The organism is Labrenzia sp. PO1, from assembly GCF_012273635.1.
GTDB classification, from domain to species: Bacteria; Pseudomonadota; Alphaproteobacteria; order Rhizobiales; family Stappiaceae; genus Roseibium; species Roseibium algicola.
The window spans coordinates 449,957-506,122 of the sequence record NZ_JAAXCR010000004.1; the positions used below are offsets into that span (position 1 = coordinate 449,957).

Genomic DNA, 56,166 nt, shown 5'->3' on the forward strand with positions numbered 1-56,166 from the left:
AGAATTACTCCGCAGGCTGAGCCGTGGCTGCCGCTGTGCCCGGTTGGGCAGCGCTGGCTGCGCGCAGGCGCAGGGCACGCACGCGGCGGCGCAGGATCTCGTTACGCATTGCCATCAGATGCAACACGAAGAACAGCAGCGTAAAGGCGATCGCCATGACCAGCAGCGGCCAGAGAATGTCCGGATGAATGGTTGGGCCGTCCATGCGCATGACGCTTGCCGGCTGGTGAAGCGTATTCCACCAGTCGACTGAAAACTTGATGATCGGCAGGTTCAGCGCGCCGACGAGCGTCAGCACGGCTGCCGCCTTGCCGGCCTTGATCGGATCTTCCATCGTGCGCCACAGCGTCATCAGGCCGAGATACATGATCAGGAGGACCAGGACCGACGTCAGTCGCGCGTCCCAGACCCAGTAGGTGCCCCACATGGGCTTGCCCCAGAGCGACCCGGTCACGAGTGCCATGAAGGTGAAGGCCGCGCCGATGGGGGCCGCGCTCTTGGCGGAAACATCCGCCAGCGGGTGTTTCCACACAAGGGTGCCAAGTGAGGACAGCGCCATTACGGAATAGCACATCATGCTGAGCCAGGCGGCCGGCACGTGGATATACATGATCCGCACGGTGTCGCCCTGCTGATAGTCTTCAGGCGCAACGAAGAAGCTCATGTAGAGCCCGGCGGCGAACGCAATGACGCACAAGCCGATAAGCCAGGGCAGAACCACCTGGACCAGCCTCAAAAATCGCGTCGGATTTGCATAATCCCAAATTGCCATGGAACCGTTCTAATCTAGAGCGTTGTCCGCTTCAATGGACGAGTATGCCGCAGGGTGCATTGCGCGGTGTCAATTTGCCGTCAATCTCCTGCAAACCGAAGCGCCGCGGCAGCGGCAAGCGGGCCGATCACCGCCGCAATCAGCGACAGCGAACACAGGATCAGGAACGGCGTCAGAAACGGCACAGGATCATGAATAGCGGCATCCGCGGCACTGACGCCGAAAATCAGCACGGGAATGGCTAGCGGTATCACCAGCACGGCCAGCAGCAGTCCACCGCGGCGCAACGAGACAGTGAGGGCCGCACCGATGGCGCCGATCAGCGTCAGGGCCGGTGTGCCGACCAGCAGCGTGAGCGTGACGGCTCCCGTGGCGACGGGGTCGAGATTGAGAAAGATGCCGAGCAGGGGGGCGGCGATCACCAGCGGCAGGCCCGTTGCGACCCAGTGCGCCAGGCACTTGATCAGCACAAGCAGTTCCAGCGACCGTCCGGCCATCAGCATCAGGTCCAGCGTTCCGTCCTCCCGATCTGCCTGAAACAGCCTGTCCAGTCCGAGGAGCGTCGCCAGCAGCGCACCGATCCACAAGATGGCAGGACCGATGCGGGAAAGCAGGTTCAGATCCGGACCGACGCCGAAGGGAATGACAGTGACAACGGCCAGAAAGAACAGCACACCGACAAGCGCGCTGCCGCCGACGCGCACAGACAGCCGAAGATCCCGCCGAAACAGCACAACAGCCCAGGAACTCATGCGGGCAGATCCTCCTCGTGCAGCGAAACGGGATCAGCGGTGCGCAGATGCAGGATCTTGGTTCTGGCAAGGGCCAGATCGGTGTGGGTCGCGGTAATGATCATGCCGCCGGCGGACAGATGTCCGTTCATCAGGTCCAGAAGCTGGCCTTCCGATGCCTTGTCCAGCGCCGACGTCGGCTCATCCATTAACCAGATCGGCCGGGGCGTGACCAGAAGCCGGGCAAGGGCCAGGCGCCTCGTCTGACCGGCGGAGAGAAATCCTGCCGGCAGGTCTGTCGTGTGGCCTATGCCGAGGAGATCAAGCGCTTCCTCGGGAGACATTGCCGTTGCGCCAAAGACAGATGCCGAAACCGGTGAGGTGAAGCCTTGCCAGAACGTCAGGTTTTCCAGCACCGAAAGGGCTGCCTTGACCGCGTTCTGATGACCGAAATAATGGGCGTGTTCAGCCGGCGACCGGTCGGCTTCTCCCTGTTCCAGCCGAAGCGTGCCGCCAGCCAGCGCGACAAGACCTGCCAGCGTCCGCAGCAGCGACGACTTGCCGATGCCGTTCGCGCCCGTCACGACCAGTGCCGTGCCGGAGGGAAGATCAAAGGACAGGTCCTGAAACACCCGGCGTCCGCCGCGATCGATGGTCAGGTTTTCGGCAATCAGTCTCAGGGGAATGCTCCGGCGGCAGGTTGGGTTGAACCTTGTTAGTTGGCCGCACTGTTATGATGCAAGGAAAATTCCCCGCCTTGTCTTTGCTCAAAGACAAAACACCCGGGGCTTGCCCCGGGTGCTCTGGTGTCCGGACCCGCTTGCCGGACAATTTCAAAAAGCAGCGCGGTTTGCCCGCGTTGCTGGGCGATCAGTCGAACACAGATGCGATCTGGTCGACGCTGACGCCTTCCTTGATTTCACGCAGGCGCGCATAAATCAGTGCGACAAGGATACTCAGGAAACCTGCGCCGACTGTGGAAATGGCAGCGAACAGGATGATGCCGATGACCATGCCGATGCTGCCGGCCGAGGCCACGAGGCCGACGACGAACAGAGCGACGATGTTGATGATGGTCGCACAGATGATGGCCAGTACCAGCGCACCCAGGATCGGCCAGCGGTATTCCTTGGTGAGATACTTGCTGCGGCCAAGACCACCGAAGCCGGCGCGTTCAATCACCACGGCCGGTGCCATGACGGCGAATACCGCATAGACCCAAAGGCCCGGAACGACCAGCAGGACCAGGCCGATACCAACCAGGATCGAGACGACGATCGAGAGGATCGCCAGCGGCACGACAGCGCTCAGGGCCGGACCGAAGTAACGGCCAAGCTGTACCGGGCGCGACAGCTTCGCGTCATAGGCAAGCTGCACCAGAAGTGCGGTGGTGATGGAATAGACCACCATGCTGACGAGGATCGACAGCACGTTGGCAACAGCGCTGCCGGGGCCGGTGAACTCCTGCGGCTGGATGCCGAGTGCGGCTCCGAAGCCGACCAGCAGGCCGGAAATCAGGAAGCCGATCAGGTTCGGCACGAAGCCGACGATGACGACCTGAATGAAATGCTTGAGGAGGATCGAGAAGCTCTCGCCGATGATGGAGCCAACGCCAAGGGAGGCCGTGGGCTGGCTTAGGGTCGTGTCGGTCATTCAATTGCTCCGTAAAACTTCCAATAGTTTTTTCAAAAGTGGTTATCTAATTCCAGCCCACATGCCAACGAACGCTGCCCGCCAAACGGGAGGAGCGACGATCATCCGCCTGAAGCCGTGGACTGTCCGAAAACCGGTAGATCCCGATCGCATGAGCATCTTGCCCGCCCTCTGCCGAAGACAGTTACTCTTGCGATTTTTCACCATAAATCCTTCTGCAGCAGGTCACAAGCGGGGCCTTGCGCGGAAGTTCAACCCTCCTGACACTCAGTCGAAGACATCGGCGACCTGGTCAACGCTGATACCTTCCTTGATTTCGCGCAGTCGCGCGTAAACCAACGTGGCAAGGATTGCCAACGGTCCGCTTGCCAGCGCGTTGGTTGCGGCAAAGACGGGCAGGGCCCAGACGTAACTTCCCTCACGGGCGAGAAGCTCCACTGGAAAGGCGCCGGCAATCGTGACGGCCAGCGAGCAAAGCCAGACCGGCAGCAGTGCGCCTGCAATCTGCCAACGATAGGTTTTCGTCAGCGCCCAGCTGCGGCTCATGCCGCTGAAGCCAACCCGTTCAATGACGACAGCGGGGGCCAAAACCGAGAAGACCGAACATCCCCACAGGGCGACAAAAGGAAGAACCGCAAGTGCCGTAATGGAAATCAGGGTCGTATTCACAAAGATCGCAATGAAGACCAGCGGCAGCGCAATGCACACGAAGATGACGACCAACAGCCCGTTTTGCAGGCAGATCGGTGCGCTGGCCTTGAGGGCCGGCAGCAAATAGCGGGCAATCGAGACCGGGCGGTTCAACCGGGCGTCATAGGTCAGCTGGGCGAGAAAGGCCGCAGTCACGGCAAAAACGATCACATCGACAAAGGCCGTCGCAAGGTCGACGAGGCCGGCCAGGTCGCTGGTGTCGTCCGTTTTCAGATTGAGCGCGGCATCGACGCCGACAAGCGATCCAGCCAGCAGAGCGCCCAGGAGGCTGACTACAAAACCGATCGCAAGCACCGGCAAAAGATTCCGGATCGTGATGGAAAAACTGGTTCCTATCAGCGCGCCGATCCCAAGTGACTGCCGGACATGGCGCCCCTGCGACCCCTCGGACTGGCCAACCCGATCAAGGAAATAGGCTCTGAGGCTATGATTGTCCTGTTTCTGCAATCTGGCTGATCCACTTGATGACTGGAGCCGGAGAGGGCGAAAGGTCTATTTTTCCTCGCCGGATTGGGCGTAGTGCTTGTTTTCCCGCTTGTCGCCGAACAGCTGGCGTTGCTCGAGATGTTCCCGCTGGGCGTTGTAGAACGCCTGCAGGAACGGCAAACGATCCACCGGAGGAACCGGAGCGGCATAGCCGATCTTCTTGCGGATCTTTTCCACGATGGCTTCCAGGGTGGCGTTCCGCTGGTGGGCAGCTTCGGCTCCGGACGGTGTATTCTGGCCACGCAGCAGCGTTTCCAGTGTCTGCAGTTCGAAGGCGCCGTAGTGGTCGAGCTGATGGGACAGGAAGACGAATTTCTTGCGTGCTGTCCCGGTCGCGACCGTCTCGCTGGCCAGATCCTTCAAAAGCACCGGCACCGGCAGGTGGATGACATGGGTGCCTGCCATCATGTCGCCAAGCCGGCGCCGGTAGCGGTTGAACAGGGGGATCATCAGCGACATGGCAACCCAGGCAAAAGCGGCAAGCGAGGCAAGCGGCGTTGCCGAATCCAGCGTCAGCAGAAGCGTCCCGGGCAGGAAGATCTCTGCCTCCTTCATCAGGTTTCGCAGGACAAGCGCGCGGGCGGTCAGCGGTCCGCCGTCATGGGAAACCACCTTGATCTTCATCAGCCGTTTGCCGAGGGTCTGACCGTTCCAGGCCAGTTCGGCCAGCACATAGTAAGGAACCCGGATCAGGAAGAACAGCAGGGCGGCGATGGCCATCAGTGTCTGCGGTGTCGTCAGGTTGATCAAAGCGAGCAGGATCACCAGGCAGGTCGCGGCAATCGCGGTCAGGATGATATCGATGAGCTGGGCAGAAAAGCGCACCCCAACACCCGCGATGGGCAGCGTCAGTGCAACGCCCTCCGGCGGCACAAGCGTTGACGCCGGTGGCCGGTCGGTCTTGGTTCGTTTCCAGAAACGCACTCTCATCGCCGGCTCCGGCCTCCCAGCAGGAACCAGGACAGCCAGAGCGCACCGATCCCCCAGCCGATGATCAGCCGGGCGTCAAGGCTCTGCACCAGTTGCCGGCCGAAGCCTTCCAGAAGTGCGGCCGCCACCAGCATGATGGCTGCGACAATCGCCAGTTTCACAGCATCGCGACCGGCTTCGCGCAAGGCAACGCTGCGCGATCTGTCACCCGGAAAAAGCACCGCGGCCCCCAGTTGCAAGCCGCCGCCGCAGGCAATGCAGATGGCCGAGATTTCGGTGACGCCATGGATCGACAGCCAGCCGACGAGATCGAGGCCCAGACCCCGGTCGACGTGAAGGGCGAGGAAGGCACCGAGCGACAGGCCGTTATAGAATGTCAGCAAGACGGCAGGGGCGCAGGCGAAGACACCAAGACCGAAAACAAAGATCGCGATGCGGGTGTTGTGGGAAAACAGATAGGTCGCGAAGGCACCGAGCCCGCTTGCCTGGTCGGTGCCGTAGATGACCGAGCGCAGGGATTCCGTGGTCGCGTCCGGCCCACGGTTGCCGGCAAGTTCGGCCGGCATCATCACGTAGAACCAGTCGTTGTTCTCGAAATAGAGCAGATAACCCGTGAGGGCCCCTAGCGCCATGCACAGGAACCCGATCAGAATGTAGAACCAGGACCGGCGCATCGCCCGTGGCGCGCCTTCCCTCAGGAAGTGCTCCAGCAGGCCTCCAAGCCGTTCCTGCGGGGCGTAGACGCACAGATATGCACGGGCCGTAAGCGCTTCCAGATAGCCGAGCAGGGCCTTGTCGAGCGAGATTTCGCGGGCAATCGCGAGCGAGGTCGTCGCCTGCCGGTAAAGAGAGGCAAGATCTCGGGTCTCTGCGAATTCCATATGCTGAAGGCCCTGGCCTTCGGCCTTGCGAACCAGGGTTTCCAGCCTTTGCCAGTCGGCTTCCCGTTCCTTCCGGAACCGGGCGGAGCGCATCAGATCCTGTGTGTCCATCAGATCAGCTCCCGGGCCTTGATTTCAAGATAGGCGGAAATCAGCCGCGCGGTCACGGCATTCGGTTTGGCGTCGACGATGGTGACGCCCATTCGGGACAGTTTTTCGAACACCAGGCGGCGTTCATTGAGTGCCTGGTTGGCGGCAACAAGCGTGGCCGCGCCATCGAGATCTCCCGGTGGCGTTTCCACCAGCTTCTCAAGGTCGGGATCGCGGATTGCGACGAAGATCAGCAGGTGCCGCTTGGCCAGGATGCCGATGTTCTCCACCAGCAATTCGGCCGATGTGGTGTCGACGAAATCAGTGAAGATGATCAGCAGACTGCGTTTGGGCGTCCGGGCGTTCAACTCGGTGAGCGCGAGGGTGTGGTTGGTTTCGCGGCTGACATAGGAAAGCTCCGCCGTCCAGCTGCGCAGCCGTGCAAACGCCGTCCTGCCCGGAGCGGGGGCGGAGAAGGTGCGCGGTTTGACGTCGTAGGAATAATAGCCGACCAGATCACCGCCAATGGCAGCCGCCCAGGCGGTCGCCAGCGCTGCGGTCACGGCGTGGTCGATCTTCGGCAGGCCGCCGATCTCCTCGCGCATCAGATAGCCGTTGTCGAGTGCGACAATGACATGGTGATTGCGCTCGGCGCGCAATTCCTTGGCGACCAGAGATCGCCGTCGGGCCGACCGCTTCCAGTCGATCGTCTTGATGTCCATGCCCTGGACGAAATCCCGCAGTTGCTGGAATTCCGATCCTTCACCGACAGCGCGGTTTTCCTTCACGCCGTAAAGCGTCGACAGAACGGTGGTGGTGATCTGCCCGGACTGGACCATGCGGATGTTCGGGACCACGCGGATTTCTGCGCCGACGGCCAGTTTCGGCACGAACTCCAGCAGTTTGAGGCGCGAGTGCCAGGATAGCCAGAGATGGTCCACGCGCCAGACGCCGCGCCGGATCGCCCGGCAGGCAACCTCCGCCCGCGAGCTGCCGTCCACTGCCGGGGCAAACGCGAACTCCGCGTCGCCGCCGAGGCCTTCCGGCCAGTCCAGTTTCGCTCGCAGGGCCAAGGGCGCCTGGGCAAGTTCCAGTTGAAGCTTTGCCGTCTCACCGACAAATACCTCCGCCGGAGCCTCGAACGTCAGGTTCTGCGGTCGCCGGAGTGACATGGCCATGTCGATGACGACCAGAAGCACGAGCACGATCCAGGGAACCGCGCCGATTTCACGCGCAGCGCCCCCGGTGACAACCGTGATCACCGAGATGGCCAGAGCCAATGCGCCAAAGGCGAGCAGTCGTTTGGACGGCCGGATCAGCGGGGAGCCTCGATCTGGTTGAGGATGTTTTCCAGGACCTGCGCCGGGCTGCGGCCTTCGATTTCCGCCGCCGGGCCGAGAACGATCCTGTGGCGGAGGGCCGGCACGAACAGACGTTTGACGTCGTCGGGAATGGCGTAATCGCGTCCATTGAGCGCCGCCGTTGCCCGTGCCGCACTTGCCAGCGCGTCGGCCGCGCGGGTCGAGGCACCGAAGGCGATTTCGGAACTTTGGCGGGTCGCGCGGATCAGGCGCAGGATATAAGCGAGGATGTCATCCTTCAGGATGATGCTATCGACCAGCGCCCTTGTTTCCTCAAGGGTGGCGGAATCGAGTACCTTGGACAGCGTGGCGGTTTCCATGCCGGCTTCCAGCGGCTTGTCCGCGTGCTGGCGAAGGATCGCCATCTCGATGTCTTCGGGCGGGAAGTCGATCACCAGCTTGAACAGGAACCGGTCGAGCTGGGCTTCCGGCAGGGGATAGGTGCCCTGCTGCTCGATGGGGTTCTGGGTTGCCACGACAATGAATTCCCGTCCGAGGGAATGATCCGTGCCGTCGATGCTGACCATGCGTTCGCTCATGGCCTGCAGCAGGGCGGCCTGGGTCTTGGGTGGGGCGCGGTTGATTTCGTCGGCCAGCAGCACCTGCGAGAACACGGGGCCCTTGGTCAGCACGAAGGCGTTGGTGCGGAAATCGAAGATCGAGGTGCCGAGCACGTCGCCGGGCATCAGGTCCGGCGTGAACTGGATACGGCCGAAATCGAGTGCCAGAGCCGCCGAGAAACTGCGGGCAAGCAGCGTCTTGGCGGTGCCGGGAGGGCCTTCCAGCAGCACGTGGCCGCGGGCAAACAAGGCGATCAGCAACAGGTCGATGATGTCGTCCTGACCGAGTACGGTTCGGCCGATCTCCGTCCGCAAGGCATCGGTCCGTTCGCGCAGCGCTTCAAGCGTCATGGGTTATTTGCTCCAATACCTGTTCCAATTGGTCGATTTGCTGGATGGCTTCCGTGGCCGGAAGCCGGGCAGGCAGTTTTCGTATGTCGGCCAGGATCGCGCGCAGGCGCGGTGCAAGGGCCGGATGCCGGCGTTCGGTGTAGGTCAGGAAGGCGTCTTCCCCGGCATAGTGGCGCGCATGGGCCGGACCGAACAGGGCAGAGGCCGTCGCCGAAATACGGGCGGTCGCATATTCGCGAATGAGAGCGCCATCCTGCCCGGAAAGCCGCATCAGCCTTGCGCGCGCCTGGACCGCCAGATCCTTGCCGGCGCCAGGTCCCGCTTCTTCGTCGCGGATGGGGCCGTAGCGGATGAAGCTGCGCCAGAGCGCCAGCCCCAGCAACAGTGCTGTGCCGAGCCACAGGGTCAGGAAGGGCGGTCCGAAGAAACGGAGCAGATCTTCCCAGGTGCGCTCGCGCTTGGGTTCGCTCACGGGATCGCGCAGCCAAGAGGAGCGGCTGTAGTCGATGACGATATTCCGGGTGCCGGCCTTTTCGGTCAGAACATCAAGGGCAATGCCGGCATTGTCGCCCAATCGCAGGCCGTGGTTGTTGATCAGGTCCGGATCGGATAGCACCAGAATGCGCTCCTGCTCACCGTCACCGGCATTGGCGAGCGGGCAATCGGCCAGCAGCATTGCGCCGGTGTCACCGACGATCGGGCGGCAGGCCTCGTTGGCGAAGGTCTGGGCGGCGTAGATCTCCGCCCGCAAGGGCTCGCCTTGCTGTGACTGGTACCGGAAGTCGGAGAAGGGCCGAGTTGCGGCGGTAATTTTCGTGCCGCTGGTGCCGGTCACCTTGTTGACGATTGTCTGCAGCCGGTCCGCCTCAACCTTCAGGAAAGGGTGGGCAAGGCCTGTCAGGCGCATGCCACTGCGCCATTTCGGCAGCACAAGCAGCGTTGGAACACGCTCGGCCTTTTCCAGGACGACCGCGGTCGCCAGATCGTACTCGTCCTGCTGCAGCAGCAGTTCTTCCTTGGTGCGAGGGCTGCTGCGTTCGCTGTCCGGCAGCGTATCGTAAAGCGGTACCACCAGCAGGCCGACCGCTGTCTGGTCCATCAGCCAGCCGCCGGCAAAATTCTGCGCACTGGCCCCATTTGTCGCCAGCCAGACCTGCAGGCCGTCCAGCCCGGCGGGCGAGCGGCGCAAGACCTGCTGGCGCTGGGACAGGATGTACCAGCCGGCTATCAGAACCGCGACGCAGATCAGGGCGATAACGGCGGTTTCCAGGCTCGGGCCCTTCGGCCGCGTATTTGCAGCGCTCTCGCTCATGCCGCCTCCGGACCCAGCAGGTAGCGGCAGTTTGCAACATGGTCGTTGAACTCGTCTTCGCTGACGTTTCTGCCGCCGAATTGCACTCGTTCGGCCATAGTCACAAGCTTGCGCAGCAGTTCCCTCGCCTGGCTTTCGGGCAACTGGCGCAAGGCGTCGCGTGCCGTCCAGCTGCGCTGCATCAGGATGCCGTTGGCTGCAATGGCGGTGGCCAGCACCTTTTGCGTCAGCAGGACAAGGGCTCTCTGCCGATCTTCCATGCGCAGGATCTCGTCAAGCGGAGCGAGTTTTTCCGCCCAGATCGGGGCCTGTCCGCGGATCCGGGGGCGGGTGCTGTCGGGGTTGCCGGCCTCCCGGCCTAGCGACACCGTGAACCGTCCACCGAAGCGCAGGAAGAAATAGGCAACGGCAACAAGGATGCCGCCTACGATCAGGCCCGGAATCCAGCGGTTGTCGATGGTCGGGTCTGCCTGATCCGCCGCAGGTTTCGGCGGCTCCTGGGTGGTGTCCAGTTTGGGTGGTGGTGCGGAGGGGTCGAAATAGGCCACGTCCGTATCGATCCCGCGCAGACGGATTGCACGCAGGTACTCCGTGCCCGAGTCGCCGATTTCAAGCGGTTCCTGAACGGCTTCTTGTGCATATGAGGGGAGCAAAGTCCCTGAAAGGATCAATAAAAAACAGACGATCAAAAATCGGCGCATGACGGGTTTATTAGCGGCTCGTTCTGAGCTTCGCAACCGACAGCTGCTGCCAGGGTTCCGTTAGGATCTCGCTCCCCGTTTTTACCCAGGGCATTCACTGCCCGATCCGCTCCAGATGCTCGCCGAAATAGAGCATGTTCCCGTCCGGGTCCCTTGCGCCGAATTCGCGCATGTCCCAGGGCCGGTCGGTGATCGCCTCGGCGATATCGGCGCCCGCTTCTGTCACCGAGGTGTAATAGCCGTCGATCCCGGCCACGAAGCAATAGGCCGTCGCCGGATGCCGTCCGGCCCCGGCCGACAGATGCAATTCGACATGGTCCCGGCACAAAATGGCATAGCGGACGGGCTCGGCCTCCGTATCCGCCCATTCGAACCGGCTCTCGAACAGGAGCCTGTTCCGGTAATAGGCGACAGCCGCCTTCAGGTCGGAAACCGGAAAGACCGGAGCGATATGGGAGAGATGCGGTGGTTTGGTATCTGGCATGAGGAAACCTCCGGAACTGCCTGAGGTTGAGCCTGACGGACTTTTCCACCAGTGGCAAATAACAAAAGCGCCCTGCAGCGTAGCTGCATGGCCCGATCCGGAATCCAGTGAATCAGCGTGAGCGAAAGCGAGCGCAAACTCAAACAAGCATCCGACACTTAAAAAAGACGCGCCTGCGGCGCGAAGCATGCGCTGGGATCCGGATCAGCGCGCAGCTTCACTGCACTTGTCCGGAATGACTCGCTGGGGGGTATCCAAAAAAAACGGGCCCCTAAGGGCCCGCTTCGATCTCACCTGACTTGAAAAGCCAGCCCTCAGCTCGTCACGAGGTTCCTGAGCACATAGTGCAGGATGCCGCCGGCCTTGATGTATTCCAGCTCGTCCAGCGTATCGACGCGGCACAGGCACTCGATGGTCTTGGTGGTGCCGTCCTCATAGGTGACTTCGACGTCCATCATCTGGCGCGGCTGGATGTCGGCGATGCCCTTGATGGTCACGCGTTCCTTGCCGGTGATGTTGTGCGACTGCCAGCTCTCGCCTTCCTTGAAGGTGAGCGGGATGACGCCCATGCCGACCAGGTTGGAGCGGTGGATGCGCTCGAAGGACTGGGCGATGACCGCACGCACGCCAAGGAGGTTGGTGCCCTTCGCGGCCCAGTCACGGGACGAGCCCGTGCCGTATTCCTTGCCGGCGAAGATGACCAGCGGAACACCTGCTTCCTTGTATTCCATGCAGGCGTCGTAGATCCATTCCTTCTTGCCGTCCTTCATGGTGACGCCGCCTTCGACACCCGGAACCATCTGGTTCTTGATGCGGATGTTGGCGAAGGTGCCGCGCATCATGACTTCATGGTTGCCGCGGCGCGAGCCGTAGGAGTTGAAGTCCTTCTGGGCGACCTGATGCTCGGACAGGTATTTGCCGGCCGGGCTGTCCAGCTTGATCGAGCCGGCCGGTGAAATGTGGTCGGTGGTGATCGAATCCAGGAACAGGCCCATGACCGCCGCATTCTCGATGTCCTGAAGCGGCTTCGGCTCCATGGTCATGCCTTCGAAGTAGGGCGGGTTCTGGACGTAGGTCGAGGACACCGGCCAGGAGTAGGTCAGGCCGCCTTCCACCTTGATGCCCTGCCAGTGCTCGTCGCCCTTGAAGACGTCGGAATAGCGGGTGCGGAACATCTCCTCGTTGATCGAGGCGCGGATGAGGTCGGTGATCTCTTCCGTGGTTGGCCAGATGTCCTTCAGGTAGACCGGGTTGCCGTCCTGATCCTCGCCGAGGGGATCCTCGGTGATGTTGATGTTCAGGTTGCCCGCAAGGGCATAGGCGACCACCAGCGGCGGCGAGGCCAGGTAGTTGGCGCGCACGTCCGGATTGACGCGACCTTCGAAGTTGCGGTTGCCGGACAGCACCGAGCAGGCAATCAGGTCGTTGTCGTTGACCGCCTTGGAGATCGCCGGGTCCAGCGGACCGGAGTTGCCGATACAGGTGGTGCAGCCGTAACCGGCCAGCGTGAAGCCGAGCGCGTCGAGATCGTCCTGAACGCCAGCCTTTTCAAGATAGTCGGTCACGACCTGGGACCCGGGCGCCAGGGAGGTTTTCACCCATGGCTTGACCTTCAGGCCCTTCTTCAGCGCGTTGCGGGCCACGAGGCCGGCGCCGATCAGAACGGACGGATTGGAGGTGTTGGTGCAGGACGTGATGGCGGCGATCACAACGTCACCGTTGCCGATGTCGTAGTCCTTGCCTTCAACGGCAACGCGCTTGGACAGCTCGCCTGCCTTCTTGAACTCGTCCGTCATGGTCTTGGCGAAACCGGCTGCGGCATCGGCAAGATTGATACGGTCCTGCGGGCGCTTCGGTCCGGAAATCGACGGAACGACGGTGGAAATGTCGAGTTCCAGCGTGTCGGTGAAAACCGGCTCCTCGCCGCCGGAGCGGTACATGCCCTGCGCCTTGGAGTATTCGGCAACCAGGGCGACGCGGTCCTTGTCGCGGCCGGTGGCTTCCAGGTACTTCAGGGTTTCCTTGTCGACCGGGAAGAAGCCGCAGGTCGCGCCGTATTCCGGCGCCATGTTGGCGATGGTGGCCGCATCTTCCAGCGACAGGTTGTCGAGGCCGGGGCCATAGAATTCGACGAATTTGCCGACGACACCCTTCTGGCGCAGCATTTCCACGACGCGCAGCACGAGGTCGGTCGCGGTGATGCCTTCGTTCAGCTTGCCGGTCAGCTTGAAGCCGACAACTTCCGGGATCAGCATGGAGATCGGCTGGCCGAGCATGGCGGCTTCCGCCTCGATGCCGCCGACGCCCCAGCCCAGAACCGCCAGGCCGTTGACCATGGTTGTGTGGCTGTCGGTGCCGACCAGCGTGTCGGGATAGGCGACGGTTTCACCGTCCTCGTCCCTGGTCCAGACGGTCTGGGCCAGGTACTCCAGGTTCACCTGGTGGCAGATGCCGGTTCCCGGGGGGACGGCACGGAAATTGTTGAAGGCGGACTGGCCCCAGCGCAGGAACTCGTAGCGCTCGCGGTTGCGCTCATATTCCAGTTCGACGTTCTGCCTGAAGGCGTCCTTGGTGCCGAAATAGTCGATCATCACCGAGTGGTCGATGACAAGGTCGACCGGAACCAGCGGGTTGACCTTCTCCGGGTCGCCGCCGAGCTTCACGGCAGCATCGCGCATGGCAGCAAGGTCGACCACGGCCGGAACACCGGTGAAGTCCTGCATCAGCACGCGGGCCGGGCGATAGGAGATCTCGTGATCGGACTTGCGGGTCTTCAGCCATTCGGCGCAGGCAAGGATATCTGCCTTGGTCACCGTGCGGCCGTCTTCGAAGCGCAGCAGGTTCTCAAGCACCACCTTCAGCGAGAACGGCAGCCTGGAAACACCTTCGAGGCCGTTCTTCTCCGCTTCGGGAATGGAAAAATAGGTGTAGGTCTTGCCGCCGGCGGTCAGTGTTTTCTTACACTTGAAGCTGTCGAGGGACTGGGTCACGACGTGCGATCTCCTTTATTGTCCAAAAGGCCCGGGCCGCGTGTGCGCCGGTGCCTGGCATACTCTCTCAAGGCTCCGGAAACGGAGCTGCAGCGCTCTGTCATCCGGCATCCTTCCGCGCGGGTACGATGAGAGCCTCTCCCTCAGTCGCCGCCGCAAATTGATGCGCCGCACCTATAGCAATCTTTGGCTACGACCACCAGACACGACGCCGTCGCCGTTGTCGAGACTTCGGTTGAAGTTTCAGCCTCTTGAAACGGCATCGTCCGGAAATCGAAGCCAGAAAACACCTTCGGAAATTCGAAAATGCGATCTTGGGTGCATGCAGATGCGCCAATCGGTATATAGACATCATTTATTGGATGGGAAGATATTGCATACCATTGTATACTGAATTAAAACGCCGCTCAGCTAGCCTGTCCCGGCCCGCCAGACCTCTCGGCGATCCGGAAGCCAGGCTTCAAACAACACCAGGACGCCGGGATCATCATGAGCTTGTATGAAGACTACCTGAAAGAGATCGAAACGCGCAAAGGCCAGGGTCTGCATCCCAAGCCCATCGAAGACGCCGCTCTCGTTGAAGAGATCGTCGCGCAGATCAAGGATACCGGCAATCAGCACCGGCAAGAGTCGCTCAAGTTCTTCATCTACAACACGCTGCCGGGCACCACGAGCGCTGCCGGTGCGAAGGCGAAGTTCCTGAAGGAAATCATCCTCGGCACGTCAGTTGTTGATGAGATCACCCCGGCGTTTGCCTTCGAACTCCTGTCCCACATGAAGGGCGGCCCTTCCGTCGAGGTTCTGCTGGACCTGGCTCTTGGCGACGATGCCCAGATCGCCAGGGATGCGGCTGAAGTCCTGAAGACGCAGGTTTTCCTCTACGATGCCGATACGGACCGGCTGAAGGCCGCCTATGAGGCCGGCAACGAAATCGCCAAGGACGTTCTGGAAAGCTACGCTCAGGCCGAGTTCTTCACCAAACTTCCGGACATCGACGAGGAAATAAAGGTCGTCACCTATGTCGCCGCCGAAGGTGACATTTCCACCGACCTTCTGTCCCCCGGCAACCAGGCGCATTCGCGTTCCGACCGCGAGCTGCACGGCAAGTGCATGATCTCCGAAGCGGCCCAGAAGGAAATCGAGGCGCTCAAGCTGCAGCATCCGGGCAAGCGCGTCATGCTGATTGCTGAAAAGGGCACCATGGGTGTGGGTTCGTCCCGCATGTCCGGCGTCAACAACGTCGCCCTGTGGACCGGCAAGCAAGCCAGCCCCTATGTTCCGTTCGTGAACATTGCCCCGGTCGTTGCCGGCACCAACGGCATTTCACCGATCTTCCTGACCACCGTCGGCGTGACCGGCGGCATCGGCATTGACCTGAAGAACTGGGTCAAGAAGCTGGACGAAAACGGCAAGCCGATCCTGAACAATGACGACAGCCCGGTTCTGGAACAGAAGTATTCCGTCGAGACCGGCACGGTGCTGACCATCAACACCAAGACCAAGAAGCTCTACAACGATGCCGGTGACGAAGAACTGGCCGATGTCGCTTCCGCGCTGACACCGCAGAAGGTCGAGTTCATGAAGGCTGGTGGTTCCTACGCCATCGTCTTCGGCAAGAAGCTGCAGAGCTTTGCCGCAGAAACCCTCGGCATCGAGATGCCGCCGGTGTTCGCACCCAACAAGGAAGTGTCGCAGGAAGGCCAGGGCCTGACGGCGGTCGAGAAGATCTTCAACCGGAACGCTGTCGGCGTTGCGGAAGGCAAGGTGCTGCATGCCGGTTCCGACGTTCGTGTGAAGGTCAACATCGTCGGCTCGCAGGACACGACCGGCCTGATGACTTCCCAGGAACTGGAAGCCATGGCGGCAACGGTGATCGCACCGACCGTCGACGGCGCCTACCAGTCCGGCTGTCACACCGCTTCGGTCTGGGATCTGAAGGCACAGGCCAACATTCCGAAGCTGATGAGCTTCATGAACAAGTTCGGCCTCATCACCGCACGCGATCCCAAGGACGTCTATCACCCGCTGACGGACGTGATCCACAAGGTGCTGAACGACATTACCGTCGACGATTGGGCAATCATCATCGGCGGCGACAGCCACACCCGTATGTCCAAGGGCGTTGCCTTCGGCGCGGATTCGGGCACGGTTGCGCTGGCGCTGGCCACGGGCGAAGCAACCATGCCGATCCCGGAATCGGTGAAAGTGACCTTCAAGGGCACCATGAAGGATCACATGGACTTCCGTGACGTCGTTCATGCCACCCAGGCACAGATGCTGAAGCAGTTCGGCGACAACGTCTTCCAGGGCCGCATCATCGAAGTGCACATCGGTACGCTGCTCGCCGACCAGGCGTTCACCTTCACCGACTGGACCGCGGAAATGAAGGCCAAGGCCTCCATCTGCATCTCCAACGACGACACCCTGATCGAATCCCTGGAAATCGCCAAGAGCCGTATCCAGATCATGATCGACAAGGGTATGGACAACGCCAACAAGGTTCTGCAGGGCCTGATCGACAAGGCAGACAAGCGCATTGCCGAAATCCGCTCCGGCGAGAAGCCGGCCCTGACGCCGGACGACAGCGCGAAGTATTTCGCGGAAGTCGTGGTGGATCTGGACCTGATCGACGAACCGATGATCGCCGACCCGGACGTGAACAACGCGGATGTCTCCAAGCGTTACACCCACGACACGATCCGCCCGGTTTCCTATTATCGCGGCGAGAAGAAGGTCGATCTGGGTTTCGTCGGTTCGTGCATGGTGCACAAGGGCGACATGAAGATCGTCGCCCAGATGCTCAAGAACCTCGAAAAGACCAACGAGAAAGTCGAGTTCAAGGCACCGCTCGTGGTGGCTGCGCCGACCTACAACATCATCGACGAGCTGAAGGAAGAAGGCGACTGGAGCATTCTGCAGAAATACTCCGGTTTCGAATTCGACGATAACTCGCCGAAGAACACCGCCCGCACCGAATACGAGAACATTCTCTACCTTGAGCGTCCGGGCTGTAACCTTTGCATGGGCAACCAGGAAAAGGCCGCCAAGGGCGACACGGTTCTGGCAACCTCCACGCGTCTCTTCAAGGGTCGCGTCGTGGAAGATTCTTCCGACAAGAAGGGCGAATCCCTGCTGGCCTCGACGCCGGTCGTGGTTCTTTCGGCCATCCTCGGCCGGACGCCGAGCCTCGACGAGTACAAGGCGGCTGTCGAAGGGATCGATCTGACCAAGTTCGCTCCGCCGAACCAGAAGCCGCTCGACGCACGGTCGGTTCATTTCTAAGAGCAAGCTGCGTTCATTCAGAACACAGACGCAATCTCGGGCCGCCCGATCGATGCCGATCGGGCGGCCCTGCTGCATTTGAGGGTCAGGATGGGACGTTGAAGCCAACGAGGTGATTGTTTGGCGGCAGGAAAAAGTGTTCCATGGGAATGGCCGGTGATTTCGGCCGATTTCTTAAATTCATTTCCATGGGGGCTTTCATGAAATACCGCGTGCCCGCAGTTCTTTTTCTTCTTGCCGGCTCTATGCAGAGCGCACTGGCTGACCCGTGTCAGGATCGTTTTACGGAACTCTATCTGCAACTCGATCAGACGACGCCGACCAAGACCCAGGTGACCACCGCCTTCAAGGGCGCGCCGCCGACCACCAATGACTTTTTCTACCTGTCGCAGGATCACTATCTGACCGTGCCAACCTCACCGGAAGGCCCGTGGGTGCTTGGCTACGGCAACGTGCTCTATCAATCCGCTGACCAGGGGGCGACCTGGGAAAAGATCCGCGAGATGGACACCGGCCAGAACGCGGATCAGGCACGTGCCGACAAGGAAACGAACGCAGCCACCATCCGCAACGCGGCCTGCAGCGAGGAAGAGCTGGAGGGTGAGGCCGTGGAGGTGGTGGCCGCGGATATCACCGTCAGCCAAGGCATGGTCACGGAAAACCGCTACACCTACTATGTCCGCCGCAGTGACAATTTCATCGTCAAGGCGATCTACGACAGCAAGGCCCCGTCTTTCGAGATGGTGACCACCCAGGTGATCGAAAAAGCCCCCGGTCTGAACCTGCCGGTGCCGGAGTAAGGCAGCCAGCCAGGCGGAAGGATCGTGGGGCGGACGGCGGGTGTGCCGATTGCGCGGTCTCTTGCGCGGAACAACAGGTGTTTCTGGTAAGCGGATGGCAAGCGAGGCTCGCCCCACCCTCAGATGTCATCCCGGGCTTGACCCGGGATCCAATCCCCATCAGGGCGAGCTCGGAAATCTCTATTGCGTTCAGGCAGTCGCTTTGAGCCTTGGGCAAGTCTTGAGGCTCTGGAAATGAGTGGGCCCCGGGTCAAGCCCGGAGTGACACTTCCGGGTGGGGTGCGGCCTGGCGTTGATCGATGGTTCCGATTTCCTGCCCAAACCTTGGGATCGCCATATCCGCGCAGGCAGCCCAGTTTGCCTTAGCCGCGTCCGCGATAGGGGGCAACGCCCTGGTCGGGGATCCAGACGCCGTCCGGAGCGGGGCCGGTCTGGTAGAAGACGTCGATGGGGATGCCGCCGCGCGGATACCAGTAGCCGCCGATGCGAAGCCACTCCGGATCGAGCAGGTCGACCAGGCGCTTGCCGATGGAAACCGTGCAGTCCTCGTGGAAGGCGCCGTGATTGCGGAAGGAGCCGAGGAACAGTTTCAGCGACTTGCTCTCGACCAGGAAATCACGCGGCACATAGTCGATCACCAGATGAGCGAAGTCCGGCGCGCCGGTGATCGGGCACAGCGAGGTGAATTCCGGGGCGACGAAGCGGACCATGTAGCCCGTGCCAGCCTGCGGGTTCGGCACTTTTTCCAGAACCGCCTTGTCGGGATCGTCGGGAAGTTCGGTGGAAGACCCGAGCTGGGTCAGGTTCTCGTAGATGCTCTTGTCGGACATGACTGTCTCCTGATTTTGAGCCCGTTCCGGGGACACGCTTTTGCGCTGTCGGTGGGTGGGATTCGTGTTCCTGAATGAACTCGCAAAGACCCAAAATTGGGCTTTCGCTTCCCTGTGCCCTGATCCTGAGGAGGACCGTCAGGTCCGTCTCGAAGGATGGGTCGCTTGTTCTGTGCGTGCCGCCCCTCCTTCAAGACGCCGCTGGAGCGGCTCCTCAGGATGAGGGAGCAGTTTTGAAAAGCTTCCTCTCCGTCGTCATCCCGGACGAAGATCCGGGATCGGGGAGGCGAAGGCCTGTCGATTCTGCTCGCGACACCGTTGGCTTCCCGGTCCCGGCTCGCGCTACGCTTGGCCGGGTTGACGCCGGAAAGGCCGGTTCCTAAACCCCGCGCAAATTGCCCCAGATCATCGTGTGAAGCTGCGGCAGGACGGTGGCTGCATACCATCTGTCGGAGGTAACCCGGTCCACAAGCCAGCGCATGCGCTCCATGATGCCGGCCATGTCGATGGTGGCATCGGTGTCGGCTGCCGCCGGCGGGGTGTGGTTGCCCGGCTGCAGGAAGCAGCTGAGGTGCGGATAACGGTCTGAGACGTCCCGTGCGAAGGCATAGTCCGCCTCGTCGAAGACGACGACCTTCAGGACGGTCTGGGTCTCCGGCCCTGCGGCCTCGACGCATTCCGCAAGACGCTGCCAGTCGGTGGTCATGCCCGAGGACGGCGGTTTCGGGCTCAGCGTCAGGACGTCGAGATCGGCAAACCAGTCCCTGGCGAGGCTGCCCTGCGTTTCCAGCGCGAAACGGTAGCCCTCTTTCCGGCCGAGCTCGATCAGGCCTCCAAGCGGCTGGATCGCCGGATTGCCACCGGAAAGCGACACTGTCAGCGGATTGCCGCCGGACAGGATCTCCACCTGCATCAGGATGGCCTCAGGCGTCATCGGGCACCATTCGTCCCGATGGGCGCTGTCGACCGCATGCAGCGTGTCGCACCAGGAGCAGCGGTAATCGCAGCCGCCGGTGCGCACGAACAAGGTGGGTTGGCCAATCAGGGCGCCTTCGCCCTGAATGGTGGGGCCAAATATTTCGCTGACCCGGATCTGTTCGATACTCATGCCGCACGCGCCCCCGGATAGACGAGGGGACGGAATTCAGCGCAGGTCTTCGGCGTTTCCTTCACGCGAACGGCCGAGGTTTCCGGCCAGCGCTGGCGGCACCAGTTGTAGAAATAGCGCGCCATGGTCTCGGCGGTCACGCAATCATTGCCGAGCACGTCATTCAGGTGCCGGTGGTCGAGCGTGTCGTCGATGAAGCGCTTGAATTCGGAAAGTTCGCGGTAATCGCGCACGAAGCCGATGCCGTTCAGCTCTTCCGACATCAGCTCCACCTCGACCACATAGTTGTGGCCATGCAGGCGGGCGCAGGGGTGGTCTTCTCCCAGGCCAAGGATCTGGTGGCTGGCGGAGAAGTGGAATTCCTTGGTGATCCTAAACATTGCACGCCTCCTTCCAGAACGCTTCGTCTGCGTAGACCGTCGGGTCGATGCCACCGGCCAGGTGAAAGGCTTCGCGCCGTTCTACGCAGGTGCCGCAGCGCCCGCAGTGAACCTCGCCGCCCTTGTAGCAGGACCATGTCTTGCGATAGTCGACGCCAAGCCTCAGTCCCTCGGCGGCGATGTCCGCCTTGGAGGTGTGGACGTAAGGCGTGAAGAGGCTGATCTCGCCCATGCCTTCCAGCGCATGGCGCTGCATGGTCTCGAAGCTTTCGGTGAAGGCCGGACGGCAGTCCGGATAGATGAAGTGGTCGCCGCCGTGGACGGCGGTCGCGACCGCTTCGGCACCGCGCGCGCTGGCAATGCCGAAGGCAATGGAAAGCATGATCGCGTTGCGGTTCGGCACAACGGTGATCTTCATGGTTTCCTCGGCATAATGCCCGTCCGGCACGTCCAGATCGTCGGTCAGCGCCGAGCCGGTCAGCTGGCGGCCGATATTGGAAATGTCGATCAGGATATGCTCGGTGTTCAGCTCATCGGCACAGGCCTTCGCGTAGTCCAGCTCCTTCTTGTGGCGCTGGCCATAGTCGAAAGAAACGAGGCCGATCAGCTCGTGTTCCCGCGCAACCTTGTGCGCAAGGGTGACGGAATCCATTCCGCCGGAACAGATGACAAGTGTTTTCAACGATGTGGTCCCTTGTTTTCGCTGGCACCGGGTAGGCTGCGACCGGTGGTTCCCTTTTGGGGAACGGCGCGCGTTTTAGCAGGTTTTCGCGAAAAGGGAAGGGTGGGGCGTGCCTTGAAGGATTTTCAGGAAAAGCAGGAAAATCGACAACGCGGGCGCTTTAGGCCCAGATCGCCATCCTCAGGCCGCGCTCATCGCGGCGGAAGTCCTTCGGAAACGGTTCCGCTTCTCCCCGAAAGATCCGCTCGGCAATCAGGCTGTTGGCGGCGGCATCCAGAAGGTCGTCGCGTCCGCAGCCGCGCGGGGGGGTCTGGTCAAGAAACTCTCCGGGCAACCCCTTGGAGACGAGAAGGTCCCGCCGCTGGTCGAGGCCTGCCGGGTTGGCGCGGCTCTTGACCTTCTTGGCCAGGCTCATTTCCGCTCCGCCGTTGAGGCGCCAGAAGGCAAGTTCCGGGTGCACCTCGTGGACGCATGTCTCCAGCTCCGGTGTCATCAGGGCGTCGATTTCCCGCATTTTCGGGAAAAGGAAGAAACACTGCTTGGAGACTTTTTTCGGCGGGTTGGACGTGGCGAGTGCCGTGTTGCAGGCCTTCAGGTAATCGTCTTCATAAACGGCTGGGCGGGCGGGTACGGTAAACACGGAGGATTGGCGCATGCCAAGGTGTTTGCGAGCAGCCTTTTCCGGGCCGCGACCGCCAGGGCCGATGCGGTCCGGCATGCCGATGGGCATGTCGACAGCGACAATCGCAAGATGCGGGGTGTGTCCGACAATATCCGCGAAGGTCGGAAAGACGATCAGATCCAGATCGGCGGGGTCTTCCAGATTGCGGATGACCGCAACCCAGCCGGCCTTGCAGCCGTCGACGCCGGCAACCCTTGTGCCTGCCCCGTCAGGCACGGGCCTTTGCTTCCAGAACCCGGCGCGAGGTGACGAGAGCCATGGCCTTCACCACGGAGTTCTGTTCCTCGGCGAACAGCAATTCGTCCGCGCCCTTGCGCACGCTGCGGGCAACCAGTTCAAAAACGGAGGCCGACGCACGTTTCAGGGCTTCCTCGTCGTTTTGACCGGCCAGAAGGTTGGACAGGAACAGGCCTGCGATCAGGTCTCCGGTACCGTGCGGTGGATTGGCGATGGAAGCATGTTCGGCGGCAACGGCGCCGCGCGGGCCTGCCAGAAGGTTGGCAATGGCATTGCGGCGCAGGGCTGGCGAGGAGGTCACCATCACGCGCTCGTTGCCGAGAACCCGGGCGGCGGCGAGAGCCTGCATTTCGCTGTCGATCTCGCGGCCCGTCAGCCAGCCGAGTTCAAAGGCGTTGGGCGTGACGACATCGGCCAGGGGCACCAGCTGGTCTCGGATTGCCTCGGCCGTTGCCGTGGGCACATAAAGGTTGCCGCTGCCGTCGTGCTGGTCGCCCATAACCGGATCGCACAGGTATGGCGCATCCGGAGTGTGGGTCTTGACCGCCTTCACAAGTGACGCGATGGCGGCCGCCTGTTCCGGATTGCCGAGATAGCCGGAAATCACCGCGCCGACTTCTGCCAGTTTCGGGGATGCGGCAAGATCCTCAACAATGGCTGTGAAGTCTGCTGCAGGGGCAACGATGCGAGTGCCCTTGCCCTGTCCGGGATGCCAGGGCAACAGGATGGTCGGCAGAAACCAGACATCGTGGCCGATCCGTTCCAGCGCGAAGGTCAGACCGCGTCCGCTGATACCGCCACGGACCACCTGGGAGGTGATCACCAGAACCGGCTTTTTCTGTGGCTCGGGGGCGCCCGGCTGCATCATGGGATGGTGTTCCTTCCGGGGTCAGGCAGCGTCGGAAGACGACTTGCTGCCGGTGCCGTAGCGCTTTTCGATATAGTCCAGAACCATCTGCTTGAACTCGTCGGCAATGCCGGGACCACGCAGGGTCATGACCTTCTCGCCATCGATGAAGACAGGGGCTGACGGTGTTTCTCCGGTTCCCGGCAGGGAAATGCCGATGTCGGCATGCTTGGATTCGCCCGGGCCATTGACGATGCAGCCCATCACGGCCACGTTGAGGCTTTCGACACCCGGATATTGTTCACGCCACTTGGGCATGGACACGCGGATGTGGTCCTGAATGTCCTGGGCCAGTTCCTGGAAGACGGTGGACGTTGTGCGGCCACAGCCCGGGCAGGCGGCCACCACCGGCACGAAGGCGCGGAAGCCCATCACCTGCAAAAGCTCCTGCGCCACCTGCACCTCGCGGGTGCGGTCGCCGCCGGGTTCCGGCGTCAGCGACACGCGGATGGTGTCGCCGATGCCCTGCTGCAAAAGGATACCCATGGAAGCGGCGGACGATACGATGCCCTTGGTGCCCATGCCGGCTTCGGTGAGGCCGAGATGCAGGGCATAGTCGCAGCGACGGGCGAGATCGGCATAAACGGCGATCAGGTCCTGCACCTGGCTGACCTTGGCCGAGAGGATGATCTTGTCGCGGCCCATGCCGAGGCCTTCGGCGCGCTCGGCGGACAGAAGTCCGGACTGGATAATCGCTTCGCGCATGACAGCCGCTGCTGAAACCGGATTTGCACTTTCGGCATTCTCGTCCATCAGCTTCGTCAGAAGCTCCTGGTCGAGTGAGCCCCAGTTGACGCCGATCCGGACCGCCTTGTCGTGCTTCTGTGCGATGTCGATGATCTGCGAGAACTGTGTGTCGCGCTTGGCCTTGAAGCCGACGTTGCCCGGGTTGATGCGGTACTTGTCGAGCGCTGCGGCGCAATCGGGATAGTCGGTCAGCAGCTTGTGGCCGATGTAGTGGAAGTCGCCGACGAGCGGCACATCAATGCCGATCCGCTCCAGCCGCTCCTTGATCCGTGGCACCTGGGCCGCAGCTTCTGCACGGTCCACCGTGATGCGCACGATTTCAGACCCGGCACGAGCGAGCGCGGCCACCTGCGCGACGGTTGCATCGGCATCCGCCGTGTCTGTATTGGTCATGGATTGGACCACGATGGGTGCATCGCCGCCAACCATCACATTGCCGACCTTCACACCGACGGAGGAGCGGCGGGGCAGGGCTTTCGCGAAATCATCGATCATCACAGGAACCAACGGGTTTTGAGCGTTTGCCCCTCATATGAGGGAACTGGGGCCGACTTTCCAGCGCATGATTAGGGCGTGCGGCAAAAAAGGGCAATGGCAGAGCCTCGGCAAAGGCAGGTCGATCTTCAGGCTCGCGGACGTTGCCACATGGTTTTCAGCCCGCTATGAGCTTGCATGGGCCGGCCCTAACCGTCGGCCGTCTTGTTGTGGAGGGTGCTGCATGTTGAAACGGTTGCTGTCGGACTCTGTTTCCATTGTCTTTGGCAATCTGGAAACCGTGTTCAAGGTTTGTGGTGGCTGGTTTCTCCTGCAGTTTGTGCTGTCTCTCTTCATTCTGGCAAATGGCGCGCAGATCGATGAGGCGACCGCGCCTGAAGATATTTCCGGAACGACGGTCCTGCTGCTGGTAACGACCATGGTGATTGCCCTGCTGTCGTCCGCTTCCATTTCGGTCGCCTGGCACCGGTTCGGTCTGTTGAACGAGCGGCCCGGACCGCTGCACTTTCGCGTCGGCGCTGTCGAGTTCCGTTTCATCGGGCAAATGCTTTTGTTGTCGCTGGCCGCGGTCGTTGTCGTGCTGCCTGCAGGGCTGGTGATTGGTGTGCTGTCGAGCCTGTTCAACAGCACCGCCATGACGGTGGTTTTGTGGATCGTCGCGTTATTCATTCTCGCCCCGTTCCTGTTCCGCCTGAATCTCAGCCTGCCGGCCGTTGCCGTTGAGCGACCGCTCGGCTTCAGTCAGATGCTTCAGTTCGGAAAAGGCCTCGGCATGCCGATGTTCCTGGCTGCGCTCATCCTGATCCTGCCTTTTGTCGCCGTTGGCGAGGGGCTGCAGTATCTTCTTGGTCTTTTGTCCGGAGGCCTTCCGGCGGCCCTCATCCAGATGAAGATCCTGGTGCTGAACGTGCTGGTGCAGATCATCGTTACCGTGCTGGGAATCTCGATCCTGACGGCAGGGTACCGGATCGCGATGGAACGGCCGGAGGGGGCTGGTGCGCCGGCCTGAATCGCGTATCCTGCGGCCGTTGCAAGCAACCGGAGCAGACCATGTTTTTCACCGTTCTGGAACGTTCGCTGTCGTTGGCGCAGCACAATTTCGGGACGCTTCTGAAAACCGGCTGGGCCTATATCCTGCTTCTGGTTGCCCTGAATTTCGCCATCGGCGGGTCGCTGATGCCGGAAAGCGGCTTCAAGACCGTTTCCTACATGACCGAGCCGGTGGCCGCTGCCGATGAAGGCGCGCTCAGGGCGCTGGCCGCCATTGCCAACCTGCTGGTCGGCTTTTCCATCGCCATTGCCTATGTCCGGCGCATCCTGATCGACGCGCGGGATTTTCCGGTTACCTTCGGGGCGCGCAACATACGCGTCATTCTCAACCAGATCGTCCTCAGCCTGATCGGCGCCCTGTCACTGATACCGCTGGTGATTGTTTCCCTGCTGCTGGCCGCGGTCACGGCGGGCATCGGACTGCTGCTCCTGTTTCTGGCACCGTTCGTTGCACTGATGGTGGTGCAACGCTTTTCCGTCGTGCTGCCGGCATCGGCGGTGGATGATCCGCTGACGCTCAAGGAAAGCTGGCGGGCAACGTCCGGGCTTGGCTGGGCCATGGCCTTTGCGGCGCTGGTGATGAGCCTGCTTGCAGGTTTCCTGGTCGGCATCTGGGCGGTTGTTCTTGGCGTCTCCGATGGATTGATGCCTGCCAGCGTCTTGTGGCAGCAGATCCGTTCGGCGGTCTTTCCGATGGGCACCATGCTGATCCTGGTCTGGGCGTTTGCCAGCCTGCACGCGACCTTCTACGGCCTGATCCGCGAACGCTTTGCCGCGCAACTCGGGCTTCGACAGGAAGATCTTTCCAAAGTGGAGGAAACGCGGGATGCCGCCAGGGCCCGTGCACGCAAGGCGCTTGAAGGGGCGCAGCGCATGAACCGGCGTTGATGAAGGCAACATGGATCAAATTTCATCATTCCGATGTTGCAGTGCGGCGATAACTGGTCGAATGTGTGCCTGAAATTTTCTGTTCTGACGCCTTGTTGCCTTCCGTGGAAGGCAGAATGAGGCCAAGCCTTTCAACGATCCGTTTCCGGATGGCCGGACACTCCCGGCCGATGATCCGCCGATCAAGGGAGATCCCAAATGCTTGCCAACAAAACCGCCGTCATCACCGGATCCACTTCGGGCATCGGGCTCGGATGCGCCCGCGCCTTCGCGGAAAAAGGCGCCAATGTCGTGATCAACGGGTTGGGTGATGCCGATGAGATCGAAAAGACCCGGGCCGCCATCGAGGCGGATTTCGGGGTGCGCTGCACCTATTCGCCGGCGAACATGCTGAAGGGCGACGAGATCGCCGGCATGATCGCCGATGCGGAAAAGGAATTCGGCGGTGTCGATATCCTGGTCAACAATGCCGGCATCCAGTTCGTGTCGCCGGTCGACGAATTCCCGGTCGACAAGTGGGATGCCATCATCGCCATCAACCTGACGTCCGCCTTCCATGCGATCCGTGCCGCGCTGCCCGGCATGAAGTCCAAGGGCTGGGGACGGATCATCAACACGGCTTCCGCCCACGCGCTGGTCGCCTCGCCCTACAAGTCCGCCTATGTGGCCGCCAAGCACGGCATTGCGGGGCTCACCAAGACCGTGGCGCTGGAAGTCGCCCAGCAGGGCATCACCGTCAACGCCATCTGCCCAGGCTATGTCTGGACACCGCTGGTGGAAGCGCAGATCCCCGACACAATGAAGGCGCGCAACATGACCGAAGAGCAGGTCAAGAACGACGTCATGCTGGCCGCGCAGCCGACGAAGCAGTTCGTGACCATCGAACAGGTGGCGGGCTATGCGGTTTTCCTGTGCTCCGATACGGCATCATCGATCACCGGCTCGATCCTGCCCATCGATGGCGGCTGGACCGCACACTGATCCACGCTGCTCGCGGTGCGGGCTGATGCCCGCCCGCGACCATCGCCGAACCACCGGAACAAGGGAGCCGTCATGGCCGCGCCTAAGAAGATCAACCTTGCCCTTCAAGGTGGCGGCGCACACGGCGCCTTCACCTGGGGCGTTCTGGACTGGTTCCTGGAAGACAAGCGGCTGAAGATCGACGCCATCAGCGGCACGTCGGCCGGTGCCATGAATGCGGTGGTGCTTGCCGGCGGCATGCAGGACGGCGGCGAAGACGGTGCGAGAGAGCGCCTTGAAGCTTTCTGGTACGAGGTCAGCCGACAGGCCAAATACAGCCCGATCCAGCGTTCTCCGCTGGACGTGTTCCTGGGGGAGTGGAGCCTTGATCATTCCCCCAGCTATCTGTTTTTCGATGTGCTGACGCGGTTTGCGTCGCCTTACGAATTCAATCCGCTCAACGCCAATCCGCTGCGCGATGTTCTGGAAAAAACCGTCGATTTCGACCGTGTTCACCAATGCGAACACATGAAGATCTTCGTTTCGGCAACCAACGTCTTCACCGGCAAGATCCGGGTGTTCAGCGAAAAGGAAGTCACGCTGGATGCGGTGATGGCATCTGCGTGTCTGCCGCAGGTGTTCCAGGCGGTGGAAATCGAGGGCGAGCCCTATTGGGATGGCGGCTACATGGGCAATCCGCCGCTTTATCCGCTGTTCTACGACACCGACACGCCGGATGTGATGCTCATCCAGATCAACCCGATCGAACGGCGCAAGGTGCCGAAGACCGCGCGGGAGATCGTCAACCGGCTCAACGAGATTACCTTCAATTCCACGCTTCTTCGCGAACTCCGGGCCATCGACTTCGTCACGCGCCTGATCGAGGAAGGCAAGCTGTCGAGCGAGGAATACATGAAGGTCAACATGCACAGGATCTCCGCCGGGGAGCTGAAGCCGTTGCAAGCCTCATCGAAACTCAACGCCGAATGGGCGTTTCTCACCGATCTCAAGGACCTTGGGCGCAAGACCGCGCAGGAATGGCTCGAGCGGCACTATGACGACATCGGCAAGCGCTCGACCATCGACGTCAAGGAAGAGATTTCCTGACGGACGGACAGCTCAATTTCTTAACCTTTTGTTAGCCGTGTTTGCAGGTGGCGTTGCAATTTGCAATGCAGCAGATGTGAAGAAAGTCTAAACGGAATCAGCATCTTGTGTCAGGCGATTTTAGTTGAACCAGATCTGGTTTGAATGGCTTTGAAAACAAATTGGCAAGGCTTTTGCGTTTTGATTGGCACGCTGATTGTCAGGTAGTGCGTCGTCAGCGCTTAGATGGACGGAAGGAGTGGGCACTCGCGACCCCGCCTGCTTCTTCCCTCCCTCCCTTGCTTCCCGGCGATGATGCCCGCCCTGCGGCAAAGGATCGCCACGATGTGAAGCGGATCTGCCTCATTTTCTCACTTTTTCAATCTTCTGATCGGATACAGTCCTTCAACCGCCACAAGTGCGACCTATCTTTAGGTGGAGATTGGCAAAGGGATTCGCGATGAAAAACAGGGTGACCCGAGTTCTTGCAGGCTGCGTTGGCGCCATGGCCCTGCTGGTGGCAGCCGGTGGAGCACAGGCTGGCAGTGACCAAGAGCGCATGGCCGAGATCAAGGAAAAGGGCGGTTGCCCCGGTTGCGATCTTCGGCTGGCGGAACTTCGTGGTCTGGTTCTTGAAAACGGTGATTTCGGCCGTGCCAATCTGCGGGAAGTCGACCTCAAGGAAGCCTTGTTGAAAGACGCGAACTTCAAGGGCTCCGATTTCCGGCGAACGGAAGCCGAGCGGGCGGATTTCTCCGGCAGCGATTTTTCCGGTGCGAACATGCGCTCCGTCGATCTTGAAAAAGCCAATCTGAACAAATCGAATTTCCAGGATGCGGACCTTCGGGACGCGGACCTGAACACGGTTGAGGCAAATGGAGCCGTTTTCGACGGCGCGGACATGCGCAATGTCCTGTTGACCCGGTCGATTGCAGACGCGGCTTCCTTCAAGGGTGCCAAGATGGATGATGCCAACCTTGAGCGCGTGGACCTGAATGGCGCCAACTTCCAGGATGCCCGCATGCGCCAGGCCAAGCTCGACAGGGTCAAGGCTCATAACGCCAATTTTTCCGGGGCGGATTTCACAGGCGTGCGGCTGGTCAGTTCGGACCTGACGGGCGCAAATCTGAAGGGTGTTGATTTCGATGGCGCTCTTCTGCGCCGTACCCGTCTCGCCGGTGCGGATCTGTCGGGTGCCTATAATCTCGACCCCAGCCGCATCCTCGGTGCCTGCGGCGACGAGAACACCAAGCTGCCGAACGGCATCAAGCTCGTCCCCTGCGCCTACTAGGTGCGTCCGAGCGGTTCTCCGTCCATATCCGACTTGCCACTTCGCAAAGTGAGCGTTTCGGCTTTGCCGAAACGCGTGCACGGGTTGCGCAATGATCACGCCTGCAGGACAGGTCAAGCCGGCTTGATCTGAACAACTTCCATGCGTTCCCGGGATGTATGTCCCGAACAGGCTGATTTTTCGGCGTGTCGGTCGACTGGAAACAAAAAATGCTGCCACACGTGGTGCGGCAGCATCTTGAACATTGCGGAAACGGGCTTCCTAGAACAGGTCGAAGGCGAAACGGTAGGTGACGCCGGCACCGATGCTGAACTGGTTTTCGCTGCCGTTCTTGGCGATCGGGCTGTCCGCTGCGTCGCCAACCAGACGGTCATAGCCACCTTGCAGGTGCAGGCGGACGTCGTCGTTGAAATCGTAGCTGGCGCGGGCCGCCAGGCCGACACTCTTGAAGCCGGCGCTCGGGTTGAACTTCGTCAGGCGACCACCGCTGTTGGCTGCTTCGGTCGAGCTCACGCCGAAATAGGTGTCCATGTATTCGTCAGAAGCAAAGCCCGCACGCGGACCGAAGCTGACTTCCCACTTTTCAGCGGGATAGACGATGCCGTCGAGGCCGAGCTGACCAACCTGGCCCGTGTGCCCGTTGATGCCCTGACGCAGTTCGGCGAAAGCGCGGAAATGCTCGGTGCGGAAACCACCGCCGAGACCGAGTTCAAGCGCCCAGTCGATGGTGTTGGTGCCGGTCAGATCGGTGCTGTCGCTGGCCTTGCGCTCGCCGATGAAGTTGAACGACGGGTAGAAGAACACACCAGACTTGCGGCGGCCATCGACAACCTGGCCCAGGCCGGGGAAGTAGAAGCGGCCGACCGAAACGATCGGGAAGGGGTAGACCAGATAGGAGTCTGCAGCCTCGTAACGCGGCTGGACAATGGCGCCGACACCGAGGTCAACCACGAACTGGCGGTTCGCATCCTGCTCAGACAGGTCTCCACTCTGCGCCAGAGCGGCTCCAGACACAGCGCTTAGAGCAAGCGCCAGCGCGGCGCGCGTCATCAACTTGAACATTCAACCCCATCCGACAAGGAATTCCGTTGGCAGGAAGATAGCACGAGAAGGGCTTACACAAACCCTAAGCTGAGAGGGTTTTGCCGGACTGTTGCATTTCCGCACCGCCCTGTTGCTGGTGCGAAGCTTAAGCACAATCAAATGTCGGTGACGCTGCCGTCTTGCAGCAGGGCTGTCAGGAAGCTACATGAGGGCAAGACCAGATTTCGAACGGCAACGGACCGGACCATGACCGCACTCTTCAACGTGATACTGCTCGCCCTGGAACTCTACACGTATGTGATCATCGCCAGCGCGATCTTCTCCTGGCTCTATGCCTTCAACATCGTCAATTCGAGCAATCAGATCATCAATTCCATTGGCCGGGTTCTCTACAATCTGACGGAGCCCGCGCTCCGGCCGATCCGGCGGTTCCTGCCCGATCTCGGCGGTGTCGACATTTCTCCGGTGATCCTGCTGCTGGCGATCATCTTTGTCCGCCAGCTGATCATCCTGAACATCCTGCCGATGTTCCGAGGCTACTGAGGCCCTCGCCATGCAGAGCCCGGGCCGGTGTGCCGGGGCTTCAAACGATTGCTCCGGCTTCCTCGTCCCAAATGCTTCAAGCGCATTTGCATCGGAATGGCGGATCGCAACAGGATATTAAAAAGCCCGGGTCAATCGCCCGGCCTCTAAGCCTAAGTGTGGTTGCAAGCAAAACGGCTCCAGCGTTTGGCGAAGCAGACATTCGCGCCAGGTAGGCTCGCAGGCGCTTCCCGGCCCAATGGGGCGTTCGATCAGTCTGTGGCGAAGGTCTGCTTGGAGCCCAACGCGGTCTTTGTGATTTTGCGCTGCGCGCGCACGCAGCGAAGAAATCGCTGCAAACGCTCTCTAAATGCTTCGGCTTTGCGGTAGTAAAAACTGCCATTCATAGACGGTGCAAAAACCGACGTTTGTGAGACTGCCTTTAGTTTCCGTCTCCCCCAAGAGATCACATAGACTACCCTCTGGCTCCCATGCTACTAAACCTCATGCACAAATCGGTCCGACATCAAACCATACTGCCCGGAATAGATGCAGTCTCGATCAAGTCAGACCGTACCTTTCCGCGCCATTCACATGACGAGTTTGGGTTTGGATACGTTGTTGCGGGTGGCCAGGAGAGTTGGAGCGGGCGGGGGCTCGTTGAGGCAAGAGCGGGCGATACGATCACAGTCAATCCTGCCGAACTGCACGACGGTATCGGGCAAAAAGGGCAACCTCGGCACTGGCGCATGCTGTACCTTTCTCCCGCAGCGCTTTCGGAATTCAGCGAAGCTGCAGCGCAGAACGCTGAGTTCTCGCGCCCAGTCAACAAATCCAGACGGGCTGTAAGGCTGACCATTAATGCCATCAACGAAGTGACGCTCGACCAGCCCGACCGAGACCACGCCGAGCAGTTGGTGATGCTAGCTTTGGCGGCGCAGCTTGATCGGAGGATTAATGGCGACGTCCGAAAGGCACCATCTTACTCGAAGGATGTTGCAATTGCGCTCGACATGATCCGACAGAATTGGGATGCGCCCTTGTCGCTCGCTGACTTTGCTGCGGCCACGGGCACCAGTAAGTTTGGCCTACTTCGAAGGTTTTCGCGCGAACTCGGGGCAACCCCCCATGCATATCTCACGCAACATCGCATAAAGCGGGCGAAAGACATGATCGTTACGGGGTCTTCGCTCGCCGATACGGCGGTCGCTTGCGGATTTGCGGATCAGAGCCATCTGACACGCACTTTTTCCCGCCAGTTTGGCCTGACACCAGGATGCTTTGTCCAGCCAGCCACCCACTGATCCGCAATATTGTTCAATACCCAAGAACTCCGGATGCCTACTGTCCTCCCAAAAAAGGGGACACTATGCGATTTTTGTATTCTCGACACATGCAGCACACGTTTCCCGAGCGGGTGACGGGCATCATCGAAGTGGAGGGTATCCAACCGAGTGTCGCAGTTGCGCCCTATGTTGCAGAGCTGACCGCGCGGGCGCTTGCACGTCTGGAAAGAGAGACCGAAGGCAACTTGCCCGAAATACAAGCATGGCGGCGGGCCTATTCCACCATGGGATTGAAACCGACGCAGTACCGATGTGCGGCAGAGGCTCTGTTGAGGCGGTTGCGCAAGGAAGGGTCGCTCCCGCAGCTGCATCCGCTGATTGACCTTTGCAATGCTGCATCTGTTGCCTACGCTGTACCCGTCGCAGTGTTCGATCTCAATCACGTTGCTGGTGATCTTGAGGTCAGACAGGCCCAAGGAGACGAAACGTACATCGCGTTCTCCGGCGACACAGAAACGCCCGACCCTGATGAAGTCATCTTCGCTGACGAAGACAGCTACGCCCACGCACGCAGATGGGCGAACCGACAAAGCCGGAAGTCCGCCGTGTCTGCGGAAACGACCCGTGCCCTGATCATCACTGAGGCGCTGCATGAGGGCGGCGCAGAGGATGTTGCGAAGCTTATGGATAAGCTTTCAGGAATGATCGTGGGCACCTTCGGGATCGCAGGCCGAACCGAACTGCTTCTGACGCCGGATGCAATCTACCATTCGGAGAACGCGGGGACCTATAGCCGTGTGGGTTGAATTCCTGATCACGTCGCTGATCGTCGTCATCGCGCCGGGCACCGGGGTGATCTATACTGTCGGTGTGGGTTTGGTTCGAGGTGCGGGTGCGAGTTTCGCGGCCGCGGCAGGCTGCACTTGCGGGATCATACCGCATATGACCGGGGCCATTGCCGGACTTGCTGCACTTTTGCATACCAGCGCAGTTTTATTCCAAACCTTCAAATGGGCGGGCATTCTTTATCTGCTCTATCTGGCCTGGTCGATACTGAAGGACGACGGCCCGATTCAATTCAAAGCAGAAGGGAACACCGGCCCGCTGCGCAACGTCGCCGCAGCGGGCTTCCTAATCAACATTCTGAACCCAAAGCTATCGATCTTCTTTTTGGCGTTCTTGCCGCAATTCGTTCCTACTGACACCACTTCGCCATTGGCACAGATGTTTGTCTTGAGCGGGATATTCATGGCGATGACCTTTGCCGTCTTCATCTGCTACGGAGCGTTCGCCTCCCGCGTCCGGCTATATGTCCAGCGGACACCATCCGTCATTGCATGGCTGAAGCGGGGTTTTTCAGCTGCATTCCTGTTGCTGGCCATGCGGCTGGCCATTCAAAGTAACTAACTTGAGGTTTGAAGATGAGAAAGACACCAGAACAATGCGACACGATGGCAGAGCTTCGCATCGAAATCGATACCATCGATAGTAAGCTGATCTTACTTCTCGCAGAACGGTGCCAGTACGTCGACCGAGCTACAGTACTCAAAGTCTTGGAGCGCTTACCGCCAAGGACAGAAGACAGAATTTCTGAGGTCTTGGAGGCAGTTCGTCGGCGAGCATCTCAAGCTGGATTGGATGAAACGCTCGCGTCACAGATTTGGTCAATGCTGATTGACTGGGGCGTCGCATATGAAGCCAAACGCATGAGTATCGATGAGCACACGGTCCCTACCAACCGCTAAGAACGTGGGGGGGGCGCTCTTCCGTCATGCAGCGCCATCGCGTGTGACGATTGTTGCACAAAGCAGGGTTTTTTCATAAGCAGCAACGACCGGTTTGACGCTGAGGCCGGATAAAAGGTGAAATGCGTGCTGCGCTTGCGATAGCATTCTGCGTCAGCGAAGGCTGAAAAAACAAGGTCGGGTTTGTCCGCTCAGTTGCCATTCAAGGCTCTATGGCGTGGTTTTATTAGTCCACGATTCCCTGCGTACTGAAACCACCCCATACGGCAAATGGGTGACCAAGAACGGCGGCGCAGTCTGCGCGGTACTGCAGACCGATATGAAAGTCGACGACAGCGATGGCGGTTATGGCATTCACCGCAGTTCCCTTGACCGCAGGATGCTCTAGCTTTTCGGCTTGGGGTATCGCTTGACACCCTTCGGGAACCCGGCGTTCACGCCGGGAATTTTCAGCGTGCTGGTGTCCCACCCGTTGGCTTTCAGCGCGCCCGGCAGCCAGAACCCAACCGAGTTTGACAGCAGCTGGTCACCGTTGATCAGCGAATACTTGAGCCGCATCATGAAGGCATCGATGTCATCCGCCGAGGTCAACGGGTAATCTCCGGGGATTTGCTTCGATAACACCGTTTCAATGTCGTCGACGTTGTAGAACGCATTCCGCGCGATCTGGGTGCGATTGTAGACACCCAGCCAAGCGGTCTGCGAATAAAAACCGTAAGTCGCGGCATTGAGATCACTGGTAAACACTTCAAGCGGGCACTGTGTGATCACCGAAACATTGGTGCAGGGGGCCACCGCATAGGGCATGATCAGGATGTTCTCTGCCCCGATCTTGCCGTCGCTCAAGACAGGCAGGGCCGCCGCAAGCTGGTTGGTCGACAAGGTCAGTCCCGCCCCATAATTGGTGCCGATGGGCATGTGCACCACAACACGGGCGTCAGCCCAGTTGATTGTGTCGGTGTTGTTGGCGATCATCATTTGCAACTCCTGGACACTGTTGAGTGCCGCCAGCATGAAGGTGCCGATCATCACGTTGTTGAACGGCACTTCATAGCGCTTGTCACCGCCATTGTAGAAATCTTCCGCGACCGACTTGGCGTCAAAATTCTTCACCTTCCCGGCACGGACACGTTGGACATAATCCAGCGCCATCCACATCCCATAGGTCATCATGGCGTTGATCTCGTCCGGGCGTTCCTTCCAGGAGGGCGCCTCCAGCTTGCTGATCCAGTCAGGGTTAAGCTTCAGCTGCGATGCAGCATGGGCGATGCGGGCCTCCAGGTCCGACAACAGCTTTTCAAAGAGCGGAGAGTTGTCCGCCTTCAGAGCCGCAAGATAGGCCAGGGCGGGGCCAATGTGCGACAGCGCCGTCGCCTGCACGAAACCTGTGGCCGGGTCGTTGCGGGTGAGCACATGCTCCAGCAACTTGCCAGCGGAGGCCTGTTTGCCGTCATAAACAAATACACCGTAGCCATTCACGATGACCAAGGGACCATCGGAGGCAATAGGGCCTGACCCGCCGTTCTTGGCCACCACTTGCGCCAACGCCCAGCCGATGCTGGGGTTGTCTGCACTGCCTTGGCTGCGAGGGAAGATGTTGAAAAGGCAGGTGAACGTCGAATCCACGCTTGGCGGGGCGGCACAAGGATCGGTGCTTTGCGCCCTGAGCGGCAGGGCCAGGCCAAGGATCAAAACGAGAGCGAGCACGGGAACCGAATACAGACGCATATCAAAACCCCTTTGGCTGACTATGCGCGCAATCATACACACTCAAGATTGAGTTGGCATGGGAAGACCACACAAAGTTGTCTCCGAAGTATGGTAAACCCAGTCGTTCCCTTATGTTGACTTCACATCAGGCTTACTTGCGTTCTGACCCCAGGTCCGCTTTGTCCAGTTCTGCTGCCGTTCTTACACGTCGCGACGAAAGTCCGGTTCCCGTGCAACGAACGGCGGTTTTCAGGGCCGGGGAAGTCGCAGTTTGTTACTTGTTTCAGATTTTCAAAGCATGTCCGAACCCTGAAAGCCCTGCTGGTCCAAGGGGTTCGGCTTAAGCTTTTCGTCTAAGCCCACTTTTGGGTTAGGGGCTGGGGTCAATCACCCGGGCTTTTTGCTGGCCGGTGGCTTCAGCCTTCCAGCTTGCGCGCCTCATCGGGCAGCATGATCGGGATGCCGTTGCGGATCGGGTAGGCAAGCTTGGCGGTGCGCGAAATCAGTTCCTTGGCGTCCGCGTCATATTCCAGCGTGGTCTTGGTCACGGGGCAGACCAGCAGTTCCAGCAGCTTGCGGTCAACCGGGCGTTCGGTCGGTTCTGTCATCTGGGAGTGTCTTTCAGGTTGGAGCGCCACGTTTGGAGCACTCACTGCAAGGTGGTGCCGCCGTCATTCTGCGAGCGGGCAATGTCCATTTCGGTGATGGCAATCAGGGTTTCGGCACGGGTCTTCAGGTCGCGGGCTTCCAGAAGGGCCTGCTTTTCCTGCGGGCCGTAGGGGCACATCATGCACAGGGCGTTGACCAGCACCTCGGTTTCGGCTTCCGACACGCTTTGCCAGTCAGCTTCCAGGTTGTTGGCGTCCAGATAGTCGCGCAAGGTTCTCAGAAGGCTCGTCCGGTCGACTTCCTCCTCGCCCTGTCCGCACTTGAGGTCATGTGCAAAGGCGGAGAAATCGCACTCGATCTGGCGGAACCTGCTGTAGTCCTCAAGCTCGCGCCCAACGGCAAACCTGGTGATGCCCTGCAGCGTGATCAGGTATCGCCCGTCGCCGGTTTCCTGAAAGCTGGTGAGCCTTCCGACGCAGCCGACGCTGGCAAGAGCCGGATTGTCCGGATCGTCCGAATGACGGTCGGGTGAAGGCTGCACCATGCCGATCAGGCGGTTGCCGGCCAATGCGGCATCCACCATGTCGATATAGCGCTGCTCGAAGATGTTCAGCGGCAGCTGTGTGCGAGGCAACAGCAACGCACCGGCAAGCGGAAACACGGGCAGGACCGGCGGCAGATCCGCAATGGTCTCGTAAATGGCATTTCCCGCCTGCATTCCAATGCCTTCTTTGTTTTCGTTATCGCAGCATGACTGCCAGCTTCGTGCTGTTTCCTAAATGTGTGTCAGTTGCGGCGGTCGTCAAGAAAACAGCACGGAGGAAAGCTTGCGACGGCCGTAGGCGCTGGCCGGATCCTTGAAGCCCCAGGCTTCGAAGAATTGCAGCAGCTGCTTGCGCGCGCCGTCCTCGTTCCACTCGCGGTCGCGGCGAACGATCTCGATCAGTTCGTCGACTGCGCCTTCCTTGTTGCCCTTGCCGTTGAGGCCAAGAGCCAGGTCGAAGCGGGCCTGCAGATCAAGCGGATCCTTGGCAATGCGATCCTGAAGCTCGGCAAGGTCGCCAAGGGATGCTGCCTGTTCGGCCAGCTCCACCGCGGCCTTGGCGGCCACATAGGCTTCGTCGGAGTGTTTTTCTTCCGGAACCAGTTCCAATGCCTGCTTGGCCCGTTCCAGATCGTCAGCACCGATATAGCACTGTGCCAGGCCGGCAATCGCGGTCACGTTGTCCGGTTCCATCTGCATCACGGCGCCGAAAAGCTGGGCAGCCTGACCATAATCCTTGGCCAGCAGTAGCTCTGCGCCCTGCTCCAGGAAGGTGTCGGTCTGGCTGACCGGTGCAGGGCCGGCAACGCGCTCGATAAATGCCTGGATCTGGCTTTCAGGCTGTGCGCCCATGAAACCGTCCACCGGCTGGCCATCCTTGAAGGCCACCACGGCCGGGATCGACTGGATACCCATCTGGCCGGCAATTTCCGGATGGTCGTCAATGTTCATCTTGGCCAGCTTTACGCGGCCGCCAGCGGCTTTCACCGCAGCTTCGATGATCGGTGTGAGCTGCTTGCACGGACCGCACCAGGGTGCCCAGAAATCAACCAGAACCGGTTGCTGGCGGGAAGCTTCCATGACATCGGCCATGAAGGTCTGCGTCGTGACGTCAAAAATGAGGTCGCCTGCAGGGGCGTCGCCACCACCGTTGCCGCCGCCCATGCCGCCACCGCCCATTTGGCCGCCATAACCGCCACCCATGCTGGCGCCAAAGCCGCCGCCGACCTGGCCGCCGATGCTGTAATTGCCGTTGCTCATGTGCCGCCTCGAATTTTCCTGCCGGTGCCTGGGGCCTGCCGGCTCAAAGTGAATGCCGTTGAAGGGTTGATTTGGCCCATAACATGGAGCCACTGCGCGCGAAATACAAACGCCTTCGCCTGCCGAAAGTGGGTGACCGTTACAGGCCCGCTGCCTTGGCCTCTTCGCTGACCGCCAGAACCTGCGCCGTGTGGCCGCAAGCAGAGGCGAATTTCAGAAGGTCGGTAGCGGAGATCGCCGTCGTCGCGTTGTTCTTCAACGGGTGATAATTCAGCACCTCATGTTGCATCATGGCTGCGTCGAACACGGGCGTGACCCTTTGGGCTTCGCGGTCGTTGATCAGCGAGAAGGGGGTCACCGAACCCGGTTCCACGCCCAGCACCTCCATCAGAAGATCGGCATTGCCGAAAGATACGCGCCCTTGAGCGCCGATGATCTGGTGCACTTTCTTCAGGTCGATTTCCGCGTCGTGCAGGGCAACGATCAGAAACAGCCGTCCCTTCTTGTCCTTCACGAACAGGTTCTTGGTGTGGCCACCGGGAATGCGGTCATGCAGGTCGCCGGACTCGGCAACTGTAAAGACGGGCTCGTGATCCACCGTCGTGACAGGGATCCCGAGTTCCTCGAAATAGGCCAGTAGGTCGTCGCGTGTCGCCGGCATGGGTTTTCCTGAGAATTTTGAGAGCTTTTGCGCTGTCTAACGCGATTTGGCTGCCGGCCACAAGAGGTGAAGGGTAGAAAAAGCGGCAGAAATCTGCGATTTTCCGGCTTTGATTTCACAGGAAATCCACAAATCGACGGCTAAAAAAATTTCTTCAATTTCGGTGTTGCAATCCGTCTCAGCATAGTTCATATACTGCGCCACCGACGCCGAGGCGGTCACCGCCACGGACCAGGGACGCTATGCGGGCGTAGCTCAGGGGTAGAGCACAACCTTGCCAAGGTTGGGGTCGTGGGTTCGAATCCCATCGCCCGCTCCAATTCGACCGAAGGGTCCTGAAAACCAGCATTCGAAAGAATGCTGGTTTTTTTGTTTTTGCTCCGGGATTGGCGGCTTGCCGGGCGCTATCGGCAGTATTTCAAGGTTCGTCTAAACATTGATACAAACGCGGCTCCCAACCTGAACGAAGTTGCAGGGGCCAGAGAGTAATGTCAGCAAGCATTATGCGGAGAAGCCGGATACCGGTTGTCTCCGTCTTTTGCTTTGCCTCAAGTACCCAACTTGGCTGCAGTGGAACCATTCGGTTCCGCTGCAGTTCCAGTGCCTGCCAGCGCTTGGCGTCTCGTGCCGATCCATCCAGATCCTGCCTGGCACACCCGAAGCTTTTCGGGCCCAAAGAGACACGACCGGAACCGGCTGTCCGGCACGTCTGGTCGCGTTTCAAAAAAATGATCGCACCGCGGTCAATAGTTCCGCGCCTTCTGCCGGGCCGTGTTACCGTGCCCGCGTGCCGCTTGCAGTCGGGGGGAGGGCATTGAACGCATTGAAGGAACATCCGGTTTTCGGTTTTGCCGACTGGTGCCTGCGTGGCATCGGGCAGGTCGTGTTTCAAAACAATCCGGCCTCGGGTCTGATCATCCTGGGCGCGCTTTTCTTCAATTCGCCGATCTATGGCGCCATTGCCGTTTTCGGAGTGGTCATCTCCACCGCGACGGCGGTGTTGCTGCAGGCGGACAAGGGGCTGATCCGTGACGGGCTGTTCGGCTTTAACGGAGCGCTTGTCGCGCTGGCGTTGATTGCGTTTACAAGCGAGGATTTTCACTACGGGGCTGTTCCGTCCGTTTATCTGACGGTCTATATCGCGTTCGGTTCCGCCATGACGGCCATGGTCTTCACCAGTCTTGCAAACCTGCTTGGCCCGCATAGGGTCGCGCCGCTGACAATGCCGTTCGTGCTGGTCGGCTGGCTGTTCCTGTTTGCCGTCCTGAAGTTCCACAGCATCGATGCCGGCCCGCTCGCCAAGCCCGTCTCGCCCACCCAGTATGATGGCACGGTCCAGTACACGCTGGCGACCTGGTACAAGGGCATCGGTAATGCCATCGGCCAGATCTTCTTTCAGGACAACTGGATCAGCGGATATCTGATCGTGCTCGGCATTGCGGTGAATTCGCGCATCAGCGCGATCATGGCGCTGCTCGGGGCCAATGTGGCAGCCTTTGTTGCCGTTGTTTACGGTGCGCCGGAAGGGGCGATCAGTGACGGTCTCTTCGGCTATAACGCGGCCCTGACGGCGATCGCGCTCGGGGGCTTCTTCCTGGTGCTGACGCCAGCCTCTGCCCTCTACACGCTGTTTGGCGTTGTTGTGTCGACCTGGCTCTGGGCGTCCGTCGCGATCTTTCTGGAGCCCATCGGCATGCCGGTGCTCACCTCGACCTTCGTGATCGTGACCTGGCTGATGCTGATCGGCGTCAACGGATTTGCGGCCCTTGTTCCAGTTGCTCCGGCTGACGCCGTTACGCCAGAGGCCAACCGCAGGCGTTATTTTAAGGGGTTGCGGGAAGGCTGAACCGGCAGACAGGTCAGGCTCCATGCAGGCCGAGAGGGCTGGGCTTGGATAGGTTGATACCTCCGACCAGCCTGTCGTCCTTCTCTAGCCCCTCCAGTTTCTTGATGCTGCCTATTTGGGGCTCTCCGATCCCGAAAATTCGCGTCGCTGCGTCCGGGATGACGATCGAGAGGGAGGCGTGTGAGCGGGGCTTTATTGAGTGGCTCCGCTCACATTTCTCATGACGTCAGCCTCAGACTTTCAGAAAACAGCCGTTCTCCGTGTGGGAGCGTTCGGCAAGGTCGAGGGCGACCTGAAGCCGTGCGCCGTGGTCGAAATCCGGGTCGGCCGGAGCCCCGGTCAGAATAGCGGCGGCAAACCGCTGGTAGACTGTCGGAACAGCGCCAACCTCGATGTCAGTCCAGGTCGCAGAAGAAAGATCTTCGCCCTGGCAGATGCGCAGGCCTTCGATGCCCTTTTCGAAAAGCACTTCCAGGCCGCCCTTGTCGCCATAAAGGCGCAGGCGCAGGTCGTTCAGATGGCCGGAGGCAAACCTGGTGGCGCTGATCGTGCCGAGCGCGCCGTTTTCAAGCTCGGCCTGCAGGGTGGCGCTGTCGTTGGCGTCGAGCGTGTATTCGCCGATCCTGCCGCCCTCTGCCTTGTCGAAGGTCTTCAGCCGGCAGGAAAGTTCGCTCACCGGGCTGCCGGCGGCGAAGATGACGAAGTCGAGGATATGGATGCCGACATCGCCGAGAACGCCCTTGGAACCGTGCGCGCTCGACAGGCGCCAGAGCCACTGGCTCTCGGTCTTCCAGTCTCCCCACGCCGGCTGCGTCAGCCAGCTTTGCAGGTAGGAAGCCTCGAAGTGACGAAGCGCACCGATGGCGCCACCCGCAACCAGCTCGGCGGCCTTCTGCAGCACGGCAACATTGCGATAGCTCAGGTTGACCATGCCGATCAGCTTCTTCGCGCGGGCGAGATCCGCCATCTCCCGGGCGTCGGCAGCGTTGGTCGCCAGCGGCTTTTCACACAGGACGTGCTTGCCCGCGGTCATCAGGGCCATCGTGGTCGGATGGTGCGCCGCGTCCGGCGTCACGTTGGCCGCAGCGTCAAATTCGCCCCAGGCAATTGCCTCTTCCAGCGTTGCGAAGCGGTTCGGAATGGCAAAGGTGTCGCAGAACTGGGTGAGCACGTCCGGGCGCTGGTCGACGCCGCCGACGATTTCAACGCCGTCGATCCTTGAAAAGGCATCCGCGTGGGTACGCGCCATATTGCCGGTGCCGACTATCAGGATCCGGAGAGGGTGTGCAGCAGAGGTCACGGGGATCTTCCTCAGCGTTTGAGGGCAGGACGGACCGGCGAAAGTCTGCCGGTCCGGAAGGGAAAGTGGATCAGCGGAAACCTTCTTCGCCGTCGGCGTGCAGCTTCGGGCCGCGTTCCTCGATCTTTTCGGGAGCCGCTTCCACCGGCACATTGGGTGCAATGTTCGGATCGGCGATCCGGGCCATCGGGTTGAACGCCCATTTGACGCCGTTCTTCAGAACCGTCTGCACATGGGTGTTGTGATAGGTCGGATAGGTTTCGTGCCCCGGGCGGAAGTAGAAGACGTTGCCCGCGCCGCGCTTGTAGGTGAGGCCCGAGCGGAAAACCTCGCCGCCCTGGAACCAGCTGATGAAGACCGTCTCCAGCGGTTCCGGCACACCGAAAGGCTCACCGTACATTTCTTCCATCTCCAGCTCGAAGCTGTCGGGAAGACCGTTAGTGATCGGATGGTTGCGGCTGGTCACCCACAGGCGCTCGCGCTCCCCGGCCTCGCGCCAGGTGAGATTGCACGGGCTGCCCATCAGGCGTTTGAACGGCTTGGCGAAATGGGCCGAATGCAGAAACACCATGCCCATGCCGGACCAGACGGCGTCGCAGACGCGTTCCACCACTTCGTCGGAAACGTCGCCATGGGCAGCGTGACCCCACCACAACAGCACATCCGTTTCGGCAAGGCGTTCCTTCGTCAAGCCGTGTTCGGGTTCCTGCAAGGTGGCGGAGGTGGCGGTGATTTCGGGATCGGTGTTCAGCGTATCGGCAATGCACTGGTGCATGCCGTCCGGATAGACACCCGCGACGATCTTGTTGTGCTGTTCATGGACGTTTTCGCCCCAGACCACGGCTCTGATCGGCATTTCAGCCTCTCCCGTTCTTCAGATGTTGGCAGAATTGTTGGCGAGCTAAGGATAGAAAGCGCTTTCTTTTGAAAAGTTCCTCCAAAGCGCTTTGGATAGCGCTAGCACCGAGGTTTTGTGCTGTCAATCGGAGGGGCTGTAATATTCGATCACAGTTCTCGCCGGTTGCTCCGCCGCCGGTACGCTCAATGTCGTCGACAGATGCTCACCGGTCAGGGCGGGCCTCAAGGGCGGACACTACCAAGGCAAAGAAGGAGCCGATCGGAACGAGAAGCCTGGGGCTGTGACCCACCGCCGCATTTCCAGTCAGGTCAGGTCATGAAAACATACCATATGTTATGGTTTGTTTTGGAGGAGTGGTGAAATGAATGGTCTATTGCTTGCAGCCGCGGGTCTTTCGGCTGCAGTCTGCCTGCTGCATACATTCGCAGGGGGGGCGGACGATCGCCGTACCGTTGCTGAAAGCGTCGGATCTCCACCCGGTGCCGAAATATGTCGCCTATTACTGCTGGCATATCGTGACAATCGTTCTGGCAATGATTGCCGTCATGTTTGCTATCGCTGGTGTGCGGTCTGAAAGCCTCGATCTCGGCTTGGTGGCGACCGTGTTGACAGCTTCTTTTTGTCTGCTGGGCCTTGCGGTGCCACCGCTGAAGAAGCAGAAATACAGCCAGATGCCGCAGGGCTGGCTGTTTCTGCCGATTGTCCTGCTGGGTGGTCTTGGTATTCTGGGCGGAGTGAGTTGACCTGAGGAAGCGTTTCGGAAAATCGGACTGGCTTGATCTCGGTCTGACGCAGCTTGCAAAGGATGGACCGGCGGGACTGACCATCGAGGCTCTCTGCACCGCAGCAGACCGCACGCGTGGCTCGTTCTATCACCATTTTCAGGATCACGGGGCTTTCGTCGAAGCCCTGATGCTTGCCTGGAAACAGCGGCACACGCTCGACATTGCAGAACAGACACTGGCCGAAAAAGGGGATCTGCGGGCGCGGAAGCTGTCGGATCTCGCCAATCGTCTGGACCACCGACTGGAGCAGGCCGTGCGCCAATTCGCGCAATCAGACCTTCGGGCGCAGGAGATCGTCCGGGACGTCGATGATTTGCGAACCGGGTTTGTCGCGCGGCTCTACGAAGCTGGAGGGATGGAGCCTGCGCTTGCAGCAGATGTTGCTAAAATCGAATACGCGGCTTTTGTCGGCAGCCAGATTGTCTGGCCGGATATGCCGGCAGATGAGCGTGTTGCCCTCGTTCGGCGCTTTGCGCAGCTGGTTGCAATGGCGACAGAAACAGGGTCGAGAAAGTAATCCTCGACCGGAGAGCCATAAAAAAATCCGGGCGCTCCTAGCGCGCCCGGGGTAATGTGGAGGCTGTTGGTGCCTCAGTAGCCGGCGGAAAGCGCGCCGGGGCGCCGCGGGTCGGAAGCCCCCGCCAGAACACCGTCAACGAGCATGATCGACTGGGTCGACCCCATGGCGTTCTTGACTTCCACCTTGTGCCCACGGGCTTCCAGCAAGCGGATCGTGTCCGGAGAAAGACCTTCCTCGATGCGGATTTCATCCGGCAGCCACTGATTGTGGATGCGCGGAGCAGCCGTCGCTTCTGCGATGTTCATGCCGTGATCGACGACGTTGAGGATGATCTGCAGCGTGGTGGTGATGATACGGCTGCCGCCTGGCGAACCGGTGGCAAGGAACAGCTTGCCGTCCTTGAACACCAACGTCGGGCTCATGGACGAAAGTGGCCGCTTGCCGCCCTCAACCGCGTTGGCCGTTCCGCCAATGAGGCCATAGGCGTTGGGTACGCCGGGCTTTGCGGAAAAGTCGTCCAGTTCATTGTTGAGCAAGACACCCGTGCCGTCGGCGGTCAGGCCGACGCCGTAGGAGAAGTTCAGCGTGTAGGTGTTGGAGACCGCATTGCCGTCCTTGTCGACAACGGAATAATGCGTGGTCTGGTTGCTTTCATAGGGGAAAGGATCGCCGGGCTTAACCTCTTCGGAAGGCGTTGCCATGTCCATCTTGATGGATTTCACCAGTTCAGCGGCATAAGCCGGATCGGTCAAACCCTTTACCGGAACATCGACAAAATCCGGGTCGCCCAGATACTTGGAGCGGTCCGCGTAGGCGCGCCGCATGGTTTCGGCCATCACGTGGATGCTGTCTGCAGAGTTCGGACCATATTCGGCAAGCGGATAGCCCTGCAGCATGTTGAGGATCTGTACGATGTGCACGCCGCCGGAAGACGGTGGCGGCATCGATGCGATTTCATAGCCGTGGTAGCTGCCCACGACTGGGTCCCGCCAGACCGGTTTGTATCCGGCCAGGTCTTCCGTGGTCATGCCGCCTCCGGAGGCAGTTACCTTCTGTGCGATCTTTTCGGCAACTTCACCGGTGTAGAACCCGGCTGCCCCCTTGTCGGCGATCAGTTTCAGCGTTGCGGCAAGATCCGTCTGCTTGAGTGTCTCGCCCGGTACGAACGGCAGGCCGCCGGTCTTGTAGAAGATCGCGGCGGTGGTCGGGTCCTGAAGAAGGCGTTTTGCGGATGCGGTCAGCGATGCCGCGAGATCCGGTGTCACTTCGATGCCGTTTTCCGCAAGGCCAATGGCAGGTGCGACCAGCTCTGCCCAGGTCAGCTTGCCGCTGCCGTGTTTTTCAAAGGCCTCGGCAAAGCCGGCGACCGTGCCCGGCACACCGACAGCAAGACCGGAAAAGCGGGATTTCTGGTTATCGGGTTCGCCGTCTTCTCCCAGGAACATATCCTTGAAGGCTGCGGCAGGTGCCATTTCCCGATAGTCGAGCGCCTTGGTGTCGCCGCTGTCCGCCAGGTGAATCATCATGAAACCACCGCCCCCCAGGTTGCCGGCGCGTGGCAGCGTGACGGCAAGCGCGAAGCCGGTGGCAATGGCGGCATCGACTGCGTTGCCGCCTTTCTTCAGGATGTCGACACCGACGCGGCTTGCGACGGCTTCCTGGCTGGCAACCATGCCGTTCTGCGCCGTTTCAGGCTGGAAGCGGTCTTTCAGCGAGTAGATCGGCGAATCCTGCGCGGCGAGAGGTGCCGCGATGCCGACAACAAGAGCGGTCGCCAGGGAAACCGCGGCAAAGCTGGATTTGAAAAGATGTTTCATGTGTCTCTCCGGTCGCCTGGATGGCGGGAGTTGGCAAGTGGAGGGCAGGACGCGCAACGGGCGTGGCGCTCTGTCCGACAACTTTAAGTCGTTCTTGATTCAGCGCAAGGCTAGATGATCAGATAGGCTGCAGTCTTGAAGGGACAAGCTGCACGTGGGCCAGAACGCGACTGGTTGAAGGAGGATTCATGAGCAAGGCAATTGCCGTTTCGAAACCGCGTCTCCATTCGGGTGTGCGATCATTCCTGGGTGGGGTCACCCTGATGGCTGTCGCCGCCCTCTTCGGTACGAGTGCAGCCGAGGCGGGCGATGCTGCTGCCGGCAAAGCGCTGGCGCTGCAATGGTGCTCCGCCTGCCACCTCGTGTCTGAAGACCAGGATCGCGCCTCCAGCGCGTCGCTGCCAAGCTTTTACGACATTGCGAAGGATCCCGGCTGGACGGAAGAAAAACTTGCGACCTTCCTTGCCGATCCCCATCCGCAAATGCCGAACATGACCCTCGGCAACATCGAAATCGCCAATCTCGCCAGCTACATCGAAACCCTGGCACCCTGAGGTTCTTCGCTACACCAGACCTCGTTGCAAGGGGTGGGGCACGAAGCCCGTCCTTCGAGACTGCGCCACGTGCCTCGTCAGGACGTGGTCTAGGGGCACCGCAAGATTTGCCACTGGTCCCTTAAAACTCGAACTCGGCCAGCATCGCGGCGTGGAAGGATCCGGCATAGGCGTCTTCATCCGCGTCGAAGACTTCATCCGGAAGACCGACATTGAACACCTTGAAGTCAACCGTTCGGTGGGCGACGGATGCGCTGGCCAGAATGTGGTCCAGCGCCTGTCCCTTGCCCTTGTGAATGACGGTCTGGCGCTTTTCCGGCGGCAATGAAGCGTCAAGCTGGTAGAGGCGGCGCGCGGCAAGTTGCGGCGAACAGGTGTCGTCCGGGTCGGCGCGCAGCAGCCTCAAGGTTCCGGTTTCCCCGGTCGCGTTGAAATCTCCCGCCAGGACGATCTGGCTATCCTCGCTTGCATCGAAAAGGTCTTCCACCGCAAGGCGCAGTTCGAGTGCCTGGGCGGTCTGTTTCAACACTGATAGCTGATACCCTTCCGCCCATGCGGAAACGGATGTCCACGTCCGGTCCTCTGCCTTGCCGCCGCGTATCATCGCGGCGATAGGCGCCCGCAAATGAACGCAGAAGACGTGCAGGGGGCGGCCGGTGCCGATGTCGATTTCCACCTGCAGAACGGGCCGGTCGAACAGGATCGTCTGCGGGCTGCGATAGGCCGGTACAGCGGTTTTGGGCTGCCAGTGAGGCGGGTGGGCATGTGCCTGGTAAAGACTTAGGCACCTGGTTATCGGAAAGCGAGAGAGAACCACCAGGTTATGGCGGTCGCCGGGACCCTTTCCCGAAGGTCGTTCGCTGGTTGCCCGGTGAAATTTCTCGTACGGCGTTCCCTCCAGAAGAAGTTCCAGCGCCTGGAACTGCCGTGCTGAGACACCTTTCCGTTTCTGCGCGTTGACTTCCTGCAGACAAAGGATGTCGGCCTCAAGCTCCAGAATCTTTGGCCGAAGCGCGTCCAGCCGGGGTGTCAGTGCGTCCGGATCATGCCGGTCCGCACCAAAGGATTCCATGTTGAAAGTGGCAAGTCTCATTCAGCAGGCCCGAAGCTGGAAAGCGTACCTGAAACCATAGCCGCGCATCGGGCCAAGTGGTAGAGAGCGCAGATGCAGGAATGAGCCGACCATAGACGGGGAGAGGCAAATGAGCGAAGAGGGATGCCCCTGTGGCAGCGGCAAGGGGTTCGATCTGTGCTGTGAACCTTATCTTGCCGGAAAGGCCCTGCCCGAAACCGCAGAGGCCTTGATGCGCTCGCGTTACAGTGCTTACGTCCGGCAACTCATTCCGTATCTGAAGGAAACGCTCTGGCCGAAGTATCAGCCGAGTTTCGATGCGCAAGGCACCGCGCGCTGGGCGGCGGAAAGCCACTGGACGGGCCTCAGTGTGTTGGCCACCGACAAGGGCGGGCCTGCCGACAGGGACGGCACCGTTCTTTTCGAGGCAAAATACCTGTCCGGCGGCAAGCTTCACGTGCACCGCGAACTGAGCCGTTTTCGCAAGAAAAGCGGTCGCTGGTATTATGTGGAAGCCGTGCCGGAATAGGTCGGCTGGCTGTCTTCATTTTTGACTTTGAAAAAATCGTCCGGTCCCTGCGATTGGCGGCGGGAGCAGGGACCGGACCAATTTGCAGATAGAAGGGGAGGCAGCCCTCAACATCCGCAACAAGGAGATCGGGAAAGCCCGCGGCAGGGTCAGCCGAGGGTGGTCGACAGGGTCGAATCGAATCTCGTTCTCGATTTGTTCTCATTAGCATGATTCCCGGTGCCGGTGTCAAGCAGGGAAGCTGTCTTCATGGATGTCCGAACGCTGAGAACGGAATTGGCAGGATAGAAGGTAAAATCAACGTCTTGACCAACTTTCCATCGTCCTCACACATCTGTGAAACGTTGCTGGCTGCGTTTGACTGATCGCCATAGAATATTAAGTCACTCATGTCACAAATACGGAAGAGTACTCATAAGGGACCCCTACGTGCGTTTTTCCGCCAACTCCTGGACCAAGCGTTTGCAAGGCATCGCCTCGCCTCTGGGATTGGGGAAAGGTGCTGATCAGATCCTGGAGTTCCTGAAGGGAAGTGGAAGCGAACGGCACGCGGCGGGCCGGATGGCGGTATCGACCTTTGCGGTGCGGATCGCCGGTGCAGCGCTCGCCTATCTGTCGCAAATCGTGCTCGCACGCCTGTTGGGGGCGCATGACTATGGCCTTTATTCGGTTGCCTGGACTTTCGTGATCGTTCTGGGTGTCATGGCCTGCGGCGGCTTTTCCACCTCTGCCAGCAGGTTCATCCCGCAGTATCTGCAGAACCGGGACATGGCGCGCCTGCGCGGGTTCTTGCGCACAAGCCGGCAAATGGCGTTTTTTCTCGGGGGCGCTGCGGCGGTCATAGGCATCGGCTGTCTCGCCCTGTTTCGCCCGCTTATTGATACGTCCTATTTCCAGCCCTTGTCGGTCGTCCTGCTGGCGCTGCCCTTCTTTGCCTTCGGACTGGTGCAGGACGGTATCGCGCGCAGCTACGACTGGTCGTCGCTGGCAATGCTGCCAACCTATATCTGGCGGCCGCTGGCGATCCTGTTCCTGCTCGTCGGTGCCGTTCTGGCCGGGTTTCGGCCCGATGCGCTGACAGCTGCCGTCGTGGCCGTCGTGGCAACCGCGCTGGTCGCGCTTTACCAGTTTGTGCATCTTCGCAGGCGGCTGGTCCCACGCGTTCCGAAGGGGCCATACAAGTTCGAGTTCAGATCCTGGCTGGCAGTGTCCATGCCGATGCTGATGGTCGACGGTTTTCTGCAGCTGATCACCAGTGCTGACGTGATCATGGTGAGTTTCTTTCAGGATCCGGACGAGGTTGCGGTCTATTTCGCTGCATCCAGAACCCTGGCGCTGGTGCATTTTGTCTATTTCGCCGTAAGGGCCGCCTCGGCGCATCGCTTCTCCAGCTACACCCACAATAAGGATCTTTCAGGGCTTGCCGGTTACATGCGGCAGGCAACTCTCTGGACCTTCTGGCCGTCTGTGGCCGCGGGCGTTGGGTTGCTTCTGATCGCGCCGCTTCTGCTTGCTCTTTTCGGCAGCGACTTTGAAAGCGGCTACGAACTGATCGCCCTCCTGATGATCGGCGTGCTTGCGCGCGCATCCGTCGGTCCGGCCGACGCGCTTCTGACGATGACAGGGCACCAGAACACCTGCGCCGGCATTTATGCCGGGACGTTTGTTCTCAATGTCGTCCTCAATCTTGTTCTGATCCCGCTGCTCGGCCTTGCCGGAGCGGCCATTGCCACAAGTCTTGCGATCCTTTTTGAGGCCACTGCCCTTGCGGTTGTGGCAAAACGGAAGCTCAATATCACGACGTTCGTTTTGCCCTTGCTTTTCGCCAGGAACCGTCCGGTTGACCAATGATACGCTCTCTTCCGTGCAGCTCGAGGTCTTGTCCCTCGATCCGTTGAGCGCCGCCATACCGCTTGAGGACTGGCAGACGCTCTGTGCGGCTGCCCTCAGTCCGAACCCTTTCTTTGGTCCGGATTTCCTTCGTCCGTTTCTGGAAAAGATGAGCAAACAGGCGGTACGACTTGTGGTGGTCCGGGAGCGGCCGGGTGGCCGCTGGCTGGTGGCGGCCCCCGTCGGCCGACGTCGTTTTGGATTGGCCGTTGCGGCCAACACCACCTGGGCAAGCGAATACGCGCCGCTCGGAACACCGCTGATCCACCCGGACGCAAGTGCCGAGGCAATCGCCGCATTCATCAATGCCGCCAGAGAGCCCGGGAATGCGCTCGCCATCCCCTATCTGCCGCTTCATTCCCAGTCGGCAACGCGCTTGAGGGCGGTGGGCGCGGGAAAGAAGTCGGTTCTGGCGAAGTCCTTCCGGGCGAGCCACGGCGCCGGAGCGACAGGCAAGTCACAACTTGCCGAGGCTGACAGCGGCAAGAGGCGCAAGGAAATGCGCCGGCTGATGCGCCGGCTGGGTGACCACGGCAAGACCAGCTTCCGCAGTCTGTCCGGATCTGATGCCATTGCCGGGTTCGAAGCCTTTCTGGAGCTCGAGGCCTCCGGCTGGAAGGGCCGGTCCGGAACCGCGCTGGGCAGTCAGTCCGGGACGGCGGACTTCGCCCGCACGGCCGTCGCTAATCTGGCAAGTCGCAACGGGGTCCGGATCGACCAGCTCTGGTCGGGACAGACACTGGTTGCCGCCCTGGTGCTGTTTCAGCAGTCCGGCAAGGTGTATTCTTGGAAGATCGCCTTTGACGAGGAGTATGCCCGCTATTCTCCCGGTGCCCAGATCGCGCTGCAGGCCTTGAAGATCAATCTGGCCATTCCTGGCTTCAGGGGAGCGGATTCCCTGGCCATTCCCGGGCATTCGATGATCGAGCCCTTGTGGCGAGGCCGGCTGGAAACCGGCACGATGCTTTTTGCCGATGGCCTGAAGCGGTCGTTGTGCAAGACGGACCTGAAGCTTGAACAAGCCCTGCGCCGAGCCGCACGGACGCTGAGAAAGCGCCTGCGCGCCTGAAACAGGCGAAGCTAGCCTTCGACGCTCTCCAGGTCCCGCAATTTCCTGCGAATGATCTTGCCGGTGGTGGTCATGGGCAACGAGGTGACGAATTCGATTTCCCGCGGATATTCATGCGCCGAAAGACGTTCGCGGACGAAAGTGCGGATATCGTTTTCCAGAGCCGCGCTTTTTTCCGTGCCCGGCTTCAGGACGATGAAGGCCTTGACGATTTCCGTGCGTAGCGGATCCGGTTTGCCGACAGCCGCGGCAAGCGCGATCGACGGATGCTTCAGCAGGCAATCCTCGATCTCGCCGGGGCCGATCCGGTAGCTTGCCGAGGTGATGATGTCGTCGTCGCGGCCAACGAAATGGACATAGCCGTCCTCGTCCAACAGGCCCTGGTCGCCGGTGATCATCCAGTCTCCGATGAACTTCTCCCGCGTCGCCTCCGGCTTGTTCCAGTATTCCAGGAACATTACCGGGTCCGGCCGGCGGATGGCGATCTGGCCGAGGGTTTCTGCCGGCAGCTCATTGCCTTCATCATCGATGATCGCAACCTGATGGCCAGGCGTTGCCTTGCCAATGGCGCCAGAGCGGCTGACGCCAAGTGCGGCCGCAGAACCGAGCACCGCGTTACATTCCGTCTGGCCATAGAATTCATTGACGTTGAAGCCGAATTCCGCAGCGAACCAGTCATAGGTTTCCCTGCCGAGGGATTCTCCGGCAGAGCCGACGCTGCGCCAGGAGAGGTCAAAGCGCTCGGCCGGACGCTCCACAGCGCGCAGCATCTTCAAAGCCGTCGGCGGAATGAAGGCATTGCGGATCTTCTGTCTTTCAAGAAGATGGAAGGCGAATTCCGGGTCGAACTTGCGAGACGCGTAGCAGACCACCGGCACGCCGAGAGACAGAGCCGGAAACAGCGCATTCAGCAAGCCGCCTGCCCAGGCCCAGTCTGCGGGCGTCCAGAGCAAGTCGCCTTCACGGCCGAGGAAATTCTGCGAAAGCTCGATGCCGGGCATATGGCCGAGCAGCACCCGGTGGCCATGCAACACGCCCTTGGGCTGCCCCGTGGTGCCGGATGTGTAGATCATCAAAGCCGGATCGTCGGGTGTGGTCGCAAGGGTCCGGTAGGTGTCGGACGCCTTGTCCAGCAGATCGTCAAACCCGAACACGCCGGTTTCCGGTCCGTCGACCGAGATCACCAGATCAAGGCCGGGCAGGTCAGCCCGGATTTCCGCAAGCTTTGCCAGGCCGGCCGTGTCTGTCACCAGAACGCGGGCGCCGGAATCTGAGAGCCGGTAGCGCAGCGCCTCCAGCCCGAACAGGGCTGCCAGAGGCACTGCAATTGCGCCGGTCTTGTAGGCCGCCAGATGTGCGATGGCGGTTTGTGGGATCTGCGGCAGAAGCAGGGCAACCCGGTCGCCGCGGTTGAGCCCGAGGCCTTCAAGGGCGTTGGCAAGGCGATTGGCCGCCCGGTTCAGCGCAAGATGGCTCCAGTCCCGGCAGGAACCGTTCTCGAGAACCTGACGGATCGCGAGGCGCTCCGGGTCTGTTGCAGCCCATTCATCGCTGACGGCTGCGGCCATGTTGTAGGTTGCGGGCCGAGGCCAGCGGAATGTCTCTCTCAGCGCGTCGTAGTTGCCAGTAGGCTGCAGCATTTCAGAGCGTCCGGTGCTTCAATTTTGAGCAGCGGAGTGTAGGGCGGTCATTGCTGCAGCGCAATAGAGCCGAAATCCATCCTTTGAAAGCAGCGATGAAATCCTTAACCGGACTTCTGAAACACGCCGGCAAGTGTGGCTGGAATAAAATCTTATACTGTCATTATTCCTTATAAATTATCGATTGTCCGAGTGGGTCAGCCATGCGCGATGGTCCTGAAATCGTTAACGCCCGCCTGCGTGAAACAGGGGCATAACGCCACCATTCCGGTTGGCCTTTGACTGCGATTTTGTGGTGAGAAAATCAGCATCCGGTAGCAACGTATTCACTAATAAATGCGAGATTTCCTTAACTTATGAGGATCAAAATCCCGCCAGGATAAAAAATAGTCCGGCTGGGGACCTGTAGATCCATGAAGATGTTTGGGCAGTCCGCGCTCGCTCGTGTCGGCGCGCTTTCCGTGAAACTGAAAATCCTTTCTCTAAGCCTTCTGACCGCAATCGGCATGTTGACGATCGGCGGGGTGTTCTGGTGGAGCCAGAACGAGGTGGCCGGAGCCTTCAACAAGCTTGATCAAAGCGCGGGACTGGCGCGCAGCGTTGCTGATCTTTCAGATATTGCGAACGGCATGCGCAACATCGGCAAGGGCTACCTGGCGCGGCCGGAGGAAAAGGATCACGAACTTTTCGAGGCCAAGCTCAGTGAGGCGCATGGGGTTCTGGATGACATCTCCGCCAAGCCAGTTGCCGCAGCCTTCAATGCAGAGATCGCAGACGTTCGCGACACGCTTGACGGGGCGTCGGGTGCCTTTTCGTCGCTCAATACCGTTCAGCGGGAAATCGGCTTCAATTCCGAAACAGGCCTTCGAGCAACTCTCAGCGAAAACGCCGACGAGGTGCTGAAGCGCCTGAAGAAGGAAATGCGCTTCGGTGGCGGTCCGGACTTCGAGAAGATGGTCACCACCATGCTCGATGTTCAGTTGTCGGAAAAGAAATTCATTCTCGACCGCAACGACGTTGCCCTCGGCAACTTCGAGGTGGCATTCGGTCGGTATGAGCGCCTGTTGAAGAAGGCTTATCTGCCGAACGAGATCAAGGAAGACGTCGGCACCAAGATGGCGATCTACCGGGAAGCGTTCGACGCCTACACGGCGGCTGTCGCCGAAAAGGACAAATCGATCGAACTTCTGGAAACGCTGTTCGATCTGGTGCCGCCACGCCTGGAAGCGCTCAACAATGCCGCGCGCGAGGCCGAACTGGCAGCCGAGCAGGATCTTGAAACCGTCCGGGCCTACTCGACCCTCGCCGTCGTCAGCGTGATCGCCGCTTTCCTGGTGTCCGGCGTCCTGGCTGGAATGCTCATCGGCCGGTCCATCGCCAATCCGTTGTCGCGTCTCCAGAACGCCATGGAAGAACTGGCGTCCGGGCATGTAGACGTCAATCTGCCTGCCGCCAAAGGCAGTGTCGAAATCGCCGCCATGGCGCGCACCGTTTCCGTTTTCCAGGATAACGCTGTCGAACGGCAGCGCCTCGCGGCCGCATCGGAAGAAGAAAACGCGCAGCGCGACGCCCGTGTGGCCCGTCTTGAATCACTGATCGCCAATTTCGAGGCAACGGTCGGGCAGGCTCTGGAAAGTCTCGACCGGTCTACCTCTGACCTGACGCAGACCTCTGCCGCCGTTGAAGCCGCAGCGGACGATGTTGCCCAGCAGGCTGACCGGGCCGGCAACGCCGTGCGCGTGGCGGCTGAAAACGTCAACTCGGCCGCATCTGCCAGCGAGGAACTGGCAGCATCTATCAACGAGATCTCCAACCAGGCGTCAAATTCCACGACGGTGGCCAAGAAGGCGGTTGCCAGCGCGGAAGGCACGTCCCAGACCATGGGGCAACTGTCCCGCGCGGCCGACCGGATCGGCGAAGTCATGGGGCTGATCCGCGATATCGCCAATCAGACCAACCTCCTGGCGCTCAACGCTACCATCGAGGCTGCCCGGGCAGGCGAGGCCGGCAAGGGTTTTGCGGTCGTGGCCGCCGAAGTGAAGCAGCTTGCGGACCAGACCTCGCGTGCGACGGAAGATATCGCCAGCCAGGTGGAAGCAATACAGATGTCGTCCAGCCATGCGCTTGAAGCGATCGATGAGGTGACCGGTATCATCTCCGAAATGGAAGGCCTGGCCTCGGCCGTGGCATCGGCCGTCATCCAGCAGGATGCCGCGGTTCAGTCCATCGCCAAGAACGTGGTCGATGCCTCGACCCGCTCGCATGAAGGGGCCGAATGCATGACCGCGGTTGGTTCTGCCACCGAACACGCCCGGGCAACCGGCGGCGAGGTCGAGCAGCTGGCAACGTCGCTGTCCGAACAGGCAGCCCTTATCCGAAGCGAGATCTCCAACTTCCTTTCCGGTGTTCGCGCGGCCTGACGCGCGATAACACGACGAACAAGGCCAGCCTTCCCTCAGGAAGGCTGGTTTTTTGTCTTTCGCGAGGTTGTAGCTGCGGAAAGAATTACTTCTTCGCGAGGGGATGTGCACTTTCCACCAGTTCGCGCAGGCGCTCGTCCAGGACGTGGGTGTAGATCTGCGTCGTGGAAATGTCGGCATGGCCCAGCAACTGCTGCACCACTCTGAGGTCGGCACCGTTCTGCAACAGGTGGGAAGCGAATGCGTGGCGCAGCACGTGCGGGGAAATCTTGCCGGCATCGAGACCGGCGGCGACGGCAAGCTCCTTCAGGTCTCGTGCAAAATGCTGGCGCGTCAGGTGTCCGCTGTCGCCATGGGAGGGAAACAGCCACGGGCTTTTTTCGTACGCCCCTTCGGCAGCACGCAGACCGACGTAGTCCTTCATGGCAGCCTGGGCAGCGCGGGACAGCGGCACCAGTCGCTCCTTGCCGCCCTTGCCCCTGATTTCGATCAGGCGGGCGTCCCGGAGCGCAGCGGTAACCGGCAGGGCAACCAGTTCCGAAACGCGCAGGCCGGTCGCATAAAGCACTTCGATAAGTGTGTACATGCGCTGCGTACGCAAGCGCGCCGCCGCGCTTTTCTGGGGCTTTTCGGTTTCCGCCCTGGCGGTTTCGATCAACCTGTCGACGTCTTCCATCGACAGCACCTTGGGCAGGCTCGCGCGCTTTTTCGGGGCGGACAGTGTGCGGGTCGGGTCGTCTTCCCGGGAGCCTTCCGCGTAAAGGAACTTGTAGAACTGCTTCAGCGCGGACAAGCGTCTTGCCTGCGAGGTCTCGGCAAATCCGCGCCGGTTGAGATCGCCCAGGTAAGCCGAAATGTCTTCGGATTGCGCTGATGCAAGCATCTTTCGGCCGAGGAAGCCTGAAAAATCCTCCAGGTCACGGCGGTATCCGGCCAGCGTGTTTTCTGCCGCGCCGCGTTCGGCGGCCAGCATTTCGAGGAAGTTTTCAAGATCGAAACCGGTTGCCATTGCGTATGCCTTCGCAAAGGACCTGAAACTTGTCCCG

General features: G+C 60.5%; 52 protein-coding genes, 1 tRNA gene and 1 pseudogene. 22 read left to right on the forward strand and 32 right to left on the reverse strand.

Annotation, left to right across the window (positions count from 1 at the left end; translation table 11 throughout):
- Nucleotides 1-4: 4 nt before the first annotated feature.
- The 13 genes from HCG46_RS22245 to acnA all read right to left on the reverse strand — a co-directional run bounded on the left by HCG46_RS22245 (nt 5) and on the right by acnA (nt 14,013).
- Nucleotides 5-772 carry a heme ABC transporter permease gene (locus HCG46_RS22245; protein WP_023002743.1) on the reverse strand — a complete coding sequence of 256 codons (768 nt, stop codon included), beginning with the start codon at nt 770-772 and terminating at the stop codon, nt 5-7.
- Between the two features lie 80 nt (nt 773-852).
- Complete coding sequence (ccmB, locus tag HCG46_RS22250) at nt 853-1,524, reverse strand: heme exporter protein CcmB (RefSeq protein ID WP_023002744.1); 672 nt, start codon at nt 1,522-1,524, stop codon at nt 853-855.
- Entirely contained in the window at nt 1,521-2,189 is a 669-nt protein-coding gene (ccmA, locus tag HCG46_RS22255) for a heme ABC exporter ATP-binding protein CcmA (RefSeq protein ID WP_353621835.1), read from the reverse strand. Before ccmA ends, ccmB begins: the two co-directional genes overlap by 4 nt.
- Nucleotides 2,190-2,373: 184 nt before the next feature.
- Entirely contained in the window at nt 2,374-3,156 is a 783-nt protein-coding gene (locus tag HCG46_RS22260; RefSeq protein ID WP_023002746.1) for a hypothetical protein, read from the reverse strand.
- Between the two features lie 267 nt (nt 3,157-3,423).
- A complete protein-coding gene (locus HCG46_RS22265; RefSeq protein WP_168687402.1) occupies nt 3,424-4,314 on the reverse strand; it encodes a hypothetical protein in 891 nt (296 codons plus the stop codon).
- A gap of 45 nt (nt 4,315-4,359) precedes the next feature.
- Nucleotides 4,360-5,283 (reverse strand): RDD family protein, encoded by a 924-nt coding sequence (locus HCG46_RS22270; protein WP_168687403.1) that lies wholly within the window; start codon nt 5,281-5,283, stop codon nt 4,360-4,362.
- Nucleotides 5,280-6,275 carry a stage II sporulation protein M gene (locus HCG46_RS22275; RefSeq protein WP_023002749.1) on the reverse strand — a complete coding sequence of 332 codons (996 nt, stop codon included), beginning with the start codon at nt 6,273-6,275 and terminating at the stop codon, nt 5,280-5,282. Before HCG46_RS22275 ends, HCG46_RS22270 begins: the two co-directional genes overlap by 4 nt.
- Entirely contained in the window at nt 6,275-7,516 is a 1,242-nt protein-coding gene (locus HCG46_RS22280) for a DUF58 domain-containing protein (RefSeq protein WP_209009582.1), read from the reverse strand. The genes HCG46_RS22275 and HCG46_RS22280 overlap by 1 nt, the downstream gene beginning before the upstream one ends.
- A 53-nt stretch (nt 7,517-7,569) precedes the next feature.
- Nucleotides 7,570-8,526 carry a MoxR family ATPase gene (locus HCG46_RS22285; RefSeq protein WP_055659892.1) on the reverse strand — a complete coding sequence of 319 codons (957 nt, stop codon included), beginning with the start codon at nt 8,524-8,526 and terminating at the stop codon, nt 7,570-7,572.
- A complete protein-coding gene (locus HCG46_RS22290) occupies nt 8,516-9,838 on the reverse strand; it encodes a hypothetical protein (protein ID WP_168687404.1) in 1,323 nt (440 codons plus the stop codon). The genes HCG46_RS22285 and HCG46_RS22290 overlap by 11 nt, the downstream gene beginning before the upstream one ends.
- Nucleotides 9,835-10,491: a DUF4129 domain-containing protein gene (locus HCG46_RS22295; protein ID WP_062486494.1), complete on the reverse strand. Its 657-nt coding sequence runs from the start codon at nt 10,489-10,491 to the stop codon at nt 9,835-9,837. Before HCG46_RS22295 ends, HCG46_RS22290 begins: the two co-directional genes overlap by 4 nt.
- A 142-nt stretch (nt 10,492-10,633) precedes the next feature.
- Complete coding sequence (locus HCG46_RS22300; RefSeq protein ID WP_023002754.1) at nt 10,634-11,023, reverse strand: VOC family protein; 390 nt, start codon at nt 11,021-11,023, stop codon at nt 10,634-10,636.
- Between the two features lie 314 nt (nt 11,024-11,337).
- Nucleotides 11,338-14,013: an aconitate hydratase AcnA gene (gene acnA, locus HCG46_RS22305; RefSeq protein WP_023002755.1), complete on the reverse strand. Its 2,676-nt coding sequence runs from the start codon at nt 14,011-14,013 to the stop codon at nt 11,338-11,340.
- Nucleotides 14,014-14,502: 489 nt separating this feature from the next.
- Here acnA and HCG46_RS22310 point away from each other — a divergent pair, with 489 nt between their 5' ends.
- Nucleotides 14,503-17,295 carry a bifunctional aconitate hydratase 2/2-methylisocitrate dehydratase gene (locus HCG46_RS22310; protein ID WP_168687405.1) on the forward strand — a complete coding sequence of 931 codons (2,793 nt, stop codon included), beginning with the start codon at nt 14,503-14,505 and terminating at the stop codon, nt 17,293-17,295.
- A gap of 143 nt (nt 17,296-17,438) precedes the next feature.
- Nucleotides 17,439-18,095 carry a hypothetical protein gene (locus HCG46_RS22315; protein ID WP_168687406.1) on the forward strand — a complete coding sequence of 219 codons (657 nt, stop codon included), beginning with the start codon at nt 17,439-17,441 and terminating at the stop codon, nt 18,093-18,095.
- Between the two features lie 362 nt (nt 18,096-18,457).
- On the opposite strand, the gene queF is transcribed toward HCG46_RS22315, so the two are convergent.
- The 7 genes from queF to ispG all read right to left on the reverse strand — a co-directional run bounded on the left by queF (nt 18,458) and on the right by ispG (nt 24,163).
- Nucleotides 18,458-18,925: a preQ(1) synthase gene (gene queF / locus HCG46_RS22320; RefSeq protein ID WP_006937960.1), complete on the reverse strand. Its 468-nt coding sequence runs from the start codon at nt 18,923-18,925 to the stop codon at nt 18,458-18,460.
- A 379-nt stretch (nt 18,926-19,304) separates the two neighbouring features.
- Complete coding sequence (gene queE / locus HCG46_RS22325) at nt 19,305-20,033, reverse strand: 7-carboxy-7-deazaguanine synthase QueE (RefSeq protein WP_168687407.1); 729 nt, start codon at nt 20,031-20,033, stop codon at nt 19,305-19,307.
- Nucleotides 20,030-20,413, reverse strand: a complete 384-nt coding sequence (gene queD / locus HCG46_RS22330; protein ID WP_055659875.1) for a 6-carboxytetrahydropterin synthase QueD — start codon at nt 20,411-20,413, stop codon at nt 20,030-20,032. The genes queE and queD overlap by 4 nt, the downstream gene beginning before the upstream one ends.
- Complete coding sequence (gene queC, locus HCG46_RS22335; RefSeq protein WP_077291507.1) at nt 20,406-21,095, reverse strand: 7-cyano-7-deazaguanine synthase QueC; 690 nt, start codon at nt 21,093-21,095, stop codon at nt 20,406-20,408. The genes queD and queC overlap by 8 nt, the downstream gene beginning before the upstream one ends.
- Before the next feature lie 160 nt (nt 21,096-21,255).
- Nucleotides 21,256-21,993 (reverse strand): DUF429 domain-containing protein, encoded by a 738-nt coding sequence (locus HCG46_RS22340; protein WP_168687408.1) that lies wholly within the window; start codon nt 21,991-21,993, stop codon nt 21,256-21,258.
- Nucleotides 21,986-22,882 carry a pyridoxal kinase gene (pdxY, locus tag HCG46_RS22345; protein ID WP_168687409.1) on the reverse strand — a complete coding sequence of 299 codons (897 nt, stop codon included), beginning with the start codon at nt 22,880-22,882 and terminating at the stop codon, nt 21,986-21,988. The genes HCG46_RS22340 and pdxY overlap by 8 nt, the downstream gene beginning before the upstream one ends.
- Nucleotides 22,883-22,903: 21 nt before the next feature.
- Nucleotides 22,904-24,163: a flavodoxin-dependent (E)-4-hydroxy-3-methylbut-2-enyl-diphosphate synthase gene (gene ispG / locus HCG46_RS22350; RefSeq protein WP_023002763.1), complete on the reverse strand. Its 1,260-nt coding sequence runs from the start codon at nt 24,161-24,163 to the stop codon at nt 22,904-22,906.
- Between the two features lie 223 nt (nt 24,164-24,386).
- Here ispG and HCG46_RS22355 point away from each other — a divergent pair, with 223 nt between their 5' ends.
- From HCG46_RS22355 to HCG46_RS22375, 5 genes are all read left to right on the forward strand, one after another.
- Nucleotides 24,387-25,172 (forward strand): hypothetical protein, encoded by a 786-nt coding sequence (locus HCG46_RS22355; protein WP_023002764.1) that lies wholly within the window; start codon nt 24,387-24,389, stop codon nt 25,170-25,172.
- Between the two features lie 41 nt (nt 25,173-25,213).
- On the forward strand, nt 25,214-26,101 hold the full coding sequence (locus tag HCG46_RS22360; RefSeq protein ID WP_077291512.1) for a 4-hydroxy-3-methylbut-2-en-1-yl diphosphate synthase: 888 nt from the start codon (nt 25,214-25,216) through the stop codon (nt 26,099-26,101).
- A gap of 198 nt (nt 26,102-26,299) precedes the next feature.
- Nucleotides 26,300-27,082: a 3-hydroxybutyrate dehydrogenase gene (locus tag HCG46_RS22365; protein WP_023002766.1), complete on the forward strand. Its 783-nt coding sequence runs from the start codon at nt 26,300-26,302 to the stop codon at nt 27,080-27,082.
- A 72-nt stretch (nt 27,083-27,154) separates the two neighbouring features.
- Entirely contained in the window at nt 27,155-28,168 is a 1,014-nt protein-coding gene (locus HCG46_RS22370; RefSeq protein WP_031270129.1) for a patatin-like phospholipase family protein, read from the forward strand.
- A 439-nt stretch (nt 28,169-28,607) separates the two neighbouring features.
- A complete protein-coding gene (locus HCG46_RS22375) occupies nt 28,608-29,438 on the forward strand; it encodes a pentapeptide repeat-containing protein (RefSeq protein ID WP_023002768.1) in 831 nt (276 codons plus the stop codon).
- A 261-nt stretch (nt 29,439-29,699) separates the two neighbouring features.
- Here the strand turns inward: HCG46_RS22375 and HCG46_RS22380 are convergent, their stop codons facing one another.
- Nucleotides 29,700-30,500: a MipA/OmpV family protein gene (locus HCG46_RS22380; RefSeq protein ID WP_023002769.1), complete on the reverse strand. Its 801-nt coding sequence runs from the start codon at nt 30,498-30,500 to the stop codon at nt 29,700-29,702.
- A 228-nt stretch (nt 30,501-30,728) separates the two neighbouring features.
- Here HCG46_RS22380 and HCG46_RS22385 point away from each other — a divergent pair, with 228 nt between their 5' ends.
- The 5 genes from HCG46_RS22385 (at nt 30,729) to HCG46_RS28700 (ending at nt 34,035) form a co-directional block, all read left to right on the forward strand.
- A complete protein-coding gene (locus HCG46_RS22385; protein WP_023002770.1) occupies nt 30,729-31,025 on the forward strand; it encodes a YggT family protein in 297 nt (98 codons plus the stop codon).
- 485 nt (nt 31,026-31,510) lie between these two features.
- Nucleotides 31,511-32,308 carry an AraC family transcriptional regulator gene (locus HCG46_RS22390; RefSeq protein WP_031270132.1) on the forward strand — a complete coding sequence of 266 codons (798 nt, stop codon included), beginning with the start codon at nt 31,511-31,513 and terminating at the stop codon, nt 32,306-32,308.
- 65 nt (nt 32,309-32,373) lie between these two features.
- Entirely contained in the window at nt 32,374-33,096 is a 723-nt protein-coding gene (locus HCG46_RS22395; protein WP_168687410.1) for a phenylalanine--tRNA ligase beta subunit-related protein, read from the forward strand.
- Nucleotides 33,086-33,697, forward strand: coding sequence for a LysE family translocator (locus HCG46_RS22400; protein ID WP_353621831.1), 612 nt, complete (start codon nt 33,086-33,088; stop codon nt 33,695-33,697). Before HCG46_RS22395 ends, HCG46_RS22400 begins: the two co-directional genes overlap by 11 nt.
- 44 nt (nt 33,698-33,741) lie before the next feature.
- Nucleotides 33,742-34,035, forward strand: coding sequence for a chorismate mutase (locus tag HCG46_RS28700; RefSeq protein WP_023002777.1), 294 nt, complete (start codon nt 33,742-33,744; stop codon nt 34,033-34,035).
- A 384-nt stretch (nt 34,036-34,419) separates the two neighbouring features.
- Here HCG46_RS28700 and HCG46_RS22410 read toward each other — a convergent pair whose 3' ends face one another.
- The 5 genes from HCG46_RS22410 to HCG46_RS22430 all read right to left on the reverse strand — a co-directional run bounded on the left by HCG46_RS22410 (nt 34,420) and on the right by HCG46_RS22430 (nt 38,819).
- Nucleotides 34,420-35,799, reverse strand: coding sequence for a DUF5624 domain-containing protein (locus HCG46_RS22410; protein WP_168687412.1), 1,380 nt, complete (start codon nt 35,797-35,799; stop codon nt 34,420-34,422).
- A gap of 362 nt (nt 35,800-36,161) precedes the next feature.
- Nucleotides 36,162-36,353 carry a Trm112 family protein gene (locus tag HCG46_RS22415; protein ID WP_031270137.1) on the reverse strand — a complete coding sequence of 64 codons (192 nt, stop codon included), beginning with the start codon at nt 36,351-36,353 and terminating at the stop codon, nt 36,162-36,164.
- Between the two features lie 41 nt (nt 36,354-36,394).
- Nucleotides 36,395-37,072: an LON peptidase substrate-binding domain-containing protein gene (locus HCG46_RS22420; protein ID WP_023002780.1), complete on the reverse strand. Its 678-nt coding sequence runs from the start codon at nt 37,070-37,072 to the stop codon at nt 36,395-36,397.
- Nucleotides 37,073-37,156: 84 nt separating this feature from the next.
- The gene (trxA, locus tag HCG46_RS22425) at nt 37,157-38,158 is read right to left on the reverse strand and encodes a thioredoxin (RefSeq protein ID WP_205838627.1); all 1,002 of its coding nucleotides are present in this window, start codon (nt 38,156-38,158) and stop codon (nt 37,157-37,159) included.
- Nucleotides 38,159-38,297: 139 nt separating this feature from the next.
- Nucleotides 38,298-38,819, reverse strand: coding sequence for a prolyl-tRNA synthetase associated domain-containing protein (locus tag HCG46_RS22430; protein ID WP_168687413.1), 522 nt, complete (start codon nt 38,817-38,819; stop codon nt 38,298-38,300).
- Between the two features lie 244 nt (nt 38,820-39,063).
- Between HCG46_RS22430 and HCG46_RS22435 the strand changes: the two genes are divergently transcribed.
- Both HCG46_RS22435 and HCG46_RS22440 read left to right on the forward strand, forming a co-directional pair.
- A tRNA-Gly gene (locus HCG46_RS22435) sits at nt 39,064-39,138 on the forward strand.
- Nucleotides 39,139-39,633: 495 nt separating this feature from the next.
- The gene (locus HCG46_RS22440; RefSeq protein WP_168687414.1) at nt 39,634-40,665 is read left to right on the forward strand and encodes an urea transporter; all 1,032 of its coding nucleotides are present in this window, start codon (nt 39,634-39,636) and stop codon (nt 40,663-40,665) included.
- Between the two features lie 232 nt (nt 40,666-40,897).
- Here HCG46_RS22440 and HCG46_RS22445 read toward each other — a convergent pair whose 3' ends face one another.
- The gene (locus HCG46_RS22445) at nt 40,898-41,965 is read right to left on the reverse strand and encodes a Gfo/Idh/MocA family oxidoreductase (protein WP_353621832.1); all 1,068 of its coding nucleotides are present in this window, start codon (nt 41,963-41,965) and stop codon (nt 40,898-40,900) included.
- A 70-nt stretch (nt 41,966-42,035) separates the two neighbouring features.
- Nucleotides 42,036-42,821 (reverse strand): ThuA domain-containing protein, encoded by a 786-nt coding sequence (locus tag HCG46_RS22450; RefSeq protein WP_168687416.1) that lies wholly within the window; start codon nt 42,819-42,821, stop codon nt 42,036-42,038.
- Nucleotides 42,822-43,189: 368 nt separating this feature from the next.
- Here HCG46_RS22450 and HCG46_RS22455 point away from each other — a divergent pair, with 368 nt between their 5' ends.
- From HCG46_RS22455 to HCG46_RS22460, 3 genes and pseudogenes are all read left to right on the forward strand, one after another.
- Nucleotides 43,190-43,567: a hypothetical protein gene (locus HCG46_RS22455; RefSeq protein WP_168687417.1), complete on the forward strand. Its 378-nt coding sequence runs from the start codon at nt 43,190-43,192 to the stop codon at nt 43,565-43,567.
- A 43-nt stretch (nt 43,568-43,610) separates the two neighbouring features.
- Nucleotides 43,611-43,724 (forward strand): annotated as a pseudogene (locus HCG46_RS28635) (TetR family transcriptional regulator); the annotation flags it as partial.
- 12 nt (nt 43,725-43,736) lie between these two features.
- On the forward strand, nt 43,737-44,126 hold the full coding sequence (locus HCG46_RS22460) for a hypothetical protein (RefSeq protein ID WP_286185482.1): 390 nt from the start codon (nt 43,737-43,739) through the stop codon (nt 44,124-44,126).
- Between the two features lie 74 nt (nt 44,127-44,200).
- On the opposite strand, the gene ggt is transcribed toward HCG46_RS22460, so the two are convergent.
- Nucleotides 44,201-45,946, reverse strand: coding sequence for a gamma-glutamyltransferase (gene ggt, locus HCG46_RS22465; protein WP_168687418.1), 1,746 nt, complete (start codon nt 45,944-45,946; stop codon nt 44,201-44,203).
- 188 nt (nt 45,947-46,134) lie between these two features.
- On the opposite strand from ggt, the gene HCG46_RS22470 reads away from it, so the two are divergent.
- A complete protein-coding gene (locus HCG46_RS22470; RefSeq protein WP_209009583.1) occupies nt 46,135-46,500 on the forward strand; it encodes a c-type cytochrome in 366 nt (121 codons plus the stop codon).
- Nucleotides 46,501-46,621: 121 nt separating this feature from the next.
- Here HCG46_RS22470 and HCG46_RS22475 read toward each other — a convergent pair whose 3' ends face one another.
- The gene (locus HCG46_RS22475; protein WP_168687419.1) at nt 46,622-47,593 is read right to left on the reverse strand and encodes an endonuclease/exonuclease/phosphatase family protein; all 972 of its coding nucleotides are present in this window, start codon (nt 47,591-47,593) and stop codon (nt 46,622-46,624) included.
- Nucleotides 47,594-47,702: 109 nt separating this feature from the next.
- Here HCG46_RS22475 and HCG46_RS22480 point away from each other — a divergent pair, with 109 nt between their 5' ends.
- The 3 genes from HCG46_RS22480 (at nt 47,703) to HCG46_RS22490 (ending at nt 51,060) form a co-directional block, all read left to right on the forward strand.
- Nucleotides 47,703-48,101 carry a YchJ family metal-binding protein gene (locus HCG46_RS22480; protein WP_168687420.1) on the forward strand — a complete coding sequence of 133 codons (399 nt, stop codon included), beginning with the start codon at nt 47,703-47,705 and terminating at the stop codon, nt 48,099-48,101.
- 429 nt (nt 48,102-48,530) lie between these two features.
- Nucleotides 48,531-49,952, forward strand: coding sequence for a lipopolysaccharide biosynthesis protein (locus HCG46_RS22485; RefSeq protein WP_209009584.1), 1,422 nt, complete (start codon nt 48,531-48,533; stop codon nt 49,950-49,952).
- A complete protein-coding gene (locus tag HCG46_RS22490; RefSeq protein WP_168687421.1) occupies nt 49,942-51,060 on the forward strand; it encodes a GNAT family N-acetyltransferase in 1,119 nt (372 codons plus the stop codon). Before HCG46_RS22485 ends, HCG46_RS22490 begins: the two co-directional genes overlap by 11 nt.
- 11 nt (nt 51,061-51,071) lie before the next feature.
- On the opposite strand, the gene HCG46_RS22495 is transcribed toward HCG46_RS22490, so the two are convergent.
- Entirely contained in the window at nt 51,072-52,700 is a 1,629-nt protein-coding gene (locus tag HCG46_RS22495; protein ID WP_168687422.1) for an AMP-binding protein, read from the reverse strand.
- Nucleotides 52,701-53,113: 413 nt separating this feature from the next.
- Here HCG46_RS22495 and HCG46_RS22500 point away from each other — a divergent pair, with 413 nt between their 5' ends.
- On the forward strand, nt 53,114-55,120 hold the full coding sequence (locus tag HCG46_RS22500; RefSeq protein ID WP_209009585.1) for a methyl-accepting chemotaxis protein: 2,007 nt from the start codon (nt 53,114-53,116) through the stop codon (nt 55,118-55,120).
- A gap of 85 nt (nt 55,121-55,205) precedes the next feature.
- Here the strand turns inward: HCG46_RS22500 and xerD are convergent, their stop codons facing one another.
- Nucleotides 55,206-56,129 carry a site-specific tyrosine recombinase XerD gene (gene xerD, locus HCG46_RS22505; protein WP_023002797.1) on the reverse strand — a complete coding sequence of 308 codons (924 nt, stop codon included), beginning with the start codon at nt 56,127-56,129 and terminating at the stop codon, nt 55,206-55,208.
- Between the last annotated feature and the right edge of the window lie 37 nt (nt 56,130-56,166).

What these genes read in the sequence shown, in the direction of transcription:
- HCG46_RS22310 (WP_168687405.1), top strand. Translation starts at nt 14,503, where the DNA reads ATGAGCTTGTATGAAGACTACCTGAAAGAGATCGAAACGCGCAAAGGC.
- HCG46_RS22360 (WP_077291512.1), top strand. Translation starts at nt 25,214, where the DNA reads ATGTTTTTCACCGTTCTGGAACGTTCGCTGTCGTTGGCGCAGCACAAT.
- queF (WP_006937960.1), bottom strand. Translation starts at nt 18,925, where the DNA reads ATGTCCGACAAGAGCATCTACGAGAACCTGACCCAGCTCGGGTCTTCC.
- HCG46_RS22430 (WP_168687413.1), bottom strand. Translation starts at nt 38,819, where the DNA reads ATGCCGGCGACACGCGACGACCTACTGGCCTATTTCGAGGAACTCGGG.
- HCG46_RS22395 (WP_168687410.1), top strand. Translation starts at nt 32,374, where the DNA reads ATGCGATTTTTGTATTCTCGACACATGCAGCACACGTTTCCCGAGCGG.
- HCG46_RS22275 (WP_023002749.1), bottom strand. Translation starts at nt 6,275, where the DNA reads ATGGACACACAGGATCTGATGCGCTCCGCCCGGTTCCGGAAGGAACGG.
- xerD (WP_023002797.1), bottom strand. Translation starts at nt 56,129, where the DNA reads ATGGCAACCGGTTTCGATCTTGAAAACTTCCTCGAAATGCTGGCCGCC.
- HCG46_RS22245 (WP_023002743.1), bottom strand. Translation starts at nt 772, where the DNA reads ATGGCAATTTGGGATTATGCAAATCCGACGCGATTTTTGAGGCTGGTC.
- HCG46_RS22375 (WP_023002768.1), top strand. Translation starts at nt 28,608, where the DNA reads ATGAAAAACAGGGTGACCCGAGTTCTTGCAGGCTGCGTTGGCGCCATG.
- HCG46_RS22385 (WP_023002770.1), top strand. Translation starts at nt 30,729, where the DNA reads ATGACCGCACTCTTCAACGTGATACTGCTCGCCCTGGAACTCTACACG.
- ggt (WP_168687418.1), bottom strand. Translation starts at nt 45,946, where the DNA reads ATGAAACATCTTTTCAAATCCAGCTTTGCCGCGGTTTCCCTGGCGACC.
- HCG46_RS22460 (WP_286185482.1), top strand. Translation starts at nt 43,737, where the DNA reads ATGCTTGCCTGGAAACAGCGGCACACGCTCGACATTGCAGAACAGACA.
- HCG46_RS22290 (WP_168687404.1), bottom strand. Translation starts at nt 9,838, where the DNA reads ATGAGCGAGAGCGCTGCAAATACGCGGCCGAAGGGCCCGAGCCTGGAA.
- HCG46_RS22300 (WP_023002754.1), bottom strand. Translation starts at nt 11,023, where the DNA reads ATGCCAGATACCAAACCACCGCATCTCTCCCATATCGCTCCGGTCTTT.
- HCG46_RS22370 (WP_031270129.1), top strand. Translation starts at nt 27,155, where the DNA reads ATGGCCGCGCCTAAGAAGATCAACCTTGCCCTTCAAGGTGGCGGCGCA.
- HCG46_RS22260 (WP_023002746.1), bottom strand. Translation starts at nt 3,156, where the DNA reads ATGACCGACACGACCCTAAGCCAGCCCACGGCCTCCCTTGGCGTTGGC.
- HCG46_RS22390 (WP_031270132.1), top strand. Translation starts at nt 31,511, where the DNA reads ATGCACAAATCGGTCCGACATCAAACCATACTGCCCGGAATAGATGCA.
- queE (WP_168687407.1), bottom strand. Translation starts at nt 20,033, where the DNA reads ATGAGTATCGAACAGATCCGGGTCAGCGAAATATTTGGCCCCACCATT.
- trxA (WP_205838627.1), bottom strand. Translation starts at nt 38,158, where the DNA reads ATGAGCAACGGCAATTACAGCATCGGCGGCCAGGTCGGCGGCGGCTTT.
- HCG46_RS28700 (WP_023002777.1), top strand. Translation starts at nt 33,742, where the DNA reads ATGGCAGAGCTTCGCATCGAAATCGATACCATCGATAGTAAGCTGATC.
- HCG46_RS22475 (WP_168687419.1), bottom strand. Translation starts at nt 47,593, where the DNA reads ATGAGACTTGCCACTTTCAACATGGAATCCTTTGGTGCGGACCGGCAT.
- HCG46_RS22355 (WP_023002764.1), top strand. Translation starts at nt 24,387, where the DNA reads ATGTTGAAACGGTTGCTGTCGGACTCTGTTTCCATTGTCTTTGGCAAT.
- HCG46_RS22420 (WP_023002780.1), bottom strand. Translation starts at nt 37,072, where the DNA reads ATGCAGGCGGGAAATGCCATTTACGAGACCATTGCGGATCTGCCGCCG.
- HCG46_RS22500 (WP_209009585.1), top strand. Translation starts at nt 53,114, where the DNA reads ATGAAGATGTTTGGGCAGTCCGCGCTCGCTCGTGTCGGCGCGCTTTCC.
- HCG46_RS22410 (WP_168687412.1), bottom strand. Translation starts at nt 35,799, where the DNA reads ATGATTGCGCGCATAGTCAGCCAAAGGGGTTTTGATATGCGTCTGTAT.
- queD (WP_055659875.1), bottom strand. Translation starts at nt 20,413, where the DNA reads ATGTTTAGGATCACCAAGGAATTCCACTTCTCCGCCAGCCACCAGATC.
- HCG46_RS22470 (WP_209009583.1), top strand. Translation starts at nt 46,135, where the DNA reads ATGAGCAAGGCAATTGCCGTTTCGAAACCGCGTCTCCATTCGGGTGTG.
- HCG46_RS22270 (WP_168687403.1), bottom strand. Translation starts at nt 5,283, where the DNA reads ATGAGAGTGCGTTTCTGGAAACGAACCAAGACCGACCGGCCACCGGCG.
- HCG46_RS22450 (WP_168687416.1), bottom strand. Translation starts at nt 42,821, where the DNA reads ATGCCGATCAGAGCCGTGGTCTGGGGCGAAAACGTCCATGAACAGCAC.
- ccmB (WP_023002744.1), bottom strand. Translation starts at nt 1,524, where the DNA reads ATGAGTTCCTGGGCTGTTGTGCTGTTTCGGCGGGATCTTCGGCTGTCT.
- HCG46_RS22480 (WP_168687420.1), top strand. Translation starts at nt 47,703, where the DNA reads ATGAGCGAAGAGGGATGCCCCTGTGGCAGCGGCAAGGGGTTCGATCTG.
- HCG46_RS22495 (WP_168687422.1), bottom strand. Translation starts at nt 52,700, where the DNA reads ATGCTGCAGCCTACTGGCAACTACGACGCGCTGAGAGAGACATTCCGC.
- HCG46_RS22315 (WP_168687406.1), top strand. Translation starts at nt 17,439, where the DNA reads ATGGGAATGGCCGGTGATTTCGGCCGATTTCTTAAATTCATTTCCATG.
- HCG46_RS22285 (WP_055659892.1), bottom strand. Translation starts at nt 8,526, where the DNA reads ATGACGCTTGAAGCGCTGCGCGAACGGACCGATGCCTTGCGGACGGAG.
- HCG46_RS22380 (WP_023002769.1), bottom strand. Translation starts at nt 30,500, where the DNA reads ATGTTCAAGTTGATGACGCGCGCCGCGCTGGCGCTTGCTCTAAGCGCT.
- ispG (WP_023002763.1), bottom strand. Translation starts at nt 24,163, where the DNA reads ATGATCGATGATTTCGCGAAAGCCCTGCCCCGCCGCTCCTCCGTCGGT.
- HCG46_RS22455 (WP_168687417.1), top strand. Translation starts at nt 43,190, where the DNA reads ATGGTCTATTGCTTGCAGCCGCGGGTCTTTCGGCTGCAGTCTGCCTGC.
- pdxY (WP_168687409.1), bottom strand. Translation starts at nt 22,882, where the DNA reads ATGATGCAGCCGGGCGCCCCCGAGCCACAGAAAAAGCCGGTTCTGGTG.
- HCG46_RS22415 (WP_031270137.1), bottom strand. Translation starts at nt 36,353, where the DNA reads ATGACAGAACCGACCGAACGCCCGGTTGACCGCAAGCTGCTGGAACTG.
- HCG46_RS22365 (WP_023002766.1), top strand. Translation starts at nt 26,300, where the DNA reads ATGCTTGCCAACAAAACCGCCGTCATCACCGGATCCACTTCGGGCATC.